A 57,058-nucleotide genomic window follows, 5' to 3' on the forward strand; every position below is an offset into this window, starting at 1 on the left:
GACAGTGGCGACGGGTTCGACGGCGGCAACATCGGCAGCGGATGCGACGGGTCCCACGCTGGCGGCGGCCGGCGATCCGCAACCGGCCGAGATACGGCACCGGTTGCGGGTGGGGGCCTACGGCGTGTGCGTGCGCGACGGCCGGATCCTCCTGTCGCACCTGCTGCCCTACGGGAACAACCCGGCGGCGTGGACGATGCCGGGCGGCGGCCTCGAACCGGGCGAGGACCCGCTCGACGCGGTCGTCCGCGAGGTCGAGGAGGAGACGGGTTACCGGGTCGCGGTCGACCGGCTGCTCGGCATCGACAGCTTCCGCGGACGCCGGGTCCTCGACTCCGGTGTCGTGGACGCCTTCCAGGGCCTGCGGATCGTCTACCGCGTGCACGTGGTCGGCGGCGAGCTCCGCGACGAGGTGGGCGGCTCCACCGACCACGCCGCGTGGTTCCCGCTCGACGAGGTGCCCGCGCTGGACACCGTCGAACTGGTCGAGGTGGCTCTGCGGTTGGACCGCGAGCAGCCTCCCTCCGGCCGCCTGGCCGGCGACGCGGACCCGGCCTGACCGCGGCAGGGGGACGCCCCCGGCCCGCGCCGCCCGCGGCCGCCGGTCGGTCGGACGTCGCGGGCGCGGGCGCGGCATCGGACGTCGCGGGATCGGGCGCGGGCGTCGCGGGCGCCGACCGCACGTCAGGGGGCGTCGAGGCCGCCGTCCGGGTGGCGGACGCCGGTCGCCCACCGCTCGTGCAGGAACTTGACCGGGGGGAAGCGGCGCGCGGCCGCCTCGTCGAGATCGACGCCCCAGCCCGGCGCGTCGGAGGGCGCGAGGTGTCCCTCGCGCACCACCGGCGTGCCGGGGAAGACCTCGTGGGTGGCGTCGTCGTAGGTGTGCGACTCCTGGTAGCCGAAGGCCGGCGTGGAGATGTCGACCGCGAGGTTCGCCGCCACGCCGACCGGGGAGATGTCGCCGGGGGAGTGGAACGCCGTGCGCACCCCGAGGAGTTCGGCCAGCGCCACCAGCTTCCGGGTCGGGGTCAGCCCGCCCACCGCGGAGGTGTGCAGGCGCAGCAGGTCGATGCCGCCGTCGCGGATCAGCCGCGCCGCGTCCGTGACGTTGCCGATCTGCTCGCCGACAGCGATCGGCACCGGCGAGGCGGCCCGCACCTCCGGCAGCCGGTCGTAGTGCTCCGGCGCGATCACGTCCTCCAGGAACGACAGCCGGTACGGCTCCAGTTCACGGGCCAGCACCACCGCCTGCTTGGGGGTGAGCCGGCTGTGCACGTCGTGCATCAGGCTCACCTCGTCGCCCAACCGCTGCCGGGCCGCGGCGAAGAGCGCGGGGGTGGCCCGCAGGTACTGCGCGACGTCCCAGCCGTCCGGGTGCGGCGAGCGCGGGTAGCCGCCGCGGGTGCCGGGTGCGCCGTAGGTCCCCAGGCCCGGGCCGCCGACCTGGAGGCGTACGTGCCGGTAGCCCTGGGACAGCAGTTCCTCGGCCTGCGCGAGCGTCTCGTCCACGGTGCCGCCCGCCGCGTGGGAGTACACCTCGACCGCGGACCTGCTGCGGCCGCCGAGCAGTTCGTACACCGGCATTCCGGCGCGCTTGCCCGCGATGTCCCACAGGGCCTGGTCCACTCCGGACAGCGCGTTGCCCAGCACCGGGCCGCCGCGCCAGTAGGACGAGTAGTGGATCATGCGGGTGATGTCCTCGATGTCGGCCGGATGGCGGCCGACGACCAGGGGGCCGACGTGTTCGTCCACGGCGGCCGCCACCGCGGCGTAGCGCTGGGTGAAGGTCGCGCAGCCCAACCCGTACAGGCCGGGGTCGGAGGTGTCCACCCGGACCACCACCAGGGGCAGGCCCTCCGGCGCGGTGACGATCGCGCGCACCGAGGTGACGCGCAGCCGGTCCCGGCCCTGCCAGGGCGGCGCGGCCTCGGGGAGCGCGCCGGAGGCGTCGAGCAGGCGGTCGGGTCCTGAACCGGTCATGGGGATTCCCCTGTTCGCGGATGGAGCGGGCGGACGGGCCCATGTTACGTTTCCGGCAGGAGAACGCCAGATCTCGTTGCAGTCTCTGCAAGAACACGACAGTCGCGGTGTCGAGGTACGGCGCCGCCGCCGGCTCCCCGAGAGGAAGTACCCACCGTGAAGGTCCTGGTCACCGGCGCGGGCGGCCTGCTCGGCCGTGAGGTCGTCGCGCACCTGCGGGAGTCGGGCCACACCGTACGGGCCCACGACCGGACCGCCCCGGACCCCGCGACCACCGACGAGGTCGCCGGCGGCGACCTGCTCGACGCGGCCGGACCGGCCGCGCTCCTCGACGGCGTCGACGCGGTCGTGCACGCCGCCGCGCTGCCCTCGCCGTACTCCGCGCCCCATGACGAGGTGTTCACCAACAACGTCCGGGCCTCCTACCTCGTGCTGGACGCCGCCGGCCGCGCGGGCGTCCGCCGCGTGGTCAACGTCTCCAGCCTGTGCGCGCTCGGCCTGGCGTTCTCCGCCCACGGCGTCTCGCCCCACCGCGTGCCGGTCACCGAGGATCACCCCTACATCGGCGACGATGTCTACGGCCTGTCGAAGTACGTCGGCGAGGCGGTCGCCGCCACCACCTCCCGCCGCTACGGCACCACCGTCGTCTCGCTGCGCTTCCCCTTCCTCGGCACCGGCGAACGGCTGCGCGCCCACCTGGCCGACGTGCACCGGGACCCCGGGGTCGAGAGCGGCGCGCTGTGGGGCTGGCTGGACACCCGCGACGCCGCCCGCGCGATCGGCGCCGCCCTGACCGCTCCGGTCGAGGGGCACCCCGTGGTCAACGTGACGGCGCCCGACACCACCGCCCTGCGGCCCACCGCGGAACTGCTGCGCCGCTACCACCCCGCCGCACGCGTCGAGGCTCCGCTCGACGGGTTCGCCGTGCCGTTCGACCTGACCCGCAGCCGCGACCTGCTCGGCTTCACCGCGCGCCACACCTGGCGCGGGTAGGGCGCGGGGAGGAGCGGCACGCGCCGGCGGCGGGCCGTCAGGCCGGTGCGGACAGCGGTTCCTCGGCGACGGGGCCGCGCAGCGGGAAGTGGCAGGCCGCGGTGTGGCCGGGCCCGAAGGAGCGCAGCGCGGGCTCCTCGGCGGCGCAGCGGTCGGTGGCCAGCGGGCACCGGGTGCGGAAGCGGCAGCCGGACGGGGGAGCCGCCGGGCTGGGCAGTTCGCCGGTGATCCCGGTGCCGCGCTTGGCCCGCTCGGCCGCCGGGTCCGGCACCGGCACGGCCTCCAGCAGGCCCGCGGTGTACGGGTGCGCGGCGCGCAGGTGGATGTCGTCGGCGCTGCCGACCTCCACCAGCCGGCCGAGGTACATCACGCCGATCCGGTCGGCGAGGTAGCGGACCACCGCGAGGTCGTGCGAGATGACGACGTACGACACGCCGTGCGAGACCTGGAGCCGCTTCATCAGGTTGAGCACCTGGGCGCGCACGGACACGTCCAGCGCGGAGACCGGCTCGTCGGCCACGATCAGCCGCGGGTTGAGGGCCAGCGCCCGGGCCAGGCCGACGCGTTGGCGCTGGCCGCCGGAGAACTCGTGCGGGAACAGGTCCAGTCCCCGTTCGGGCAGGCCGACCTCGGCGAGGAGCTCCGCGACCCTGGCCTTCTGCTCGCGGGCGGTGCCGATGCCCTGGATGCGCAGGGGCTCGCGCAGGATGCCGCCGACCCGCATCCTCGGGTCGAGCGAGGAGAACGGGTCCTGGAAGACCATCTGGAGGTCCCGCCGGCGCCTGCGCAGCTCGCGGCCGCGCACCTGTCCCAGGTCGGTGCCCTCCAGGGTGACGGTGCCCGCGTCGGGCCGGTCCAGGCCGACCAGCAGGCGGCCGAGCGTGGTCTTGCCGCAGCCGGACTCGCCGACCAGCCCGAAGGTCTCGCCGTGGCCGAGGGTGAAGGAGACGCCGGACACGGCGTGCACCACCCGGCGGCCCTGCCCGGGCAGCCGCGCCCCGCGCACCGGGAACTCCCGTACGAGGGCGTGCGCTTCGAGCAGCGGCCGGACGGCAGACTTGCGGAGGTCGTCCGCGGGACTCGCGGCGACCGCTGCTTTGGGTGCGGCCGGACCGGCCGGTCGCGGGGCCGCGGGCAGGTCGGCCGCGGGCCGCGGCCCGTCCGTCGGGTGCCAGCAGGCGAAGCGGTGCTCCGGCGGCCCGGTGAGCGCGGGCTCCTCGGTGCGGCAGCGGTCGGTGGCGTACGCGCAGCGGTCGGCGAAACGGCAGCCGTCCGCCGGGCCGGTGAGGTCCGGCGGCAGCCCCGGGATGGTGGGCAGGCGCCGATCCGGGTCCTGGTCGAGCCGCGGCACGGAGGCCAGCAGGCTCTGGGTGTAGGGGTGCCGCATCCCGTGGAAGAGCCGGTCGGTGCCGGTGCTCTCGGCGATCCGCCCGGCGTACATCACGTTGACCCGGTCCGCGTGCCCGGCGGTGACGCCCATGTCGTGGGTGATGAGGATCATCGCCATGCCGAGCCGGGACCGCAGGTCGGCGAGCAGGGCGAGGATCTGCGCCTGGATGGTGACGTCGAGTGCGGTGGTGGGCTCGTCGGCGATGAGCACCCGGGGCTCGTTGGCCAGCGCCATCGCGATCAGCACGCGCTGGCGCAGCCCGCCGGAGAGCTGGTGCGGGTAGTCGTCGAGCCGCTCGCGCGGGTGCGGCAGCCCGACCAGGCCCAGCACCTCGGCGGCACGCTCGGCCGCCTCGGCCCGGGTGCAGCCGCGGTGCAGCAGCACCGGCTCCGCGACCTGGTGGCCGATGCTCTTGGTCGGGTCCAGCGACGTCATCGGGTCCTGGAAGACCATCGCGATGTCGTTGCCGCGCACCCTGCGCAGCTCCCGGGCGGGCAGGCCGACCAGTTCGCGGCCGTCCAGCCGGATCGAGGAGCCCTCGGCGATCCGGCCGCCGGGCGGCAGCAGGCCCATGAGCGACAGGCCGGTCATGGACTTGCCGCAGCCGGACTCGCCGACCAGGCCCAGCGTCTCGCCGGCCTCCAGTTGGAAGGAGACGTCCTCCACCGCCCGCACGACACCGCGGCTGGTGCGAATGCGGGTGGTGAGGTGCTGGACGTCGAGCAGGGGAGGCATGCCGTTCCTCGATTCGTCGCCGGCGCCCGCCGCCGGCCCGCGGGCGGGCGCGGCGGGGCGCGGAGCGGTCACGTGCGGTGCAGGCGGACGTCCAGCGCGTCGTGGACGGCGTCGCCGATCAGGTTGAAGGCCACGACGGTGATGATGAGGATCACCGCGGGCGGGTACACCAGCCACCAGTAGCCGTCGTAGAGGTAGTCGAGGCCGCCGGTGAGCATCGTGCCCCAGTCGGCGTGCGGGGGCGGCAGCCCGAGCCCGAGGAAGCTCAGCGCGGACAGGGTGAGGATCGAGTCGGCGATGGTGAAGGTGGCGCTCACGATGATCACGCCCGCCGCGTTGGGCACCAGGTGGCGCAGCACGATCCGCCGACCGGTGCCGCCCATCATCCGCGCCGCCTGGACGAACTCCCGCGTGCGCAGCGTCAGCACCTCGCCGCGCACCAGCCGGGCCGCGCCCAGCCAGGACAGCAGCGACAGCACCACGATGATCAGCCCGAGGGACGGCGTGAACATGCTGACCACGATCAGCAGCAGCACCAGCCCGGGGATGGCGAGGAAGGTGTCCACGGCCCGCATCATCACCGCGTCCACGAACCCGCCGAAGTACCCGGCGAAGGCGCCGTACAGGGTGCCGATGAGGGTGGTGGCCAGCGCGACGGCGAAGCCGAGTTCGAGGGAGGAGCGGCCGCCGGCCATCAGCCGGCCCAGCACGTCGTAGCCGGAGGCGTCGGTGCCGAGCGGGTGCCCGCCGCCGGGCGGCAGTTCGGCCAGGTCGAGGTGGACGGTGACCTGGTCGGTCCGGTACAGCAGCGGCCCGACGAAGCAGAACGCGGCGACCACCGCCACGATCCCCAGCCCGACCAGGGCGCGCGGGTTGCGCAGGAAGGCGGCCGCCGTCAGTCGCCCCGAACCGTGCCGCACGGCCAGGGCACCGGCCTCCGGCGCGCCGGCCGACCCGGCTCCGCCGGGCGGGGCGGCCGGCGTGTCATGCGTGGTCATAGCGGATCCGTGGGTCGAGGAGGCTGTAGGCGATGTCGGCGAGCAGGCTGCCGACGACGGTGGCCACGCCGACCACGAGGGTCGAGCCGAGCAGCACCGGGTAGTCCTTGCTGGTGGCGGCCTGGTAGAACAGCAGCCCCATGCCGGGGTAGTTGAAGACCGACTCGGCGATCACCGCGCCGGTGACGATCGCCGGTGCCGCCAGCCCGAGCACGGTGATCACCGGCAGCAGGGAGTTGCGCAGCACGTGCCGCCGCAGCACCAGCCCCTCCGGCAGGCCCTTGGCGCGGGCGACCAGGACGTAGTCCTGGGCGAGCGTGCTGATCGCCGACGAGCGCATGTACCGGCTGAACCCGGCCACGGTGACCAGGCAGAGCGTCACCACGGGCAGCACCAGGCCGCGCGGGTCGGACAGGATGCCGCCGACCGACTCGGCCTGCGGCGCCTGCGAGGGCAGCAGGTGCAGTTGCACCGAGAAGAGCGCGACCAGCAGCAGCGCGAAGAAGAAGTCCGGCATCGAGTACAGCACGAACGACACGACGGTCAGCACGTGGTCGACCGCGCGGTCCCGCCGCAGCGCCTGGTAGATGCCCATCGGCAGCGCCACGGCCAGCGCCAGCACGGTGGAGATGCCCAGCAGCACCGCGTCGCGCGGCAGCCGCTGCGCGATGAGCGTGGACACCGGCTGGTGCAGGGAGTACGACGTGCCGAAGTCGCCCTGCGCCGCCTGCTTGACGAAGGTCAGGAACTGGGCCGCCAACGGCCGGTCCAGGCCGTTGGCGGCGTCGAAGACCGCGATGCGCTCGGAGTTCGCCCGGGTGCCGAGCGTGGCCCGGGCGGCACTGCCCGGTTCGAGGTGGATCAGCGCGAAGGTCACCACCATCACGCCGATCACCACCACGATCGCCTGGCCGATCCGGCGCAGCAGGTAGGCCGTCACCGCGTGGCCGTCATGAGGTGTAGGCCCAGTCCTCGTAGTCGACCGTGCCCGAGAACGGGTTGAGCGGCACGACACCCTGCAGCTTGCTCCGGTAGACCAGCAGGCTGCTGCGCAACGGCACCCACAGCCAGGGCAGTTGGCGCGCCGCGTAGTCCTCGTAGGTGGAGAACGCGGTCTTCGAGGAGCCGTACTCGGTGGCCTTGATCAGCTTGTCCATGGTCGGGTCCGAGTAGCCGCCGAGGTTGCCGGAGCCGCCGGTGTCGAAGAAGCCGGTGCCGTTGGGGTAGAGCGGGTACGGGTCGTAGCCGAAGTCCGCGAGCTGCCAACTGCACGTCGACGACGGGTGGGACGCGGCGGTGCAGTTGCCGATCGTGCCGATCAGCGTGTTGAACGGCTCGGCCTTCAAGTTCAGGGTGATGCCCGCCTGCGCCTCGGAGGACTTGACCGCGGCGTTCTGCTCGTCGGTCGTGGCCCGGCCCGAGGAGTACAGGAGCTGGAAGGTCAGCGGCTGGCCCGCCTTGATCCCCGCGCCGCACTGGTTCGCGCCGGTGCCCGGGTCCTGGCAGGTGCTGGTGCCGCCGGGCACCACCTTCCACCCGTGTGCCTGGAGCAGCGACTTCGCCTTGGCGGGGGAGTAGGGGTACGGTCCGCCGGACTTCTCCAACGGGGTCGCCCAGGTGCTGGTGGCCTTCACCGGCACCGGTCCGCTGCCCGGGTCCGCGTAGCCGTTGTAGACCTTGGAGACGATCTGCGGGCCGTTGATCAGGTACTGGAGGGCCTGGCGCACGTATAGCTGCCGGAGCACCGTGCCGACCTTGGCGTTGTACAGGTTCGGCAGGATGCCGGCCACGCCGGGGATGGGCACGCTGGCGATCGAGTAGCCGCTGGAGCGCAGCGCCTGCGCCTGCTTCACGTCGTTGAGCGGCAGCCCGGCCACGTCGAGGGAGCCGCCGGAGCGCAGCGCGTTGAGTTCCGGGGTGTCGGTGGTGAACGGCTGCATGACGAGCTTGTCGACCGACGGCTTCGAGGCGCCGGAGTAGGCCGGGTTGGGCACGTAGCTGTAGTAGCCGTTGCTGCGGAACTCCTTGAGCTTCCACGGCCCGTCGACCACCTGCCACAGCGGGTTGGTGGCGAAGGTGCTGATCTTCGCCCCCTCCTTCTGCAGGTAGGAGTAGACCGCCTTCGCGCCCGCGGTGGTCGTGTCGTGGTCGCCGACCGCGCCGGTGTCCGAGGTCTTGTCCCAGGCGTGCTGGGGCAGCAGCGGGATGGTGCTGAGCACGTCGTCGGTGTAGAAGTCCGGGTTGTACGCCCGGGTGAGGTCGAGCACCACGGTGTGGGTGTCGGGGGTGGTCACCTTCGACACGTCGTCCGGGAAGAGGCCGGGCAGGTGGGCCTGCCAGTTCTTGGCGTTCGCCTTGAGCAGGTTGTAGACGAAGGTGAAGTCCCGGCTGGTGATCGGCTCGCCGTCCGACCACTTCCAGTCCTTGAGGCCGATGGTGATCCGTTTGTCGCCGTTCGTGTAGGCGATCGAGGTGAACAGGCTCTTCTCCTTGTTCACCTCCGACTTGGCGCCGGCGCCGGCGTAGACGAGGTACGGCCACAGCGCCTCGGAGAGGTTGGCGTTGTACCCGTTCTGGTTGGTCGCCGGTACCAGCGGGAAGATGAAGTCGGGCGTCGCCGACACGGCGGCCACGGTGATGGTGCCGCCCTTCTTCACCGGGCGCTTGCTGGCGGTGGCGTGCTGGCCGTCGGAGATGGTGCCGCTGCCGCCGCCCCCGCCGCCGGTGCAGGCCACGGCGGCCATCGCCAGGGCCACCGCGACCGCGGCCCCTCTGGTACGTCGGATCACGCGCATGCGTGGAATCGCCCTCCCCAAGTCGTGCGGCACCGCATCGGGACCGATGACGACGTGTCATATGGCAGGTGCACGACAATCAACGGCTCCAGGGATCTACCCGGGCCCGGGTGGGCTGAAGCGCCGTGACGGTCGATGTCCCGAACCCCCGCCTCCGCGGGAGGGCGCTCGTTGATCACGACCAGCATGGTGGCCGAATGTTGCGGGAGTGCTGCGAGAGTATGTCACTGTTCCCTGTGCCCTGGGGTGCGTGTGCGGCGCGCGGGGCAGGGCGTGCGGGTCCGGCCGGTCGGACCCGCCCCGCGCGCCGGACCCGAGCGTGCGCGGCTGGCCCAGGTGGCGGCCCCGCGTGACCGTACGGGTGAACCGCGGGCGGCGCGGGCCGAGGGTCACCGCCGAAGGCACGGCCGGCGCGGAGAGTTGGGGCGTCCGACCGGGCGGCGGCCCGCTGCGCGCGCCGCGCCGGGACGGACGCCGCATCACTGTCGAGCGGGCGGGAGAAGCGCGCGTGTCTGTCCGAGTTGCCGTCATCTACTACAGCGCCACCGGGAACGTCCACCAGTTGGCCCAGGCCGTCGCCAAGGGGGCCGAGAGCCGGGACGCCGAGGTGCGCCTGCGCCGGGTGCCCGAACTCGCGCCCGACACGGCCATCGACGCGAACCCGGCCTGGCGCGCCCACGTGGACGCCACCAAGGACACGGTGCGGGAGGCGACCCTCGCCGACCTGGAGTGGGCCACGGCCTACGCCTTCGGCACCCCGACCCGCTTCGGCAACGTCACCTCCCAGCTCAAGCAGTTCATCGACCAGACCGGTGTGCAGTGGCAGGCGGGCGTCTTCCACAACAAGCCCGCCACGAGCTTCACCTCGGCGATGAACGCCCACGGCGGCCTGGAGTCCACGCTGCTGTCGCTGAACAACGTCTTCTACCACTGGGGTTGCGTCATCGTGGCGCCCGGCTACACCGACCCGGTGCTCTTCGCGGCCGGCGGCAACCCGTACGGCACGAGTTGGGCGAGCGGGGGTGGCGAGGGGCCGGACCGGGCGACGCTGGACGCGGCGCACTACCAGGGCCGGCACCTGGCGGACATCGCGACCCGGCTCGCCGGCTGACGGGCCGACCCGCCGTCGCGGCCCGATCGGGCGTGACCGGGCCGGCGACGCGGCAGAAGGGGCCGGATCGGCGGGGGAATTGGCCGATTGCTGATGTGGACATGCCCATTTCTCGTGACTAGCGTGCGCTCTGGTCTAGACCTGACCAGGGCCGTCCCCCCCACACCTCTGGAGTCCACCATGCGCAAGAAGATCGCCACCGCGGTGGTCGGCGTCGGCGTCGCCTCCGCCTTCGCGCTGAGCACCGGCAGTGCGAGCAGCCACGGCTACGTCAGCACCCCGCCCAGCCGCGCCGCGCTCTGCGCCGCCGGCACCGTGACGAACTGCGGCGACATCCAGTACGAACCGCAGAGCGTCGAGGGCCCCAAGGGCTTCCCGGCCGCCGGGCCCGCCGACGGCAGCATCTGCAGCGGCGGCAACGCCCGCTTCGCCCAGCTCGACGACCCGCGCGGCGGCGCCTGGCCCGCCACCCAGGTCACCGGCGGCCAGAACTACACCTTCACCTGGAAGCTCACCGCCCAGCACTCCACCACCGACTTCTCCTACTACATGACCAACAGCAGCTACGACCCCACGAAGCCGCTCACCCGGTCCGAGATCGACACCACCCCGTTCCTGACCGTGCCCTACAACGGCACCCAGCCGCCCGCCACCGTCGTGCACCAGGGCACCATCCCCACCGGCCACACCGGCAAGCAGCTCATCGTCGGCGTGTGGACCGTCGCCGACACCGGCAACGCCTTCTACTCCTGCGCCGACGTGCAGTTCTGACCCGGGGCCGGCCCCCGGGGCCGCGGCGGGCCCCGGCCCGCTGACCGGCTCCACGGCGGGCGCGCTCCTCCCGACGGGGAGCGCGCCCACCGCGCCCCAGCCGCTACCCGGCGTCCGGGCCGTCCCACAGCCGCACGCCGTACGCGCCGACCAGGGCGGCGATCCGCGACGCCAACTCCGGTCCGGGCAGCGGAGCGGGCCGCCTCCCGTCGCGCAGCCTCGGCGCGACCAGGCCGTCCGCGGCCTCCCGCGCACCGATCACCCCCTGGTACGGCACCAGGCGCGCCCGGCGGACCCGGGCCCCGAGACTCCCCTGACGCGCGTCCGCGACCTCGACCCGCAGCCCGAGCGCGACACAACGCGCCGCGAACTCCCGGGCGGCCGCCTCCTGTTCGGCCGCGACCGGCAGCACCGCCACCTGCACCGGGGCCAGCCACGCCGGGAACGCCCCGCCGTGCACCTCCACGAGCTGCGCCACCGCCCGCTCCACGCTGCCGACGACGCTGCGGTGCACCATCACCGGCCGGTGCCGGGCCCCGTCCGCACCCACGTACCGCAGCCCGAAACGCTCCGGCTGGTGGAAGTCGACCTGCACGGTGGACAGGGTGGACTCCCGCCCGGCGTGGTCGCGGACCTGCACGTCGATCTTGGGACCGTAGAACGCGGCCTCGCCCTCCTCCGCCTCGTAGGGCAGGCCGAGCCGTTCCAGCACGCCGACCAGCGCCTCGGTGGCCCGCCGCCACATCTCCGGCGCCGCCGCGTACTTGCCGCCCGGGCCCGGCAGCGACAACCGGTAGCGGGCCGCACGGATGCCCATCGCGGCGTACGCGCGCCCGATCAGCTCCAGCGCGCCCGCGGCCTCCTCCTCCACCTGCTCCGGGGTGCAGAAGAGGTGGGCGTCGTTGAGCTGGATCGCCCGGACCCGGGTCAACCCGGCGAGCACACCCGACAGTTCGGCGCGGAACATGCCGCCCAGCTCCGCGAGGCGCAGCGGCAGGTCGCGGTAGCTGCGGGCCTGCGACCGGAAGAGCACCGCGTGGTGCGGACACAGGCTCGGACGCAGCACCACCTGCTCGCCGCCGCCCAGTTCCATCGGCGGGAACATGTCGTCGCGGTAGTGCGCCCAGTGACCGGAGATCTCGTACAGCTCGCGTTTACCGAGCACCGGGGAGTACACGTGGCGGTAGCCCGCCGCGCGCTCCTGGCCGCGGATGTACTCCTCCAGCGCGTGCCTCACCGCGGCGCCGTCCGGCAGCCAGTACGGCAGCCCCGCGCCGATCAGCGGGTCGCTGCCGAACAGGCCCAGCTCGCGGCCGAGTTCGCGGTGATCGTGCACGGCGTCGTGTGCGTTCTGGGCATGGCCCTCGTTCATGGTGCCGCCTTCCTGCGGTGAGGGGGATGCGAAGGCGGGGCGGCCCACGACAGCACGAAGCCCCGGGGCGTCCACCCCGGGGCTTCGGACTGAAGGACATCGGTCAGCGCGCCGGGACACTCTCCGGCGTCGTCGTCATCGCATTGATCGCGGCGCGCTTCATACGGCAGAAGCTAACAGGGGCCCGCGGGGCGCGCGAACGGTTTACCGCGGACGGGCGCTCCCACCGTGGCGGGCCGGGCTCAGTAGCATGAACGGGCGGGCCGCCCGACGCGCGATCCGCTCCAGGAGACCGGAAAGGCGCCGTTCATGTTCGCTCGGGTCCAGACCTTCCACCAGCCGACCGAGAAGCTCGACGAACTGGCCACGGTCGGCCGCGAGCGGCTCGCGGCCGCGGAACCCCCCGGGTACAAGGGGTTCCAGTACCTCGTCGACCGCGAGCACGGCAAGGCGCTGCTGATCTCCTTCTGGGACAGCGAGGAGGACCTCCGCCGGCTGGAGGCGGGCAACGCCGCCACGCGCGCGCAGGTGAAGGCGGAGGCCGGCGTCGAGCCCCCGGCGGCCGAGGTGTTCGAGGTGGCCCTCCGTTCCCTCTGACGCCTGCGCGGCTCACGGCGTCACGCCACCCGGCGGGCGGTCGGTGCTGCCGGGGGCCTGGTCGCGGAGGGCGCGGAGGAAGGTGAGGGATTCGGTCGGGGTGAGGGCGGTGTCGCGGAGGATGTCGTAGGCGAGGCGGAGGGGTTCGACGTCCTCGGGTTCTTCGACGAGGTGGCCGCCGAGGCTGCTTTGCGTGTAGGCGACGGTGCGGCCGTCGGGGAAGTAGAGGAGTTCGACGGAGCCGAGGATGTGGTGGGGTCCGGTGCCGAACGGCACCACGTGCAGGGAGATGTCGGGGCGTTGGGCGGCCTCGATGAGGTGGTCGAGTTGCCCGGTCCAGGTGTGCCGGTCGCGTGCCGTGCGGCGGAGCACGGCTTCGTCGATCAGGGCGCGGTAGTGGACGGGGTCGGGGTCGGTGAGGCGTGCCTGCCGGGCCATCCGTGCGGCGACGCGTGCGGCGAGCGCGGTGGTGCCGGGGCGTGCGGTGCGCAGTTGTTCGGTGGCGTAGGCGCGGGTCTGGAGGAGTTCGGGTACGGCGCTGAGGGCGTACTCCTGGATGCCGACGGCTTCGGCCTCCAGGGGTGCCAGGCCCAGGAAGGGCCGGTCGCGTACCTCGCGTTTGGCCAGGTGCCAGAGTTTGACCAGGAGCATCCCGGTTCCGTAGACGCGGTCCAGGGCGCCGGCGGCCTCGACGGTGCCGAGGCGCGTTCCGCGTTCGAGGCGGTGTAGGTAGGACTGTTCGTACAGGCAGAGTTCCGCGAGTTGGACCAGGGTCATCCCGGACTGCCGGCGCCGGTAGGCGAGTTCGCTCGCGTACACCTCCCGTGCGGTCAGCCACTCCCAGTCGATGAGCTCTTTCCCGTTCCCGTTCCCGTCGTCTTCGCCGTCGCCGGTCATACGGTTCTCCTCTCCGCGATGTGTTCTTCGTCATAGTGGCGGCGCGGTAGGCGCGAAATGACGCGTAATTGTGCGTAGTTTCCGCCGCACTCCCCGACCCGGAATCGATGCGGAACCACTGAAGGGGTAACTCCGCTTGGTCTCAGGCGTGTTCGGACGTTCGGCAGCGTGCGCAGGAGCAGGGCGGAAAGGCGGAACTCCAGCGTGTCGGGACGTTTTTCGGAGCAACGTTGTGGCGTTTCCTGACGGTCACGCGCTTCCCGGACTCCGCGTCAATTCGGTACACCGCCAGAGTCATGGCCATAGCTCGCTCCATTCGGCAGTTGTTCCCCCACCGGCCGAGAGCAAGAATGTCCTGAAATCCCAGACGTCTTCAACGTGTACAACATGAGTGAGGAGTTGAGACAACCGTTGAACCGCAAGGAACTGGAGCCGGAGAGCTCGCCGGTCGCGGCGTTCGGTGAGCGTCTGCGCACGTTACGGGACGCCCGCGGATGGACCCAGGATGAGCTGGGCGAACGCATGGGCTATTCGCCGACGCACATTTCGGCGGTGGAAACCGGTCGCCGACCCCCAACTCCCCGCTTCGCGACCCGCGCTGACAGGGTGTTGGGAACCGGGGACCAACTCACCCGCCAGGGCAGGGCCGCGCGGTCGGACGCCCTGCTGGAAGGCTTTCCGGAGTACGTCGCGCACGAGGCCAAGGCGGCGGAGATCAGACTGTACGAGATCGGCGTCATTCCGGGGTTGCTCCAGACCCCGGACTACGCGGCCGCACTCACAGCGGGAGCGGTCAAGCGAGGTGCGATCACCCCCGAGCAGGGGGAGGAGCGGAACCTGCTCACCGCACAACGCCAGGCGTCCCTGACCCGGGAGCCGGTTCCGGTGGTTTTCGTGGTGCTGGACGAGAGCTGCCTCAGGCGACCGATCGGGAGCAGCGAGGTCATGGCCGAGCAGTTCGGACGGCTGTTGGAGTTCGCCGACCTGCCGAACACGGTCGTCCAGGTGGCACCGTTCAGCATGGGGACCCGTCGCCCGATCAGTCTGCCGGTCTACCTCCTGACCCAGCCCGACCGCTCGCTGATGTCGTACGCCGAGTCCGCTCATCGCGGCCACTTGGAGCGGGAAAGTGCGTTCGTGCTCCCTGTGCTGACGGCCTACCATCAACTACAGGCCGAAGCGCTGTCGCAGGCGGCGTCGGTGGAGATGATCAGCGAGCTGCGAAAGGGCACTCCGTGACGACCGAAGCTCCGCGTTGGTTCAAGTCCTCTCACAGTGAGAACGGCGGCGCCTGCGTCGAGGTCGCCGCCAACCTCGTTGCCTCGCGCGGCGTCGTCCCCGTACGCGACTCGAAGGACCCGGGCGGCCCGGTGCTGGCCTTCCCGGCGGCGTCGTTCGCCTCGTTCGTCGCGGGCGTGAAGGCGGGGGAGTTCCCGCTCGGCTGATCCGTTCGGTGGCCAGCCCGGCCCTTCGTGTCCACCCGCGGGCGGACACGAAGGGCCGGGCCCGGTAAGCGAGTTCGCCCTGAGCGTGAACGATTGCCAGGAACCCCCGGGCGGGGGAGCGTTCGAGGGTGACCGTCTCCCTCGCGCACCTCAGTGACCCGCACCTCACGACCGGACCCTCCGCCGGGCCGCCGGCAGAAGCGCTGGAACGCGCGCTCGGGCAGGTCCTCGCGCTCGACCCGCGGCCCGACTGCGTGGTGATCACCGGAGACCTCGTGGACCGGGGCACCCCGGAGGAGTACCGGGCCCTGCGGGAGGCCCTCCGGGACTTCCCGCTGCCGCTGCACCTGGCCGTCGGCAACCACGACGATCCGCAAGCGCTGCTGGCGGAGTTCGCCGGGACGGGCTTCGTGGGCGGGGGGACGCGGGCGCACTACGCGGTGGACCACCCCGCCTTCACCCTCGTCGTGCTGGACTCGAACGTGCGGCACGCACCGGGTGGGCACCTGGGTGCCGCCCAACTGGAGTGGCTGGACGGGGTCCTGGCCCGCAGGCCGGACACGCCGGCGCTCGTGTGCCTGCACCACCCGCCGGTGACGGTCGGCGTGCCCTACCTCGACGGGATGGGCCTGGACGACGCCGAGGAGTTCGCCGCCGTCCTCGCCCGCCACGGCAACGTCGCCAGGGTCCTGGCCGGCCACCTGCACCGCCCCATCACCGCGGCCTTCGCTGGGAGCGTCGTGACCACCGCCACCAGTACCTACGAGCAGAGCAGCCTTGACCAGCGCGGCGGCGTCCCCGACTTCCTCCCCGGCCCGGCCTCCTTCCTCCTCCACCTCTCGAACGGCGCCTCCTGCCCTCACGGCGCCTCCTGCCCTCACGGCGCCCCCGGCCCTCACGGCGCCCCCGGCTCCACGTGGGTCACCCACGCCGTCCCCATCCCGCAGCCCCCGAAGCCCTGACCCCCGGAGCTGACCCGTTCGCCCTGGTTGCCGAGGAGGATGAGGACTCCGTGGCCCTGGAGTGAACCTGGGGCGTGGAACCCCGTGCGGCGCCCCACCACCGCCGGCCGCCGCGGGGGTGCCGGGGGCACGCGCGTCGCCGTACTCTGCAATCCGGTACGGAGAGCGCTCTCCGAACCGCGCGTGTCCGCCCGTCCGCCCCCCACTCAGGAGCCCCGCATGGCGCACTTCCGCCCGGACCGTACGGCCCCCGATCGCCCGAGGTCCTTCCCGGCCAGAGCCACCGCGCTTCTGGTCACCCTCCTGGCGCTGCTCGGGACGTACCTCGCCGCCACCCCCGCACCGGCCCAGGCCGCCGACGGTGTCGTCTCCCAGAACAAGCCCGTCACCGTGTCCTCGACCGAGTCCTCCGCGTTCCCCGCGTCGGCCGCGGTGGACGGGAACTCCGGCACCCGCTGGTCCAGCGCGTTCACCGCCACCGCGTGGCTCCAGGTCGACCTGGGGGCCACGACGGCGCTCGACGGCGTCGACATCAGTTGGGAGAGCGCCTACGCGAAGGCGTTCTCGATCCGACTCTCGACCGACGGCACCACCTTCACGACCGCCTACACCACCACGACCGGCACCGGCGGCCAGCAGAACCTGCCGGTCTCCGGCTCCGCACGGTACGTCCGGATCGACCTGGCCCAGCGCGCGCTGCCCGCCTACGGCTACTCCGTATGGGAGTTCCAGGTCCTCGGCGTCCCCGCCGCACCCGACCGGACGATCGCCGCGGTGAGCCTGGTGAACGACGCGTCCGGAAAGCCGGTGCTCGGCCTCAGCCCCCTCGTGGACGGCTCCGTGGTGGACCTCACCCGGCTGTCGAACACCCGCCTGAGCATTCAGGCGACCCTCGCGCAGGGGGCGACCGCGGGCAGCGTGGTCTTCCAACTCACCGGTGCCAAGGGCACGTCCGCCTCCCGCACCGAGAACACGGCGCCCTACTTCCTGTGCAACGACTACGTCGACTGCCCCCTGCTCGCCACACCGGACACCTACACGCTGACGGTGCAGGCGTACGCCGGAGCCGACGCCTCCGGCGGCACCCGCGGCGCACCGCTGACGGTCCACTTCAGTGTGTCGGCGACAGCGGTGGCGCCGAAGCCGCTCGACGTGCTGTACATCGGCAACAGCCTCATCGGCACCGCCACGTCGGCGAGCGGTGAGGACACCCCCGCCCTCGTCCAGCACCTGGCGACCGCGGCCGGCCGTACCGTCCGCACCACCGAGGTCATCCACTTCGGGAACACCCTGCAACAGACCTATGACGCGGGCGAGGTGACCGCCGCGCTCAGCGGTGCCACCACGTACGACTACATCGTGCTCCAGGAGTACAGCACCCTCGTGGCCACCAACCCGGCCGCTGCCACGAGCGCGTTGATGAACACCTACGCGCCGGCGTTCGCCCGGGCCCTCAAACCCGGCGGCAAGGTGGTGCTGTTCAAGGACTGGGCCCTGGTCGACCCCTCGCCGTTCCCGACCCGCGCGGCCGACGTGGCCGCCATCGACACCAACTACGCGGCCCTGTCGGGCGGGTTGCCGACGGCCAACCTGGTCGCGCCCGTCAGCGACACGTTCGAGACGCTGATCGCGTCCAAGGGCACCTCCTACCTGATCGTCTCCGACGGCAAGCACCCCGACGACACCGCGATCTACCTCGACGCGGCGACCCTCTACGGCATCCTCTTCCACGAGTCGCCGAGGACCCTCGCCGACCTGTACCTCCCCGCGGCCACCGCCGCCTCGATGCGCGACGTGGCGGCCACGGCCATCGGCTACTGACGTGCGGGAACCCGCGGCCGTCGGCGCGTCCATGAGGGGCGGCGACGGCCGCGGGCTCCACCGGTCCGGGGCCGCTGGGCGGCACCCTTGTCGCGGGACGGACCGTCAGGAAGCGGTGCAGGCCAGCGCGGGCACGGTGAAGGCGCCGGAAGCGGTGCCCTGGACGCCGAAGGTGGTGGAGCCGGCGGCGGCGACGGCCCCGTTGTAGGAGAGGTTCCTCGCGGTGACGGTGCCGCCGGCCTGACTGACGTCGGCGCTCCAGGCGCTGGTCTCCTGCTGGTTGCCGGGCCACGTCCACGTCACGGTCCAGCCGCTCACGGCGGCGGCGCCGGCGGTCACCGTGACGGTGGCCGTGAACCCGCTGTCCCACTGGTTGTCCACGTGGAGGGCCGCGGTGCAGCCGCCGCCGCCCGTCCCTCCCGTGCTGCCGCTGGTGCTGCCGGCCGAGGTGCCGCTCGACGTCCCGGCCGACGTACCGGCAGACGTCCCGGATGAGGTGCCCGAGGACGTACCGCTCGACGCCCCGGAGGACGTCCCCGAGGATGTCCCGGCCGACGTGCCGCCGGTGGTGCCGGTGCCGCCGAAGCCCGGAGCCTTGATGCTCGCCAGGTAGCCGTCCTTGACGGTGTCGACGGTCTGCCAGTCGTCCTTGAGGATGCCGCCGGTGTCACCGGAGTCCGGGTTCCACGACCAGAACGTCCAGTTGAAGCTGTTTCCGCCGTTCCCCGCGGTCGGCAGCATGTAGGCGACCAGGGCCTTCAGCCACTGCTGGTCGACGGTCGACTGGAGCGTGGTGCCGAACTCGCCCACCCACACCGGGGCGATGTTCTGCTTGAAGACGTAGCCCCAGTACTTGTCCCAGATCCCGGGCATGTTCGCGGGGAAGCTCGGGTCGGTGAACCAGCTCTGCTGGGCGACGCTGGTGGCGTAGTCGTGGGCGGAGTACACGACGCGGTCGGCCACGTTCAACTGCACGGGGTACTGGCCGACGCCCATCAGGTTGCCGCCCCACCAGCCGGAGGTGCCGTTGTAGGTCTGGATGCCCTCCACGAAGATCAGCAGGGCGGGGTTGACCCCCAGGACCGCGTTCCCGGCGCGCTCGGCGGCCAGCCGCCAGTCGATCGTGGTGTCGCCGCAGCCCCAGCAGGCCGGGTCGTGCGGCTCGTTGTGCAGGTCGATGCCGACCACGGCCGGGTTGCCCTGGTAGCGGGCGGCCAGCGCCTTGAGGTCCGTGATCCAGGTGCTCTCCGGGACCGACGCGGTGTACCAGAGCGCGGACTGCCCGCTCGCGTCCGGCCGGTGCCGGTCCAGGATGACCCGCAGCCCGATCGACCCCGCGTAGTCGACGATCTTGTCCATCACCTGGAGGGACGTCAGCCCCTGGAGGTCCTGGTTCATGTTGTAGAAGTTGATGCTGTCGGGCATCGTGCCCGGCTTGAAGATGTCGTCGCTGTACGGCAGCCGGATCGTGTTGTAGCCGAGCGACTTCATCTGGTCGATCATGCTCTTGTAGTCGCGTGACCAGAGGCCGTGCGCCACGTGGTTGTCGGTCTCGAAGCCGAACCAGTTGACGCCGGCGATCCGGACCGGCTGGTTGTTCTCGTCGAGGATCTGCCGGCCGCTGGTGTGCCAGTAGCCCGTGCTCGTGGCGGCGGGGGATGCGGCTGCCGTGGCGGCGGTGGAGGTGGCGGCGGCCGTGGCGGTCGCCTGCCCGAGGAGGGCGGCGAGCACCATCAGGGTCGCGGTGACGGCGGCCGCCGACGCCGCCAGCCAGCGGGCCCGTCGGCGGGCGGTGGGGGGTGGGCTGGATGTGGTGACCACGGTGCGATTCCTCTCGGTGGGGGGACGGAACGCTTGAGGTCGTGGGGGAACGCGGACGCATGGATATGGGAGCGCTCCCATATCCACGGTGCATGAAAGCGACGCCGCGAGCGCGTCGTCAAGGGGGCGGACAGGACTCGGTACGAACGCGGGGCGGCCGGTGCTCCGCCGTGAGGGTCCGGGTGGCCGCCGGGAAGCCGTTACGCGGGCGGGGGCGGTTACGCGGGCGGAGGCTGGGGCCATTCGTCGGCGAGCAGGCCGAGGACGACCTCGTCCAGGATCTCGCCGAGCACGTACGCGTTCGCGCGCAGCACTCCCTCGCGGACGAAGCCGTTGCGCTCCGCCGCCCGCAGCATCGCGGTGTTGTCCGCCAGGGTCTCCAACTGGAGCCGCCGCAGGCCGCGTACGACGAAGCCGTAGTGGCAGAGCAGCGCCACCGCGTCGGTGCCGAACCCCTTGCCGCGCGCGGCCGGGCGCAGGCCGATCCCGAGGTGCGCGCAGCGGTTGTGGCGGTCGATGCCCCACACGGAGGCGGTGCCGAGCAGCGAGTCGTCCGTCAGGTCCACCACCGCGAACGGGACGATGGAGTCGTCCTTGCCCTCCGCCTCCAGGCGCGGGTCCTTCGCGCCGACCGGGATCGGCCGCCAGGGGTTGGTGCTCGACCGCGACGAGTGGACCACGTCGTTGTACATCTCGTCCCGCAGGACCGGGTAGTCGTCCTCGTGGCGGGCCCGCAGCCCGACCTTGCCGCCTCGTAGCATGCGAGCTTCCTATCCGGTGGGGGCGAACTGCGGCAAACCCTTTTCGTCCCCCTCAGCGGGCCAGGCCGGCGCAGGTCAGCCAGATGTGCTCGCAGGTCGCGGACGCCTCCTGGAGCGCGTCGGAGGAGCGCCCCGCGCCGTCCCCCACGCCGTCCCCCGAGCCGTCGTCCCGGGCGGCGTCCTGCGAGGCGTGGTAGAAGCTCCGCTCGATCATCCAGCACAGCGCGCGCCCCATCGCCGCGGCCCCGTCCGGTCCCGCGCCGGACCGTACCCCGGCCCGTTCCAGCACGGAGGTGATCGCCGCGATGAACAGGTCCGCCGTACGGTCCCACAGCGCGCCGATCTCCGGGACGGTCAGCGACAGGTCGATCGCGGTGCGCATGACCAGGCCGTGGTCGGTCCACAGTTCCACCGTGCGCCGCAGGGCCGCCGCCACGGCCTGGCGCGGGTCCTCGGTGCGGGCCGTGCTCCTGGACCGCTCCCACAGGTGCTCGACGGTGCGGGCCACCAGAGCCGTGACCACCTCCTGCTTCGAGCCGAAGTAGAAGTACAGGGCGCCCCGGGTGATGCCCGCGCCCTGGGCGATGTCGCCGACGGTCACCGCGTCGTAGCCCTTGGCCGCCAGCAGGGCCTCGCAGGTGTCGAGGATCGCCCGCTCCCGCAGGTCGCCCTTGCGCTCGCCCGCACGCCGGCCGCGTGCGGGCCCGGACACGGCGCGGGGGTCGGCTCCGGACGGGGGCGCCGGTTCGGGTTGGGACGCGGACGCGGGTGCGGACGTGGGCGAGGGCTCGGGTGCGGACACGGGAGCGGGCTCGGCCGCCGTCCTCCGGTCGGACTCCCGCCCGGGCATCAGAGCTGCGCCCCCTCGGCGAAGTCCGTCGTCCGCGACAGCGCCTCCCACGCGCGGATGTCCCCGTCCACGGCCGCACGCCCCGCGCCCACCAGCCGCAGCGCGTCGGAGCCCAGGACGAGGTGGGCCGGCGGCCGCTCGACGGAGGTGATGTGCACGACCGCCTCCCCGGCCTTCGCCGGGTCGCCCAGTTGGTTCCCGCTCGCCTTCTGCCGTGCCTCGCGGATCGGGGCGAACAGCGCGTCGTAGTCGTCCACGGTGCGCTCCGCGCGGGTCATGGACCGGCCGGCCCAGTCGGTACGGAAGGACCCCGGCTCGACCGCGGTGACGTGGATGCCGAACTGCGCGACCTCCTTGCCCAGGGCCTCCAGGACCCCTTCCAGGGCGAACTTGCTGCCGCAGTACGCCGACATGCCGGGCACCGCCATGAGACCGCCCATCGACGTGACCGCCATCAGGTGGCCGCGCCGGCGCCGGCGCATGGCGGGCAGCGCGGCCTGGAGCGTGGCCATCGCGCCGAACACGTTGACCTCGAACTGCCGGCGCACCTCCGCCAGCGGGGTCTCCTCGAAGGTGCCCTCCAGGCCGTACCCGGCGTTCGCGACGACGACGTCGAGCGGGCCGACGGTGCGCTCCACCTCGTCGAAGGTGTCGCGGACGGCGCCGTCGTCCGTCACGTCGAGGATGCGGGCGTGGGCGCGCCCGGGCTCCAGCGCCTCGAACGCCGCCCCGTCCCGCTCCGAGCGGACCGTGCCGACGACGGTGTGCCCGGCGTGGAGCGCCGCTTCGGCGAACGCCCGGCCGAGGCCGGTGCTGACGCCGGTGATGAGCCAGTTCTGCTGCTGCACTGCTCCTCCAGGAGGGTCGTGTGAGGAGCCGGACCGCCCCTCACACGAAAAGTCTACACCGCGTCGATTTTTGTCGTCGTGGTGTCGATTTCGGGGTGCGGCTGCCCCCGGGGATCGGGGCGCAGCCGCGGCCCGTCGAGGGGGCCGAGCGCGGCGACGTGGCGTACGTGCTGACCCGGGCGGAACGGGCGGAACGGGCGGCGTGACCCGTTCTCGTACAGCGCGGGCCGGACCCGGGTGGCCCCGCACCCTCCGCCTCGTACGCCGGAGGGCCGCCGCCCGCCCGGGGTGGTCGCCCACCGGACGCGGGCGGCACTCCCGGCGGACGTCCCACCGAACAGCCCCGGCGCACATCCCATCGGGCAACCCCGGCGGACGCCCCGGATCACACGGTGAGGACGATCTTGCCCCGGAGGTGGCCGCCGTCGAGCAGTCGGTGCGCGTCGGCGACCCGCTCGAACGGGAACGTCCGCTGCACGTGCACCCGCAGCCTGCCCTGCTCCACGAGCGCGACGAGCCCGCGCAACCCGACCGGATCGGGGTCGACCGCGATGCCGCTGAAGCGCATGCCGGCCGCCTCGTACCTGGCGACGAGGTCGGTGTCCTCCTCGGCGACCGCCGTCACGAGGTGGCCGCCCGGCCGGAGCACCGCGAGCGACCGCTCGACGGTGTCGCCGCCGACCGTGTCGAGCACCAGGTCGATGCCGCGCACCGCCTCGGCGAAGTCGGCCGCCGTGTGGTCGATCACCTCGTCGGCGCCCAACTCCTCCACGAACTCCCGCTTGCCGCCGCCGGCCGTGGCGACCACGTACGCGCCGAGCGCCTTCGCGATCTGCACGGCGACGTGGCCGACGCCGCCCCCGGCGCCGTGGACCAGGACGCGGTCGCCCTCGGCCACGCCGCCGAGATCGACCAGGCCCTGCCACGCCGTCAGCCCGACGACCGGCAGCGCCGCGGCCTCGGCGTGCGAGAGCGACGCCGGCTTGCGCGCCAGGTGCAACGCCGGCGCGGCCACCATCTCGGCGTAGGCGTTGGCCGCCCGCGGGAACATCGGCATCCCGAACACCTCGTCGCCGGGCCGCAGCCGCCACGTCTGCGGGGCGTCCGCGACCACGCCGCTGATGTCCCAGCCCAGGACGAACGGCGGCCGGCCGATCAGCGGGAACTCGCCGGCGCGCAGGCGCGCCTCCAGCGGGTTGAGCCCGATCGCCCTGACATGGACGAGGACCTCGCCCGGGATGGGCCGGGGCTCGGGCGCGTCCACGACGGTGAGCACCTCGGGACCGCCGACCGTCTGCTGGGTGATGACTCGCATGGCTCTCCTGGCTGGGGATCGTGGAAAGGGGGGAGGACGTCCAGGCTAGGTTTCCGACAGGAACCGGCAGGTACCTTGGGGCCATGAGCGGTTACGGTCCCGGTGGCCAGTTCCTCGCCGACTGCCCGGCGCGCCTCGCGGTCGAGTTGATCGCCGACAAGTGGACGGTGGTCGTGCTCGCGGGCCTCAGCCGCGGCCCGGTGCGCCACGGCGAGCTGATCGACCTGATCGGCGGCATCTCCCGCAAGGTGCTCACCCAGACGCTCCGTCGGCTCCAGGCGCACGGCCTCGTCCGCCGCCACGCCCACACCGAGGCGCCGCCCCGCGTCGAGTACGAGCTGACCGCGCTCGGGGCGACGCTGGCCGAGCCCATCCACGTGCTGGCCGAGTGGGCGCGGGCGAACGGCGAGGCGGTGCTCGACGCCTAGGACGCCGCCCCCGGGCAGGTCGACCACCACGGCTGAGCCGCCCCACGCCGCCCCGTGCCTCCTCACCCGGACGGGGCCGGTCGGGCTGAACGGTGCCGGTCACCGCGGTGACCGCGCACAAGCGGTGCGCACGCCGGACGCATCCCCACCCGATTGCCGTCACGACCTTGACGCCCTCGCTGTGAACGCTAACAATGACCTCGTCACCGATCGGAGGGTCATGTCGCAGACTGCGGAGAGCGCCGGAAGGCGAAGGGCGCCCACGATGGCGGACGTCGCCCAACTGGCCGGAGTGTCACACCAGACGGTCTCCCGGGTGCTGAGCAACCACCCGAACGTGCGGGAGTCGACCCGGGCCGACGTGCAGCGGGCGATCGAGGAGCTGGGCTACCGCCGCAACTCCTCGGCGCGCGCGCTGGTGACCCGCCGGACGCTGACCCTGGGCGTCGTGGCGTGCAACCCCACGCTGTTCGGCCCGTCGAGCACCCTGTTCGGACTGGAGGAGGCCGCCCGCGAGGAGGGCTACATGGTCTCCGCGGTCACCCTGCGCCGCTACACCGCGGCCGCGCTGCGCGAGGCCATCGACCACCTCAGCGAGTGGGGGGTGGAGGGCATCGTGGTGATAGTGCCGCACCGCGACGCCGTCAGCGCCCTCGCCGAACTGAAGCTGCCGTTCCCGGTGGTGACCGTGGAGGGCGGGCACTCGCTGCCCATACCGGGGGTCTCGGTCGACCAGCGGCTCGGGGCGCGCCTGGTCACCAGCCATCTGCTGGCCGCCGGGCACAGCACCGTGTGGCATGTCGCGGGGCCGCCGAGCTGGTTCGAGGCCGAGGCCCGCGCCGTCGGCTGGCGCGCGACGCTGGAGGAGGCCGGCGCCGAGGTGCCCGAGCCGCTGATCGGCGACTGGACGCCGCTGTCGGGGTACCGCGCGGGGCAGGAACTGGCCGGCCGGGTCGTCGCGCGCGGCGCGCGCCCGGGCGCCACCGGCCTGTCGGCGGTCTTCGTGGCGAACGACCAGATGGCGCTGGGGGTGTTGCGGGCCTTCCGCGAGGCCGGGCTCTCGGTGCCCGGCCAGGTGGCGATCGCCGGGTTCGACGACATCCCCGAGGCCGAGTACTTCGCGCCGCCGCTCACGACGGTGCGCCAGGACTTCACCGCCGTCGGCCAGGCCAGCATCCGGCTGCTGGTCAGCCGGCTGGAGGAGGGGGCGGCCGGTGGCGACGACGAGCGCGTGGTGATCGAGCCGCGGCTGATCGTCCGCCGCAGCAGCACCCCGTCCTGACCCGCAGGCCGGCGGCCCCTGACAGCCGCCGGTCCGCGGTGGGGGACGGGGTGCCGCCGCGGCGGACGCGGGCCCGGGCGGGCCACCGGAGCGGGAGCGGCGTACGGCGGCCCCGCTCCGGTGGCCCGCACGGGGGGAGGCAGCGGCTCGTGCGCCGAGGGCGTCCCGTCCCGGCCCGCCCGAGGGCCCTTCCACCCGGCAACCACCCGGTCCCGACGACCCGCCCGGTCCCGTCCCGACGACCCGTCCGGTACCGGGGCCCCGGCCCACGACCCCGCCCCGAACCACCTCGTCCCGAACCACCTCGTCCCTACCCGACCCGAGCAGCCGCCGGGCGCCCCGCCCGCGCCCGGCGCCCTCGTACGACTGGAGGCAGAGATGACCACCGACCCACCCGCCGTGACCGTCGGCATCGACTTCGGGACGCTCTCCGGCCGAGCCCTCGTCGTCGCCGTGGAGGACGGGCGCGAGCTGGGCAGCGCGGTGCACGAGTACCCCCACGGGGTGCTGGCCCACGCGCTGCCCGGCGGTCGCGCCCTGCCGCCGGACTGGGCCCTCCAGGTGCCCCAGGACTGGCGGGACGTGCTGCGCTCCGCGGTGCCGCGCGCGCTGGCCGCCGCGGGGGTGCGACCGGAGCAGGTCGTGGGTGTCGGCACCGACTTCACCTCCTGCACGGTGCTGCCCGCCACCGCCGAGGGCGTCCCGCTCAGCGAACTGCCGCACCTCGCCGACCGGCCGCACGCCTATCCGAAGCTGTGGCGGCACCACGCCGCTCAGCCCGAGGCCGACCTCATCGTCGAACAGGCCCTGAAGAGCGACCAGGCGTGGCTGCGCCGCTACGGCGGGAAGATCTCCAGCGAGTGGCAGTACGCCAAGGCGCTCCAGGTGCTGCGCGAGGACCCGGAGGTCTACGCCGCCGCCGACCGGTGGATCGAGGCGGCCGACTGGATCGTGTGGCAGCTCACCGGGGCGGAGAGCCGCAACCCCTGCACCGCCGGCTACAAGGGCATCCGGCAGGACGGCCGCTACCCCGACGCGGAGTTCCTCGCCTCGCTGCACCCGCGGTTCGCGGACTTCACCGCCAAGCTGGAGCACCCGCTCGCGCAGCTCGGCGCGGCGGCCGGCGGCCTCACGGCCCAGGCGGCGCAGTGGACCGGTCTGCGGCCCGGGACACCGGTGGCGGTCGGCAACGTGGACGCCCACGTCACGTCGTCGGCGGCCCAGGCGCTCGACCCCGGCCACATGCTGGCCATCATGGGCACCTCGACCTGCCACATCATGAACTCCGACGTCCTGGGGGAGGTCCCGGGCATGTGCGGGGTGGTGAAGGACGGCGTGGTCCCGGGCCTGTGGGGCTACGAGGCCGGCCAGAGCGGCGTCGGCGACCTCTTCGCCTGGGCGGTGCGGACCGCGAACCCGTACCCGTACGAGGAGGAGGCGCGCCGGCGCGGCGTCTCCGCGCACGAGCTGCTCACCGAGAAGGCCGCGGCCCAGGCCGTGGGCGCGCACGGCCTGGTCGCGCTGGACTGGCACAGCGGCAACCGCTCGGTGCTGGTGGACCACCACCTGTCGGGGCTGCTGGTCGGGTTGACCCTCGACACCCGGCCCGAGGACGTCTACCGGGCCCTGATCGAGGCGACCGCGTTCGGCGCCCGCACGATCGTGGAGGCGTTCGAGCAGGCCGGGGTGCCGGTGACCGAGTTCACCGCGGCCGGCGGGCTGCTGCGCAACCGCTTCCTCATGCAGACCTACAGCGACGTGCTGGGGCGCCCGGTCAACCTGCTCGGCTCCGACCAGGGGCCGGCGCTCGGCTCGGCCATCCACGCCGCCGTGGCCGCCGGCGCGCACCCCGACATCCGTGCCGCCTCGGCCGCGATGGGCCGGATCGAGCGCCGTGCCTACCTGCCGGACCCGGCCCGCGCGGCCGCCTACGACCGCCTGTACGCCGAGTACCGCGAGCTGCACGACCATTTCGGGCGGGGCGGCAGCGGCGCGATGCACCGCCTGCGCGCGTTGCGCGACGAGGCGGCGGCCGCGTCCTGATCCGCTCGCACCACCGTGTTGTTAGCGCTCACCCCTGTTTGTTAACGCTCACCCACGCTCACCCACCTGCGAGGTCCGAATGGCCATGAGCAGCAACCCCCGGCAGCAGCAGCGGCGACGGGAACGGGAACAGCAGCAGGAACCCCACGGGCGGCGGCCAGGGCCCGACGTCGCCGACCTGCGCCGCCAGGTCAGCGACCTGCACGGCGAACTGGTCCGCTACCAGCTCGTGGTGTGGACGGCCGGCAACGTGTCGGGGCGGGTGCCCGGGCACGACCTGTTCGTGATCAAGCCGAGCGGTGTGGACTACGACCGCCTCTCGCCCGACGCCATGATCGTGTGCGACCTCGACGGGAACGTGGTCGAGGGCGAGTTGGCGCCGTCGTCCGACACCGCCGCCCACGCCTACGTCTACCGGCACATGCCCGAGGTCGGCGGTGTGGTGCACACGCACTCCACGTACGCGTGCGCGTGGGCCGCGCGCGGCGAGCCGGTGCCGTGCGTACTGACCGCGATGGCCGACGAGTTCGGCGCCGAGATACCGGTCGGGCCGTTCGCGATGATCGGCGACGACTCGATCGGCAGGGGCATCGTCGAGACGCTGGCCGGCCACCGGTCCCCGGCGGTGCTGATGCAGAACCACGGGGTGTTCACGGTCGGCGCCGACGCCCGGGCCGCCGTGAAGGCCGCCGTCATGTGCGAGGACGTCGCGCGCAGCGTGCACATCTCCCGCCAGCTCGGCGTCCCGCTGTCCATCGACCCCGCCGCGATCGACCGGCTGCACGACCGCTACCAGAACGTGTACGGCCAGCAGGGGCCGTCCGTCGGCAAGGAGTCCCAGGCATGACATCGCCCGCCGCACCCGAGATATGGTTCCTCACCGGCAGCCAGGGGCTGTACGGGGACGACACCCTCGCGCAGGTCGCCGAGCAGTCCGCGGACATCTGCGCCCGGCTCGCCGCCGCCCCGGACGCCCCGGTCCGTACCGTGTGGAAGCCGGTGCTCACCGACGCCGCGGCGATCACCGAGGTGGTGCTCGCCGCCAACTCCGCGCCGCAGTGCGTCGGACTGGTGGCCTGGATGCACACGTTCTCGCCCGCCAAGATGTGGATCGCCGGGCTGGACCTGCTGCGCAAGCCGCTGCTGCACCTGCACACCCAGGCCAACGTCGAACTGCCGTGGTCCACCATCGACATGGACTTCATGAACCTCAACCAGGCCGCCCACGGCGACCGCGAGTTCGGGTACATCCAGTCCAGGATCGGCGTCGCCCGCAAGACGGTCGCCGGCCACGTCTCCGACCCCGGGGTGCTCGCCCGCATCCACGCCTGGATGCGTGCCGCCCGCGGATACGGCGCCATGCGCACCCTGCGGCTGGCCCGGTTCGGCGACAACATGCGCGACGTGGCCGTGACCGAGGGCGACAAGGTCGAGGCGCAGTTGCGGCTCGGCGTGTCCGTCAACACCTACGGCGTCAACGACCTGGTGGCGGCGGTGGACGCGGTGGACGCCGCCGCGGTCGGCGAGTTGGCCGCACGGTACGCCGACGACTACCGGCTCGCTCCCGAACTCGCCGCGGGGGGAGACCGGCACGACTCCCTGCGGTACGCCGCCCGGATCGAGTTGGGACTGCGGTCCTTCCTCGACGACGGCGGGTTCGGCGCGTTCACCACCAACTTCGAGGACCTGGGCGGGCTGCGGCAGCTCCCCGGGCTCGCGGTGCAGCGGCTGATGGCGGACGGCTACGGCTTCGGCGGCGAGGGCGACTGGAAGACGTCCGCGCTGCTGTACGCGCTCAAGGCGGCGGGGACCGGCCGGGCGGGCGGCAGTTCGTTCATGGAGGACTACACCTACCACCTGGCGCCGGGCAGCGAACTCATCCTGGGCGCCCACATGCTGGAGGTCTGCCCGAGCATCGCCGCGGACCGGCCGAGCTGCGAGATCCACCCGCTGTCCATCGGGGGCCGCGAGGACCCGGTGCGCCTGGTCTTCGACGCCGCGCCCGGGCCCGCCGTCGTGGTCGGACTGGCCGACGTCGGCGACCGGTTCCGGCTGGTGGCGAACCGGATCGACGTGGTGGCCCCGGTGGAGCCGCTGCCCAGGCTTCCCGTCGCGCGCGCGGTCTGGCGTCCGACGCCGGACCTGCGCACGTCGACCGAGGCGTGGCTGACCGCGGGCGGGCCGCACCACACGGTGCTGTCCACCGCGGTCGGCACCGAGGAGCTGGCCGACCTCGCCGACATGCTCCGCACCGAGTTGCTGCTCATCGACGAGGGCACCGACATCCGCCAGTTCGCCAAGGAGATCCGCTGGAACCAGGCGTACTACAAGCTCGCCGGGGGGCTGTGAGGGCGCCTCCGCGCGACCGGCGCCCGTCCGGCCCCCCGTCCGGTCGCCCGTCCGGCTCACCCGTCGGTCCCGCCGCGTCGGGCCCCTGCGACGGCCCACCCGTGGCGGTTTGTGGACCCGGGCGTGCATGTGCGCGTACACGATTTCCCCCGTCAGGACCCGGCCCGCCGTGGGTGGTCGGGGCCGGGCGGGGGCGTGTGCGCGCGTTTCGGCGTGTCCGCCGCGACGTGGGGCGACCCGTCGGCGATCCGCGCCGTTTTTCTCGGCTCAACATCTTGACGGTGATTCCGTGAGCGCTAACACTCTATGGCGGCGGGTGACAGGAGCCCGTCACGACTGGTGTAGACGGTTCGGGCCCTTGCGGCTGTGAACGTCGACCGCTCCGCCCGGTGGTGCGGGCTGCGCCGGGATGGCGCGGCTCTCGCTCCGCGGAAGTGATCCACACAGTGGATTGTTAGCGCTCTCAATGACCGGAAGGTCACCGTCCGAACAGGAAGTTCGCCCATGCGTGATGCCAAAGGTGCCGTCGTTTCGGGATACGGGCGTTGGGGCGCCGCGGCCGTGACCCTCGCCATGGTCCTCGCGGCGGCCGGGTGCAGCAAGAGCGGAGCCGGCGGCTCGTCCTCGTCGGACGCCGGGTCCGGCAGTTCCTCCGCCGCCTCGTCCACGACCGCGATCAAGGGCGACATCGCCTTCAACGACGCGAACCTCGCCAAGCTCGACGCGGCGCTGAAGCAGGCGCTGGCGGGCAAGGACCTGTCGAAGCTCAACGAGGCGATGGTGGTCAACGTGGCCACCGACTACTGGAACGCCGGCAAGGTCGGCTTCACCAAGGGCCTGAAGGAACTCGGCGTCAAGGGCGCCTACCAGGCCCCGGCCAACGGCCGGCTGGACCAGCAGCTGTCGATCATCCAGACGCTGCGCGGCCAGGGCATCTCCGGCATGAGCGTGTCCGCCATCGACCCGACGGCCATCAAGGCGCCGATCGCCTCCGCGAACAAGGCGGGCATCCCGGTGCTCGCCATCGACTCGCCGCTGCCGAAGGACGACGGCGCCGCCCTCTACCTGGGCACCCCGAACTACCAGGCGGGCCAGAAGGCCGGCGAGGCGATGAAGCAGGCGCTCGGCGGCAAGGGCCAGGTGGTGATCCTGGTCGGCTCCCTCACCACCTCCAACGCGGTCGAGCGCATCCAGGGCTTCGAGGACGCCCTGAAGGGCTCGGGCATCAAGGTCGCCCAGAAGCTCAGCGACAGCATGGACGCCTCCAAGGCGCTGTCCAACGCGGAGACCGCGATCCAGACCAACCCGAACGTCAACGGGCTCTACGGCGTGTACTCCTACGACGGCCCGTCCGCGGGCCAGGCCGTCCAGTCCGCCGGCAAGACCGGGAAGATCAAGATCATCTCGGACGACAGCGACCCGCAGACGCTGAAGTTCATCAAGTCCGGCGTCATTCAGGCCACCGTCCTCCAGCAGCCCTACCAGCAGGGCTACACCGGGGCCTACCTGCTGGCCGCGCTGAAGGTGCTCGGCAAGGACGCCACCCTCAAGCTGGCGCAGCCCTACCTGGAGAGCGACGGCATCACCCTCAGCTCCGGCGTCGGCCTGGTCACGCAGGCCAACCTCGCCGACTACCAGGCGAAGTTGACGAGCCTGGGGATCGGCTGATGGCCGGCTCCGCCGACCTCCGCCCGGGCGGCGAGGGCCGTCCGGGCGGCGCGGAGGACCGGAGCGGCCCGGCCGACGACAGCGCGGTGTCACTGCGCGACGTCAGCAAGGCCTACGGCCCGGTGAAGGTGCTGGACATCCCGCGGCTCGACCTGGCGCGTGGCCAGATCGTGGCCGTGGTGGGGGAGAACGGCGCGGGCAAGTCCACGCTGATGGGCGTGCTGTCCGGCACCGTCACCCCCACCACCGGGACCATCGAGATCGCCGGCCGCGCGTTGCAGGCCGGCCGCCCCGACCACTCCCGCGAGCTGGGAGTCGCCCTGGTGGCACAGGAGTTCCCGCTGGTCGGGCAGTTGAGCGTCGCGGAGAACCTGCTGCTCGGGCGGCGCCCGCAGCGGGCCGGCGGCCGGCTGTTCGGCAGGGCGGTGTTCGACCGCACCGGCACCAGGGAGGAGGCACGGGCGCTGCTCGCCGAGGTCGGCGTGACGCACGTCGACGTCGACCGTCCGGTCGAGCGCTTCCCGGTGCCGGTGCGCCAGATGATCGAGATCGCCAAGGCGTGGGGACACCGCCCGGTCGTGCTGATCCTCGACGAGCCGACCTCCTCGCTCGGCCCGGTGGAGGCCGAGCGGGTGCTCGACCTGGCCCGCGCCCACGCCGCGGCCGGGGGAGCGGTGCTCTTCATCGGCCACCGCCTGGACGAGGTGCGGGCGATCGCCGACCGGGTGGTGGTGCTGCGCAGCGGCAAGCTGGTCGCCGACCTCACCCCGCAGGAGGCCACCGAGGAGCGGATGATCCGCGAGATGGTCGGTGCCGAGCTGTCCCGCGCCGACCTCGCGCCGCCGTCCACGGTGGAGCGCACCGCGGTGCTGCGCACCCGGGAGCTGACCGCCGACGGCCTCGGGCCGGTCGACCTGGAGGTGCGCGCCGGCGAGATCGTCGGCGTCGCCGGGCTGATGGGCTCCGGCCGCAGCCGGCTGCTGCACACCGTGATGGGCGCCCAGCCGCGCACCGGCGGGTCGGTGGAGTTCCTGGGCCGCGACTTCCGCCCGAGGCACCCGGCCGACGCGGTCGAGGCCGGGATCGGCCTGGTGCCGGAGGACCGCAAGGTGCAGTCGCTGCTGCCGGCCCACTCGGTGCGGTGGAACGTCACCCTGAGCACGCTGCGCCGGATCAGCTCCCGGGGTGTGCTGTGGCCCGGTGCGGACAAGGAGCACTCGGCGCGGATCGTGCACGACCTGGGTGTGCGCCTGCACAGCCAGGAGCAGCCGATCGGGTCGCTGTCGGGCGGCAACCAGCAGAAGGCGGTCTTCGGTCGCTGGCTTGCCGCGGAGCCCCGGCTGCTGCTGCTCGACGAGCCGACCCGGGGCGTGGACGTCGGCGCGAAGGCCGAGATCTACGGCCTGATCGACGCCGCCGCCGAGCAGGGCATGGCGGTGCTGGTGGCCTCCTCCGAACTGGAGGAGCTGCTGTGGATCTGCCATCGGATCGTGGTGATGGCGCACGGGCGGATCGTCGACGACCTCCCCCGTGGCCGGTTCGGCAAGGAAGCGATCATGACCGCGGCGGCCGGGACGCGGCCGGGCGCGGGCACGCAGGAAGAGGCGAGCGCATGAAGACCAGCACCGCACCGGCGCCGACCGGGGCCGACACCGGCATCGCGCCGGGCCCCTCGTTCGTCCGCCGCCTGCTCGAAACGCCCGAGGTCGGCGTGGTGGCCGCCTGCGTCGTCGTCTTCGTCGCGCTGGCGCTGGACAAGTCGACCTTCGCCGGGGCGGTCAACCTCCAGGGGATGGGTTTCGACCTGGCGCAGTACGGCCTGATCGCGATCGGGGAGTCGCTGGTGATCCTGACCGGCGGCATCGACCTGTCGGTGGGTGCGCTGCTGGGCACCAGCGTCATCCTGATGTCCTGGTTCAACGTGCGGGCCGGGCTGCCGCCGGTGCTGGCGATCCTGGTCACGCTGGTGATCGCCGGCGCGGTGGGCCTGCTGCACGGGCTGGCCGTCACCCGGCTGAAGATGGCGCCGTTCGTGGTCACCCTGGTCACCTACACCGTCGCGCAGGGCGTCACGCTCGCGATCACGTCCGGCACCTCGATCACCGGCATCGGCGGGCTGTTCGGCGACGTCGGGCAGACGTACGTGGCCCAGATCCCGCTGCCGCTGATCCTCTTCGCGGTGGTCGCGATCGCGGCGTGGTTCTTCCTGGAGCGCACGTACGCCGGCCGGCAGGTGTACGCGGTCGGCGGCAACCCGGAGGCGGCGCGGCTGGCCGGCATCCGCGGCGACCGCAGGGTGGTGTCGATGTACGTCACCAGCTCCCTGCTGTCGGCGTTCGCCGGGATCATGGTGCTGGGCCGGATGGGCGTCGGCTCGGCCAGCGGCGTCGGGGTCGGCTGGGAGCTGTCGGCGATCGCGGCGGCGGTCATCGGCGGGGTGAGCCTGGTCGGCGGCCAGGGCCGCATCCTCGGGATCGTCGCGGGCACCATCCTGCTCGAACTGATCAACAACGGCCTGACGACGCTTCAGATCAACCCCAACTACACGAACATCGTGCTGGGGTGCGTGCTGGGGCTGGCGATCACCGCGGACCGGCTGCGGGCGCGCAGCGTCGCGAGGCGCCGCTGACCGCCGGGTGCCGCCCGGGCGCCCCCTCGGTGGCTGTGCGGCGGCCGTGGGGGCCACGCCGCCGGGGCGTCGCCGGTGCCCCGGTCCCGCCGTCTGCCGCCGTGTCGCCGCCGTCCTTCGATCCGCCGCACCGCTTCCCCGTGCGGGCCGGGCCGTCTTCCCTTCGGGGGAGGCGGCCCGACGCGTGTGCCGAAATGCTTTGGCTATTCGGAATAGCTATGTAGAGTAGATACATGGACGATCGTGAGGTGCTGCGGCTGCGGACGCAGTTCAGGCAGCTTCAGCGGCGGTTGCGGCGCGAGGCGGGGCCGGCGCTGCCCGTGTCGAGGACCGCCCGGCAGGTGCTGACGGCCGCGGACCGGCTCGGCGGCGCCCAGCCGCGCGAACTGGCCGAGGAGCTCCAGATGACCAGCTCGAACGTGGCGGCGGCCCTGCGCGAACTGGAGGCCGCCGGGTTCGTGCGGCGCAGCCGGGACGAGCAGGACGCGCGCCGCGTGCGGGTGGCCGTCACCCCCGAGGGGAGCACGGCCGTCGCGGACGCCCGCAGTCAGCGGGACACCTGGCTGGGCCGGGCGGTGGAGGCACTGCTCGACCCGGAGGAGCAGCGTGTGCTCATCGCGGCGGGCGAACTGCTGGAGCGCATCGCGGAGTTCGAGCTGCCCGCGGGCACCGCGGCGGGCACGCAGTGACGGGCGTGGGGCCGGGCCCGGAGGAGAGCGGCACCCGTACGGACGCGGTGCGTCCGGGCGCCGCGGGTGCGGCTGCGGGCGCGGATGCCGCGGCTACGGGCGACGGCGCGGCGGACCACGCCGGGACGGACGGCGCCGCGCCGGGCGGTGGGAGGCCACCCGGCGGGCCGCGGGGACGTGCCGGTGACCCTGCCGGTGCCTATGCCGCCGACGCCGGACCCGGCCGTACCGGGGCGGGGAGCGTCGCGCCGGAGCGCGAGGGACCCCGGCGTGCCGGTGCCGGTGCCGGTGCCGGTGCCGTCGGTGCGGGCCGTGAATCGACAGCCGGCGCCGCGACCGGAGGGACGAGCGGCGCGCGGGGGCGCCCGCTGTCGCGGGCCTTCGACTCGCTGGCGATACGCAACTACCGCCTCTACTTCTGGGGCTACGCGGTGTCCATCGCCGGCACCTGGATGCAGACCCTGGCACTCGCGTTCCTGGTGCTGCGGCTGACCGGCAGCGGCGCCGACCTCGGCGTCGCCACCGCCGCCCGCTACCTGCCGCTGGCGCTGCTCGGCCCGTTCGGCGGTCTGATCGCCGACCGGTACGACCGGCGCCGCCTGCTGTACGTCACGCAGTCGGCGTCGGCCGTGGTCGCGCTGGCGTTCGCCCTGATGACGGCGCTGGGGCAGGCGAGCTACGCCGGGGTCGTGGTGCTGTCGCTGGCGCTGGGCGTGCTGACCGTGGTCGACAACCCCGCACGCCAGAGCCTGATCGGCGACCTGGTGCCGCGCGAGCGGCTGGCCAACGCCGTCACGCTCAACTCCGTCTCGGTGAACCTCGCCCGCGTGCTGGGCGCGGCCGCCGGCGGTGCCCTGGTCGCCGGGGTCGGCCTGACCACCTGCTTCGTGCTCAACGCGGCCTCGTTCGCGGGCGTGCTGGCGAGCCTGTTCCTCATGCGGCCCGCCGAGATGAACCCCGTCGAGCGCCCGCCCCGCGAGAAGGGCCAGGTCAGGGCGGGGCTGCGGTACGCCTTCCAGACCCCCGCGCTGCTGCTGCCGCTGGTGATGATCACCGTGACCGGCGCGCTCGCCTACGAGTTCCCGGTCACGCTCCCGCTGGTGGCGCGCGGCGCGCTGCACGGCGGTGCCGGCACGTACGGCGCGATGGCGTCGGTGATGGGCCTGGGCGCCGTCCTCGGCGGCCTGGTGACCGCCAGCCGCGGCAACCCCAAGCGCAGCAGCACCCTCGCGATCGCCGCCGTCGGCTGGGGCGTCGCGATCACGGCCGCCGCGCTCGCCCCGTCGCTGCCCTGGGAACTGGTCGCGCTGCTCTTCGTCGGCTACGGCAGCGTCAGCTTCAACGCGCTGTCCAAGACCGCGCTCCAACTCGCCGCCGCGCCCGCGATGCGCGGTCGGGTGATGGCCCTGTGGGCGCTGGCCTGGGGCGGCACGACCGTGGTCGGCGGCCCGCTGGTCGGCTGGGTCGCCCAGGACATCGGCACCCGCTGGTCCCTGGCGGTCGGCGGCGTCCCCACCATCCTCCTGGGGCTGCTCATGCTCCCCGCCCTCCGCCACATGGACCCCCGCCCCACTCCTTCCACCTGACCACGGGGTCCGGCCCCGCGAGCCGCACTCCCAGCCGCCGGGACCGACGGCGGGGTGTGGGAGTGTGGTGCGCGTCGGGCAGGCAGGGCTTGAGGGGGAAAGCGCGTGGCGGGCGAGGTGGGCGGCGGGTTCTCGACCAGGCGGCTGGAGATGATCCCGCTCCGGGTCGAGCACGCGGCGGAGATGGCCGAGGTGCTCGCCGATCCGGCGCTCCACCGGTTCATCGGCGGGGAGCCGGCCACGCCCGAGGCGCTGCGGGCCCGCTACGCCCGGCTGGCCGCCGGATCGCCCGAGCCCGGCGTGGGGTGGCTGAACTGGGTGATCAGGCTGCGGGACGACAGACGCCTGGTGGGCACCGTGCAGGCGACGGTCCAGGGGGCCGAGGGGGCCGAGGGGGCCGAGGGGGCGCGGAGCGCCGAGGTCGCCTGGGTGGTGGGCACGCCCTGGCAGGGCCGGGGGATCGCGACGGAGGCCGCGTGCGGGTTGGTGCGCAGGCTGGCCGCGCACCGCATCCGCCCGGTGGTCGCCCACATCCACCCGGACCACGCCGCCTCGGCCGCCGTCGCCGCCGCGGCCGGACTCGCCCCCACCGCGGAGTGGCACGACGGCGAGGTGCGCTGGCGCTTCGCGCCGACCGGGTAGCGAGCCGCCACGCGTGTCCGCTGCACGGTTGCCGGTGCGCCGCGCCCCGCCGGGAACCGGCGGTGCCTGCCGGGGGCAGCCTCCGCGCGCGCCGTGCCCGCGTGGTGCGGCGCTCCCGCCGGGCGCACCCTGGGAAGGAGCAGCGCGCGTCGACGGGGGTGGCGCAGGACCGGGAGGAGCGCGACATGACCCGCACCGGCCGTCCGGAGGGCGCGGACACCCTCGTCGTGTTCGGCATCACCGGCGACCTCGCCCGCAAGATGACCCTGCGCGCCCTGTACCGGCTCGAAGCGCGCGGCCTCCTCGACTGCCGTGTGATCGGCGTGGCCGCCGACGACCTCACCACGGCCGACTTCGTCGCACAGGCCCGCGAGCGTGTCGCCGCCACCGGCCAGCGGGTCGACGACGACACCTTCCGGCGGTTCGCCGCACGCGTCACCTACCTGCACGGCGACGTCACCGACGCCGCTCTCTACACCCGGCTGAGCGCCGAGATCGGTCCGGGCCACCGCACGCTGCACTACCTGGAGATGCCGCCCCGGCTCTTCGGTCCGATCGTCGAACGGCTCGGCGCGGCCGGCCTGGTGGAGCACGCCCGGGTCGCGGTGGAGAAGCCGTTCGGCAAGGACCTCGCCTCCGCCCGCGCGCTCAACGCCCGGCTGCACGCCGTGCTGCGCGAGGACCAACTGCTGCGCGTCGACCACTTCCTCGGCAAGGAGCCGGTGATCGAGCTGGAGTACCTGCGCTTCGCCAACCGCGCCCTGGCCGGGCTGTGGGACCGCGACAGCGTCAGCGCCGTACAGATCACCATGGCCGAGGACTTCGGCATCGAGGGCCGCGGCAGCTTCTACGACCCCGTCGGCGCCCTGCGCGACGTGGTGCAGAACCACCTGTTGCAGGTGCTCGCCGCCGTCACGATGGACCCGCCCGCGGACGCCGGCGCCGACAGCCTCCGGGACCGCAAGGCCGAAGTCCTCAAGGCCGTACGCGCCGCCGACCCGCGCCGCAGCGTCCGCGGCCAGTACACCGGCTACCGCGACACCCCCGGCGTCGCCGCCGGCTCCGACACCGAGACGTACATCGCGCTGCGGCTGGAGATCGATAACTGGAAGTGGATCGACGTGCCGTTCTTCCTGCGCGCGGGCAAGAACCTGCCGGTGCGCGACACCGAGGTGCGGCTGATCCTGCGCCGGGCGCCGCGGCTGGCCTTCCTGCCGACGCCGCACCAGGCCGAGCCGAACCAGATCGTGCTGCGCATCGACCCCGACCCCGGGGTGTGCCTGCAACTCGTCGCCCAGGGCGAGCAGACCTGGCGCCCCCTGCACCTGGACGCCTCCTTCGTCCGGGACCTCGGCGAGCCGCCGGAGCCGTACGAGCGGCTGCTGCACGGCGCGCTCACCGGGGACCACAGCCTGTTCACCCGGGAGGACGGCGTCGAGGAGGCATGGCGGATCGTGCAGCCCCTGCTCGACGATCCCGCCCCGCTGCTGCCGTACGCACCCGGCACCTGGGGTCCCGCCGAGGCCGCCGACCTGGTGACGGGCCATCCGCCCTGGCACGACCCCTGGACCGCCGGGTCCGGCGCCCCCGCCGGCTGAAGGCGCTCCCGCCCGCTCAGCGGGCGGCCGCCACGGCCAGCAGGAACCAGCCGGTGTGCGGGATCCACTGCTCCGCCCACCGCCACGACTCCTCCTGCGGGGCGTCCGCGGGCAGGAAGGCGATGTCGTCCTCGTCCGCCCAGCCGGAGGTGATGCCGTTGACGATGCCGCCGGGCAGGTTCGGGAAGTCCGAGGCGTAGTCCACGTTCCCCCGGCCGCGCCCCTGGAGCATGCACGCGCCGAACGGGTTGCGGCCGGTGATCCACGCCAGCTGGTCGTCGGCGAACTCCCGCAGCGCCTCCCGCTCGGCGTCGGGCACCCCGTCGGCCGCCGCGCAGAACGCCGCCGCCGCGGCGAGCGAGGCGATGGCGGCGTTCTCGCCCTGCCACCAGTAGCCGGTCTCGTTGGCGTGCGGGAAGAAGAACGCGTCCCGGTCGGCGCCGCCCGCCGGGCGCGCCCGCTGCCGCGGGTACCCGAACGGGTTGGGCACCGCGCGGGTCCGGGCGAGCGTGTCGAGCGTCGCCCGGACCGCCAGTGCCCGGGCCGGGCCGGCCTCGGGGGAGTCCGGGAGCACCGCGGCGAACCGCAGCAGGGCCAGGACCGGCAGGCCGGCCTCCACCGCGTGGAAGAACGGCCGGCCCTCCGCGTCGGCGGTGAACCAGCCCGGGCCGCCGTCCTCCGGCGCGACGTACCGGCCGGTCAGCAGCCGCGCGCGGCGCCGGGCCGCCGCGACCACCGGGGCGCCGGCCGCGACCAGCTCGCAGGCCGCCAGCAGCGCCGCGTAGTCGTCGACCACCGACTCGGTGCCGTCGTCCAGGTACTCCAGGTTGTGCGCCTCCAGGTGCGCGAACCCGGTGAGAGCCGCGTCCAGGTAGGCGGGACCGGTGAAGTCGCCGTGGTCGCCGAGGGTGGAGGCGCGCGCCAGGGCGGCGATCGCCAGGCCCCCGCCCTGCCGGTACGCGGCCTGGTAGCGGTCGGTGCGGACGCACTCCGCCAGCGGCGCCGTCACGAACCGCTCGTCCAGCCGCTTGGTGAGCGCGTCGAACACCCCGGTGTAGAAGTAGCCCTCGGGCGCCCGGAAGCGGACCAGGAAGTCCGCGCCCCACAGCGCCTCGTCGCGCAGCCGCGCGCCCAGCGAACGGACCAGCGCGGGGTGCCGCTCGGCCAGGACGTCCCGGGCCGCCGCCATCGCCCAGGCGCACAGCGGGATCTGCTGCGGGCTCATGGTGCGGGTGTAGGTGAGGTGGCTGAGGAACTTGCTCGGGTCGCCGCTCGCGTCGAGCCAGCCGCCGCGGGCGTCCACCTCGCGCCCGCTGCCGTCGGCCCACAGCCGCGCGTGCCGGTCCTTGCGGTCGATCTCCCCGCTGGAGCGCATCGCCCGGAAGTACGCGAGCACGTCGGACATCGTCTGCCGCTGGAGCCGGTCGGGCCCGACCACGAACGGCTCCGACACCGCCTCGCGCCCGCCGCCGTCCACGATCCGCACGGTGTAGGTGCCGGCCGTGAGATCGCGGGGGAGCGGAACACGGGCGAACGGCCCCCGCCGCCACCCCGGCACCACCACGACCGGCCCGGCGTCGAGCCGGTGGGGGCCGTCCGGGCCCAGCAGCTCGCAGGTGCGCGGCGCGCGGCCGTCGGGCAGCGCCGCCACCACCGCCTTGGCCGCGGTGAGGCCGTGGCCCAGGTGCGCGGTCAGGATCGTCGGCAAGTCGTCATCGGTCGAACGCACCCTCGGGTACCGTCCCTTCCGTCGTGGCGGCGGTCCGCGGACCGCTCCGCCGTCGCGCCGCCCGGGCGCGTCCCGGGCGGCGGTGGCCGTGCGAACCCACGGCGCGGCTCTCAGTAGGGATAGTGGACCGGGGCGCCGGTGACCGTGCGCCAGCGGCGCTCGGTGTACTCCTCCAGGTTGGCGTCGCCGCCCGCGCGGCCGCCCAGGCCGGAGGCGCCGGTCCCGCCGAAGGGGGCGAGCGGTTCGTCCTGGGGCGTCGCGTCGTTGACGTGGACCATCGCGCAGTCCAGGCGGCGGGCGACCTCCGTGGCCCGGTGGACGTCGCGGCCGACGACCGAGGAGACCAGGCCGTAGCGGGTGTCGTTGGCGAGCGCCACGGCCTCGTCGGCGCCGTCGACCACGGCGACGGGGGCGATGGGCGCGAAGATCTCCTCGGTCCACAGGGCGCAGGACGGGTCGACGTCCACCACGACGGTCGGACGGAAGAACCGGCCCTCGGCGGTCCCGCCGGTCAGCACCCGGGCGCCGCCGGCCACCGCGTCGTCCAGCAGCCGCCTGGCGCGGGCCAGTTGGGCGTCATTGATGATCGGCCCCAGGCCGGCGCCGTCCCGCAGCGGGTCGCCCACGGTGACGGCCGCGGCCCGCCCGACGAGGTTGTCGAGGTAGGCGTCGGCGACGGCGCGGTCCACGATGTGCCGGCCCGCGCTGATGCAGGTCTGGCCCTGGTAGTGGAAGCTCGACCACGCCCCGATCATCGCGGCCTGGTCGACGTCGGCGTCCGCCAGCACCACGAGGGCGTTGTTGCCGCCGAGTTCCAGCGAGGTCTTCTTCAGCAGGGACCCGGCGGTCGCGGCGATCTCCCGGCCGACCGCGGTCGATCCGGTGAAGTGCACCATCGCCACGTCGGGATGCTCCACCAGCCGGCGGCCGACCCGCTCCCCGCCGGGCAGCACCTGGAAGACCCCTGCCGGTGCCCCCGCCCGCGCGAACAGCTCGGCGATCGCCAGCCCGCCGGACAGCGGCGTCTCCGGCGACGGTTTGAGCAGCACCGCGTTGCCCAGGGCCAGCGCGGGTGCGATCACCCGCATGCCCAGGACCAGCGGGAAGTTCCACGGGGTGATCGCCGCGACGAGGCCGACCGGCACGCGCTCGGACACCGAGAAGCGGCCGGGGTGCCCGGTCCGCAGCACCTCGCCGACCGGGCGGGAGGCCAGGGCCGCCGCCTCGGTCAGCTCACCGACGGCCGAGGCGATCTCGTAGTCGGCCTTGCCCGCGATGCTGCCGGTCTCGCGGACGATCAACTCGCGCAAGCCGTCGGCCTGTTCGAGTGCGGTGGCCACGCGCCGCAGGACCGCGGCGCGCTCGGCGTGGGGGCGGGCGGCCCACGCGCGCTGCGCGGTGAGCGAGGAGGCCACGGCCGCGTCCACGTCCGCGACGTCGGCGGAGCCGGCCTCCCCGAGCAGGGCGCCGGAGGACTTGTCGCGGACGTCGAGGGTGGCGCCCGCGGCGGGCGGGCGGAACTCCCCGTCGACGTAGAGGGCCCGTGTCCAGGAGGGTTCGTGCTGTGCCATGTTCAGCTCTTTTCGGAAGTCCTGCGGGTGGGTGTCTCCGGGTGCCGCCTCGGCGGGACAGCCCTCAGGGGGCGGCGAGGCGGGCGCGGGCCAGGGCGGTCGCGCCCGCGACCGGCGGGGCGTCGAGCAGGCGCAGCGTCAGGTCGGGGTGCGCCGCGGCCAGCCGGTCCCGCAGCAGACCGGCCAGCAGGGGCTGCCCGGTCAGCACGCCGCCCGCGGCCACGACGGTCCCGCCCGCCGCGCCGCGCGCCCGCAAGGTGCCGACGAGCGCGGCCAGCGCGGCCGCCGCGGTGTCCACCACCCCGGCCGCGAGCGCGGAACCCGCGGCGGCCGCGTCGAACACCGCGGGCGCGGCCGGACCCCATGTGGCGGGTGTGGGCGAGTCGTTGACCGCGCGGGCCAGTCCCGGGGCGCCGGCCACGCCGTAGTGGTCGAGCAGCGCCGTCAGCAGGCCGTCGTCGGGCCGTCCCCGGTCGTGGTCGGCCAGGACCGCCCGCACCGCCTCCCGGACGATCGCCGGCGCGCTGCCCTCGTCGCCGAGCACCCAGCCCCAGCCGCCCGCGAACAGCACGGTGCCGTCGGCGCGGGCGCCCACCGCGATCGAGCCGGTGCCGGCGATGACGCCGATGCCGTGCTCCAACCCGGCGGCCGGGACCAGCAGCGCGGCGTCGTTGACCACGGTGGCCGGCACCGCGAGCGCTTCGAGGGCCGCGCGGAGCCGCCCGCAGTGCTCCTGCGTGTCGCAGCCCTGCGCGCCGACGCCCAGGGCGGCGACCTCGTCGCCCGCCGGCAGCACCGAGGCCACCCGGTCCAGCAGCCAGCGCGCGGCGTACTCGACCGGGGCCGCCTCCCAGCCGGTGGACGGCAGCCGGACGTCCGAGCGGACCGTGCCGTCGGGCGCCTCGACCCGGATCGCGACCTTGGTGCCGCCCACGTCGGCACCGACCAGGACCCTCATACCGCCGGCCCCCCGTCGACCTTGATGTCCGCGTTGTGGAACACGAACTCCTCGATGTCCACGCCGCGGACCTCGGCGACGGCCTCCACGAGGATCTGGGCGACCAGGATCTCCAGCACCGCGCGCTGCGCGGCGGGCAGCCGGGGCACCCGCACCGGGTGCAGGCGCGGCCGTGCGGGGGGCGGCGCCGAGGTGACGAGCACCACCGGGTGACCCGCGGCGGCCAGCGTGTCGGCCACCGCGTGCTCGCGCTCGTCGCCGAACACCACGTGCACGCCGCCGCCGGCCGACTCCATCGCGCCGTGCAGGTACTGGCGGGTGCTCATCCCGGTGGACGGGACGCGCACGACCTCGCGGAAGAGCAGCGCCGACGCCTCCGCGGAGCCCACGGCGGGCCCGGCGCCGACGAAGTCGGCGGAGGTGGCGGCCGCGAACAGCGGCGCCAGCGCCCGCACCTGCTCGCGCAGGTCCTTCTCGGTCGCGGCGAACAGCGCGCCGAGCCGGGCCCACCCCTCGTCGGGGGCGCCGCCGTCCCAGGCGTCGGCGAGCATGCCGAGCGCGGCCACGGTCGCGGTGTACCCGATCGTGGAGGCGTAGCTGTCGCGGATGCCGCCGATGTCGAGCACGCCGGTGGCGATGCCGGCGATCGGCGAGGGCGTCATGTTCACCACCGCGTGCCGCAGCGGCGGCGGCACCGACTCCAGCACGGCGAGGGTCTCCGCGCTACGGCCGCTCTGCGACACCCCGAACACCGGGTGCCGGCTCGCGGGATACGGCAGCGGGTGGTCGCCGGCGCCCAGTCGCCAGGCGTGCACGCCCCGGGCGCGCAGCGACCACACCGGTGCACAGGCGGCCGCCAGGCTCGCGCCGATCCCGACGAACACCGGCCCGGGGCCGGCCAGCAGGCCGGCTTCGGCGAGCGAGGCCACCGACGGGCCGAGCCGGGCGATCGCGGCTTCCAGCTCCTCGGCCTGCGTCGCGCGGGCGGTCGCGTAGGGGAGGTATCCCTCGCTCATGTCTGTTCCGTTCCGTCGTAGGTCCGTGCGATGGGGTCCCAGTGCGGTGGGATCGGGGGCACCTCGGGGGCGCCGCTCTCCACCCGGACGGGTGTGCCGAGGGCGACGGACTCCTCGACGGCGAGCATCACGTCCAGCACGTGGTAGGCCAGTTCGCCGCTGGCGCGCGGGCGCCGGCCCGCGCGCAGGGCGCGGGCCAGTTCCAGGACGCCGACGCCCCGGCCGCTCGGCACCCCGGCGGCGGGCACCGTGGTCCACGGCGCGCCGGGCGCGGGGTCGGTCAGCAGCCGCGTGGCGCCGTCGAAGCCGCTGACCGGCACGTCCATCACGCCGTCGGAGCCGGTGATCTCGAAGAGCTGGCGGCGCAGCGGCGAGTCGAAGCTGTAGACGGAGGTGCCGACAGCCCCGGAGGCGAAGGAGGTCACCACGCTGACGTGGGTGGGCACCTCCACCGGGAAGCCGGTGCCGGCGTCCGGGCCCGCGCCGATGACCCGCCGGGGCCGCGGGCTCTGTCCGGTCGCGCTCACCGACACGACCGGGCCCAGCAGTTGGACCAGGGCGGTCACGTAGTAGGGCCCGATGTCGAACAGGGGTCCCGCGCCCTTGGCGAAGAGGAACTGCGGCCGCGGGTGCCACAGGTCGGGCCCCGGGCCCTGCATGAGGGTGAGCACCGTCCTGGGGGTGCCGATCGCCCCTTCGGCGAGCAGCCGGTGGGAGGTCTGCACGCCGGGCCCGAGCACCGTGTCGGGGGCGTTGCCGACCACGACACCCGCGTCCCGTGCGGCGTCCAGCACGGCGCGGGCGCTGGTCCGGTCCAGGGCGAGCGGCTTCTCGCCCCACACGTGCTTGCCGGCCGCGACCGCGGCCAGCGCGACCTCGGCGTGGGCGGCGGGGACCGTCAGGTTGACCACCAGGTCCACGTCGTCGCGGCGCAGCACCTCGGCGGTGTCGCCCCACGCCGGTACGCCGTACGCCTCGGCCTGCGCGCGGGCACGGGCGGGCACCAGGTCGGCCACGGCGGTGACGGCGAGGTCGGGGTAGCCGGAGAGGGCCCTGAGGTACTGGTCGGAGATGTCGCCGGCGCCGACGACCGCGACCCGGACGGGCGCGCTCACGCGGCGGTCCCGTCCAGGAAGTGCGCGGCGTTGCGCTCCACGAGCGGCCACACGTCGCTGTGGTGGGCGACGACCTCGACCACCGGCAGCTCGACGCTCGCGGCGGTCAGGGCCAGCACCTCGCCCATCCGCCCGGCGGTGTCCACGCCCAGCACCGGGCGGTCGTTGCCCGGCTCCCGCTCGTGCACCACGTGCAGGTGGCGCACCCGGTCGCCGAGGCGCGGCAGCAGCTCGAACACGTCGGCGCCGCCGACCCCCGCCCAGTAGACGTCGACCTCCAGGACCACCGACGGGTCGAGCAGCCCGGTGAGCACCTCATAGGCGGGGACGCCGTCGACGCGCTGGGCGAACTCGAAGTCGTGGTTGTGGTAGCCGATCCGGATGCCGCGCTCGGCCGCGGTCGCGGCGGCCTCGTTGAGCGTCGCGGCGAGGCGTTCCACCCCGGCGCGGTCGGTGATGCTGCCCGGATCGACGTAGGGCGTGATGACGCAGCCGATGCCGAGCGCCTGCGCGGCGTCCAGGACGTCCGCCACGTCGTGCCGCAGCACCGAGGCGTGGGCGGTGGCGGCGGCCAGCCCGGCATCGCGCAGGGCGGCGCCGAGCCGGTCGGGGTCGCCGAGGATGTCGAACGGCTCCGCGTGGGTGAACCCGAAGCCCGCCAGCCGTGCGAGGGTGCGGTCGAGGTCCGCGGGTCCGATGTCCTCGCGCACGCTGTAGAGCTGGATGCCCAGCGGTCGCGTGGTGCTCATGCGCCGGCCTTTCCCTGGGGGGTGCGGGGGTCGAGGTGGGCGTGGCCGTGCCCGGCGTGCGGGTCGTGGCAGGTGTCCGGGCCGGGGCCGCCGGCGTGGCAGTGGGCGCCGCCGGAGGCCGGGATGTCGAGCGTCGGGTTGCGGTCGAAGAAGCCGTACGGCTTGAGCGCGAAGCCCGCGGAGTCGACCGGCATCACCGGCCAGTCCTCGGGACGCGGGAAGTGGGTCAGCCCGAAGGTGTGCCACAGCACGATGTCGGTGTCGTCCACGGACCGGTCGGCGGCCGTCCACCGCGGCAGTCCGCCGCCGCCCGGGTGCATGTTGACCAGGTCCCCGGCCGGGTAGCGCTCGTCCGGCGCGTAGGGCGTCACCCACAGGTGGCGGGTGGCGTACGCGGCGCGCCGGTGGATGTCGGAGTCGGCGTCGGCCAGCAGCACCGGCCGGCCCTCCGGGTGGAGCTGGTAGCCGACCGGGTTGCCGAGCCGGTTGGCGACCGACGGGTTGGTCACCACCCACGACCGGTTGCGGGTGGTGTCGGCCAGGCGCTGCGCGCCGGACTCGGTGCGCAGCCGGGTCACGGTCTGGGTGAACCCGGTGCCGGTGGGGTTGCCGGGGCCGCGCGGCACCGCGGCGGACTCCACCTCGTCGACCGCGTTGCCGGTGCCGTCCACCGCCATGTCCAGCCGGGCGCTGAACAGGTGCTGGTGGTAGGGCGCGCCGAGACCGGGGGCCAGTTCGGAGGCGTAGGCGTACCCGGGACCCGGGTAGCCGGAGGTGAAGACGACACCGGTGGCCTTGACCTCCAGCTCGATGGCGCCGTCGAGCGAGAGGTACCAGTAGAAGCCGTAGTCGTAGTTGCCGACGGTGACGAAGAAGGAGATCACCAGGCGCCGGTTGCGGCGCGACTGCGTGGAGCCGTTCCAGCCGTCGGAGTGCTTCCACAGGATGCCGGTGTCCTCCTCGTGGATGCAGATCGCCTGCGGCACGACGTGGACGCCGCCGTCGGCGGCGGCCAGTACCGCGTCGAGGTAGGTGATGTCGCCGACGCAGTCGCAGCCCAGCTCAAGGGAGTTGGCGAAGCCGCCGAGCAGGTACTCGCCGCAGTCGAAGAAGTTCTGGAACCAGCGCTGCGGGCTCGGGTCGCCGTAGGGCACGACCATCTCGGCTATGGAGGCGCGGTACAGCACCGGGCGGCGCCGTCCCGCGTCGTCGAGGGCGACGTTGCGCAGCACCAGGCCCTCGCGCTGGTCGAAGCCGACCTGGAGGGTCCAGCCGAGCCAGTTGATGACGCCGTCGTCGTCGATGGTGAAGCTCGGGCCCTGCGGCTGGGTGATCTCGATCGGCTTCAGCCCGGGCCTGGCCGGCTGTCCGACCCATCCGGGGTCGTGGAAGTTGCCGTCCTCCTGCGGCACCGGCAGCAGCGCGTGGTCGGTGACGTCGAGCACCTCGCGGGTGACGACGTCCACCACGACCGTGACGCCGTCCACCGGGTGCGCCCAGCCGAGGTCGTCCGGGGTCTTCTGCAGGAAGGTGAAGCAGCGCTGAAGGCGGCGGCCGTCCTCGCCCGGGCCGGCGACGCCGGCCGACAGCGGGTTGACCCGCAACTGCCGGACGTCGGTCAGGCCGCGCCTGCGCATGGCGGCGAGCCACCGCTCGTCGCGGTGCACGATCTCCTCCACGAGCCCGAACTCGGCGAGCACCACCGGGACGTGGCCGTCGGTGGCCGGCTCCAGCAGGCGGGCGGAGACGACCCGGTCCTCGCCGGGGCAGACGACGGCGTCGTGCGACCGGCCGGTGCGCAGGTCGACCAGCAGGGCGCGGAAGCGGCGCGGCGCTGTCGCGCCGGCCAGCAGCTCGCGCTTGTCCTGCTCGTCGAGGCCGAAGTAGGACAGGTGGGTGTCCGGGCCGAGCAGGCCCTCGCGCCGCAGGAGCGCGGCGCACGCGGTGATCTCCTGCGGGCGCGGCGAGGCGAGGGCGCCGGCCAGGGCGTGCGCGTCGTAGGCGCGGGCGTCGCCGGGGGCGTCGGGGACAGGGCCGGCGTCGTCGCGGGGGAGGGGTGGTGGCGTTGCTGTGGTCACGGGTGCTCCGCTTCTGCGAAGGGGGTTCGGGGGGAGGCGGGCGCGTCAGCCGGAGCTGCGCATGAAGGAGGTGCGCAGGCGGTAGCGGTCGCCGGCGTAGCGGATCGACGAGGACAGCAGCGGCCGCTGCGCGCGGTCGCGGACGATCTGCCGCATGTCGAGGACGGGGGTGCCGGCCGCGATGGCGAGGTGGCCGGCGAGCGCGGCGTCGGCGGGGCGGGCCTCGATGGTGGTGTCGGCCTGTGCCAGTTCGAAGCCCGCGGCGGCGATCGTGTCGTAGAGCGAGCAGGCGGTGAAGTCGACGGCGTCGAAGCCGGCGGCCACGTCGGCGGGCAGCAGCGAGCGGTCGACCGCGATCGGCACCCCGTCGAGCATGCGGACGCGTTCGAGCCGGTACAGCGGGGTGCCGGGGGCGATCTGGAACGCCTCCGCCTCGTCGAAGCTGGCCGGTCCGGTCTCGCGGCGCAGCACCTCGGAGGTCGCCACCAGGCCCATCCGGCGGGCGGTCTCGGAGAACGACTCCAGGGTGTTGGGCCACTCCTTGCGCTCGACGGCGGCGACGTACCAGCCCCGGCCCTGCGCGGCGCGCAGCACCCCGTCCTCGACGAGCGCGGTGAGCGCCTTGCGCAGGGTGACCCGCGAGATGCCCAGCATCCGGCACAGCTCGCGCTCCGGGGGCAGCCGGGAGCCGGGCTTGACCTCGCCGACGGCGATCCGGTGCTCCAGGGCGGCCTTCGCCTGCATCCACAGCGGTTCGGGGTAACCGCCGGCCAGCGCCGTCGCCGGCGTCGGGGCCGGTCCGGGGAGTACGGCGGCCGGTACCGGGACGGCGGCCGGCACGGCGGGCGCAGGTGCCGGCTGGCCCCCCGCCGCTGTTCCCGCCGGGCCGGGCCGTCGGGCGCTGATGTGATCGGTGCTCATGCCGGGGCCTGGGCCTTCGGGGCGAGGGCCGCCGGGTGCGGGACCTTCTCCCAGGTGCCGGAGCGCATCGAGGCGTAGCAGGCGTCGAGCACGTGGTTGACGACCACGCCGTCCTCGAAGGTCTCGCGCGGCGCCTCGCCGCGGGCGAAGCAGTCGACGAAGTGCCGCATCTGCTGGCTGAAGCCGTAGGCGCGGGCCTCCTCGGGCACCGGGTAGACCCAGCCGGTGTCGGCGTCGGCCTTCTCGACCAGGTAGCCGGCCGGGCGCTCGATGAAGCCCCACACCGGCGTCGCGGAGGTGTCGGTGACCAGGCGGCCGGCGCTGCCGACGAGTTCGTGCCGCAGTTGCATGCCGCCCTTCTCGATCCACGACGACTCCACGGTGGCGAGCTGGCCGCCGGCGAACTTCAGCAGCGCGATCGCGGTGTCCTCGCCGGTGGTGCGCTCCGCGTGGGCGAGCGTGGCGCCCCACGCGAAGACCTCGACGATCGGGTTGTCCTTGCCGAAGAAGTGCCGGGCCGACTCCACGGTGTGGCACCCCATGTCGAGCAGGGCGCCCCCGCCGGCGGTCCGCGTGTCCCAGAAGTGCGGGGCGTGCGGCCCGGAGTGGGCCTCGCGCGCCCGCATGGTGAGCAGGTCGCCGATCGCGCCGGCGGCGACCATGTCGTGGGCCTTGGCGATGTTCGGCGAGAAGACCGAGCTCTCGGCGTAGCCGTGCCAGACGCCGGCCGCCCGGACGACGTTCAGGACGGCCGCCGCCTCGGCGCCGGTGCGGGCCAGCGGTTTGGTGCACACCACGCCCTTGCCGGCGGCCGCGGCCGCCCTGACCGCGTCCAGGTGCGCCTCGTTGGGCACCGCGACGACCACCAGATCGACGTCCGGGTCGGCGCACAGGGCGGCCGCGTCGTCGTACGCGCGGGCGTGCGGCGGCGCCCACTTGGCGGCCAGTGCGGCGGCGCGCGCGAGGTCGCGCGAACAGGCCGCCACCAGGGTCGCGTTCCGCACGTCCTGGAGCGCGTCCGCGTATGTGTCGCCGATGAATCCCGAACCTATGAGTCCGACGCCGATCACGCGTTCCTCTTCCCTCGTCCTGCGGTGGCCGGTCGCGGGACTGCCGCGGCCGGACGCTTCCGTGAGCTCGTTGGTCTGCCTATGGTATGTCAGAGGTCCACTCAATGTAGACCACGTAATACCACTGGTGGGGGGCGGGAGGCGGCCATCAGTCCTCCAGCAGGGCGTCGAAGGCCCGGGACAGCGCGGCGTCGACCGACTTCAGCTCCGGATGGGCGTCGTAGTGCGCCAGCACCTCGCGGGCGCCCTGCGCGAAGGACACGCGCGGCGCGAACCCCGGGACCAGCGACCGCAGTTTGGAGGTGTCGAAGAGCATCGAGTGCCGGAAGTCGTGCTCCAGCACCTCGCCCCAGCCCGGCACGTGCACGGCGATCGACTCGCTGGAGCGGTGCCGCAGCACCGGCGCGCGCACCCCGGCGGCCGCGGCCAGGGCCAGGTGGATCTGGTCCCAGGTGAGGATGTCGCCACTGACCACGTTGACGCTCTCGCCGATCGCGTGGTCCAGGCCGAGCAACGGCACGAAGGCGCGGGCGAAGTCCGCGGAGTGGGTGAGCGACCACAGCGACGTGCCGTCGCCGTGCACCACCACCGGCCGCCCGGCCCGCATCCGCTCGACCGCCGTCCACCCGGCGAGCACCGGCACCACCGTACGGTCGTAGGTGTGGAAGGGGCGCACGATCGTCAGCGGGAAGCCGCTCGCGCGGTACTCCTCCTCCAGCAGCAGCTCGCACGCGATCTTGTCCCGTGCGTAGCCGAAGACCGGCTGGCGGCGCGGACTGGACTCGGTGATCGGTAGCTGCGGCACCGGCCGGCCGAAGACCGAGCAGGTGCTGATGAAGACGTACTGCCCGGTCCGGTCGGTGAACAGCCGCGGATGCGCGCGCACGTCGTCGGGGGTGAAGCCGACCCAGTTGACGATCGCGTCGAACTCCGCACCGCCCAGCACCGATCCGAGCGCCGCGGCGTCGCGCACGTCCGCCCGCAGCCGCCGCACGCCGTCGGCGACCGGGCGCACCGGCTCCGACCGGGTCACCACCGTCACCTCGGCGCCCTCGGCCGCCGCCCGCGCCGCCGCCGCGGAACCGATCATCCCGGCACCGCCGAGGAACAGGACCCTCATCACCGCTCCTCCGTGCCCGCCGGGGCCGCCGCGCCGCGGGAGATCCCGGCGCCGACCAGATGGGCGTAGGAGCGGCGCAGCGCCTCGAACGTGTCCACGTGCAGCCGCTCCAGCTCCACCAGGTGCCACCGGGGCCCGGGCACCGCGGCGCCCAGGGTGCGGGCCCAGTCGATCCGGCCCTCGCCGATGGGCACCATCACGTCCTCCTCGTAGGAGACGGCGGGGCCGTCCTTGACGTGCACGAACCGCGCCCGCCCGCCGAGGCCGGCCAGCACCCGCGCCGGGTCTGCGCCGCCCATCACCGCCCAGTAGGCGTCGAGTTCGACCAGCACCCGGTCGTCGAGCAGGTCCAGCAGCAGGTCGTACGCCGACCGGCCGTCGAAGCTCCGGGAGAACTCGGCGAAGTGGTTGTGGTAGGCGATCCGCATGCCGCGCTCGGCCGCCCGCTCGGCGGCCTCGTTGACCCGCCGTACGCCGTGCCGGATCGCCTCGGGGGAGTCGAACTCCTCGCGCTCCATGCTCCACACCAGGACCTCGGCGCCGAGCTCCTCGTTCTGGTCCAGCAGCCGCTGCGCGTCCGGTCCGGCCGGGAAGGGGGTGTGCGCGCTGGTCAGGGTGAGCCCGGCCGACGCGATGGCGTCCCTGACCCGGGACGGCCCGAAGTGCTCCACCAGGCCGTAGGTCTCGACGCCCAGGAACCCGATGCCGGCCAGCCGGGCGAGGGTGCCCTCCAGGTCGGCCCGCGCCTGGTCGAGCACGGTGTACATCATCACGCCGATGGCGGGCGGCACGGCTCCTCCTTCGTCCGGCCCCGCGGGCCGGTCACGCGTCGTCTCAGTCACGGCCGGCCGCCCACACCAGCGCCTGCCGGACCAGGGCGCGTACCGGCGGCTCGCCCCACGACCGCATGTCGTGGCCGAGCGCCAGGTAGACCACCCGTCCCGCGCCGACCTCGCGGACGTACAGCACCGGCACGGCGACGCCGTCCGCCCGGTGCCGCTGCGCGAGCACCGTCACGTCCCCGTCGGCCAGCTCGAACTCGTAGTACTCGTCGAAGAGGTCGAAGTCCGCCACGCCGGCGGTCACCGGGTGGTCGGCGACGATCTCCACGGTGTGCCGGCCCTCGTGGTGGCCGGGCCCGTGCGAGAGGTAGCGGTTGCCGAGCAGCTCGAACAGCGGGCGGTCCGCCGGGTCCAACCCGTCGCCGCGCCGGCCCATGATGTTGGCGCCGTGCACCCCGACCAGCCCCTTGCCCGCCCGCACCGCGGCGGCCAGCGCCTGCTGCTGCTCCGTCGCGAAGTGCCCGCCGGCGGTGTACAGCAGGTAGACGTCCGCCTCGGCCGTCTCCGGCCGCGGGTCGACGAACCTGCTGGTGCCCATCGCCCGGCGGGTGGCGAACCCGGCCTCGGTACCGAGCTGTTGGAAGACGCCGGCGGCATTTAGCAGGTCGTGGTGGATGTCGTCGCCGTTCACGACGACCATGGCTCTCGGCGTCGTCAGGTGGGACATGGCTCTCCTCGCGGAATGCGGCAGGAAGGGAAGGGGATCGGGGCGCACGGCACCGACGGGCCGGGCGCGGCGCTGCGGCTCAGACCGGCTTCAGCCGCAGCGCGACCACCGGGTTGGGCACCGGGCTGAAGTAGGGGTCCTGCGGCGAGGGGAAGCCGGTCGCCTTCGCGGTGCTCCAGTTGCCGTAGCTGCCCCAGTAGAACATCGGGATCCACGGCAGGTTCTCCACGAAGATCTTCTCGATCCCGTCCAGGATCTGCTGCCGCTGCGCGTCCGTCGTCGCCTTCGGGTACTCCTTGAACAACTGCGCCGCCTCCGCGTTCTGGAAGCGCTCGATGTTCTGGAAGGTCGGCGTCGCCTTGCCGATCGGGTAGTACAGGTTGGGGTTGATCGTGTCGTTGTAGTACGAGAAGGCGCGCGGCGCGGAGTCCACCGGGTAGCCCATCGTGGAGTCGAAGTCGCCCTTGCCGGTACGGGTGTTGATGTCCGTCACCGTCGTGGTGTCGATGGTGAGCTTGATGCCGATGTCCTTGAGCTGCGAGACCAGCACCTGCACCCGGGAGGCGATGTCGGTGTAGGCCGACGGGAAGGTCACCGAGAACTCCACCCGCTTGCCGCCCTTGTGGTAGTAGCCGTCGCCGCCCTTCGCGTAGCCGGCGTCGGTCAGCGTCTGGTGCGCCTTGGCCACGTCCTGGGTGAAGTCGACGCCCTTGTACTGCGGGGCGATGGAGCCGGTGTACGCCGGCATGGGCAGCCCGGTGACGCTGGTGGCCGGCGGTGACGCGCTCGCCGCGCCGACCTGCTTGCGGTTAACCCCGAGGCTGATCGCCCGCCGCACCGCGATGTCGCTCAGCGGCCAGCGCTCCAGGTTGGGGATCAGGCCGTCCGTGCCGGCCAGCGGCGCCCAGTAGTTGTTGTGCTTGCTGCGGCTGAGGTACGTCTTGTCGGCGTTGGCGATGTACGTCCCGCCCCAGTCCGCGAGACCCTGCACGAGCGCGTTGGTCATGCTCTCGTTGTCCTTGTACGCCACGAACCGCAGCGCCTTGATCTGCGCCTTGGGCTGCCAGTAGTCCTCGTTGCGGACCAGCGTGAAGGACTGCGCGGAGAACTCGTCGAGCTTGAACGGGCCGGTGCCGACCGGGCTGTCGTCGGTGTACTTCGTCGGGTCCTTGACCTTCGACCAGATGTGCTCGGAGACGATCGGCGCGGACACCACGTTGGTGAAGAACTGCTCCGACGGCTCGGGAAAGGTGAAGACCACCTGCGTGGGGCTGGGCGCGGTGACCGAGGTGATGTCCACGCCGAGCAGGTTCAGCCCGGAGTTCTTCTTCAGCATCGTGTAGGTGAACACCACGTCGTCGGCGGAGAACGGCTCGCCGTCGGTCCACTTCACGCCGGACCGGAGCTCCATCGTGAGCGTCCGGTTGCCGTCCGACCAGCGCCAGGACTTCGCCAGCCACGGCAGGTCGTGGCCGATGTTCACGGTGTTGATCTGCACCAGCGGCTCGTAGATGAAGCCGCCCGAGCCCTGGGGGGTGTAGGTCAGGCCCTGCGCGGTGTTGGCCAGGTAGGGGTTGAAGACACGGGTGAGGTTGTCGGACTGGGCGGCGACGGTCAGCATGGCGTCACCGCCCGAGCTGCTGCCGCCCGACGGCTGGCAGGCGGACAGGGCGAGCGTGCCCGCGCCCGCCAGGGCGCCGGCGAGGAGGCCGCGTCTCGTCATGCCGGACGCGAGGGGCGACGGTGAAGTGGTCACGTGCGTCTGCTCCTTGGGAGTAGGGACAGCGGGGAGAGCGGAGGGTGGTGCGGTGCGGTGCGGTGCGGGCGGTGCGGTGCTGCGGGCGGACGCGGGCGGCGGGTGGCCGCCTCGCGGGCCAGGGAGGGAGGCCGGGAGGTCAGGAGGCCGGTGTGTCGGGGGAGCCGGGGGAGCCGGGGGCATCGGGGGAGCCGGACGTGTCGGAGGGCGGGGCGGCCGGCGGGTGTTGGGGCGTCGGAGTCTTCGCGGGCGTCGGGCCCTTCGCGGTGGCCGGCCCGGCCGCGGGGGTGGTCAGCCGTGCGACGGCCTCGGCGTTGGCGGCCCGCCGCGTGCGGGCCTCGTCGTCGTCGGCGTACAGCCAGCAGTGGGCGACGTGGCCGGGGGAGAGCGTGAAGGGGCCCGGCACCTGGCTGCCGCAGCGCTCCATCGCGTACGGGCAGCGCGGGTGGAAGCGGCACCCGGACGGCGGGTCGATGAGGCTGGGCGGTTGCCCGATGTCCCGGACCCGGTCGGCCCCGGCCCGCGACGGGTCGGGCGCCGAGGCGATCAGCAACTGCGTGTACGGGTGCGCCGCCTGCTGCGTCACCGCCTCCGACGGGCCGCTCTCGACCACCTGCCCGGCGTACATCACCGCCGTGTCGGTGGCGAAGTAGCGGGCGGAGGCGATGTCGTGGGTGACGTAGAGCATCGCCGCGTTGCGCTCCTCGGTGAGGCGGCGCAGCAGGTTGAGGATGCCCAGCCGGATCGACACGTCCAGGCTGGAGACCGGTTCGTCGGCGAGGAACACCTCCGGGTCGGCCGCCAGCGCCCGGGCGATCGACAGCCGCTGCAACTGCCCGCCGGACAGTTCGTGCGGGTACTTCGCGGTGAACTGCGCCGGCGGCACCAGGTTGATCCGGGTCAGCAGGTCGTCGATGACGGCGGTGCGCTCCTTGCCGCGCTTGCCCCTGTGGTGCAGCGCGACCGCGCGCCCCAGCGTGCCCGCGATCGTGGCGACCGGGTTGAACGACCCGAACGGGTCCTGGAGGATGAGCTGGACCTTGCGGACGTGGTCGCGGAAGGCCCGGCCGCGCAGGGCCCCGACCGGTTCGCCGTGCAGCCGCACCTCCCCGCCGGTGAGCGGGTGGAGCTGCGCCAGCAGCCGGGCGAGGGTGGACTTGCCGGAGCCGGACTCGCCGACCAGCGCGGTGATCCGGCCCGCGTACAGGCTCAGGGACACGTCCTCGACGGCGTGCACGACCTTGCGGCCGCCGCCGCGCACCGGCAGCCCGCCGCGTACCGGGAAGTGCTTCGTGACGTGGAGGGCCTCCAGGACGGGCCGCTCGGCGGCCGCGCCTGTGGCGCCGGGGTCGGTGGCCGCTCGGGCCGTTGCCTCACCGCTCATCGGGTCTCACCTGTCGCCAGCTCGTTCGGGTCGGTCGCGGAATTCGGGTCGGGCTCGGCGTGCGGGTCCGCGTGCAGCAGGCAGGCCGCGAGCGCGCCGCCGCCGGGGCCGCCCACCTGGTACAGCGGCGGCACCTGCGCGGCGCAGGCGTCGAAGGCGTGCGGGCAGCGGGGGCGGAACGCGCAGCCCGACGGGAGGCGCCGCAGGTCGGGCGGGGAGCCGGGGATGCCGGTCAGTTCCCGCTTCGGGCCGCCGAGGGTCGGGAAGGACGCCAGCAGGCCGCGGCTGTAGGGGTGCTGCGGGTCGCGGTAGAAGTCGCCGGCCGGCGCGGTCTCCACGACCTTGCCCCCGTACATCACCGCGATGGTGTCGGAGAGTTCGATCAGCAGCGACAGGTCGTGCGTGATGAAGACGACCGAGAAGCCGAGCCGGTCCTTCAACTCCATGATCTTCTCGATGATCTGACGCTGGATCACCACGTCGAGCGCGGTGGTCGGCTCGTCCATCACGATGATCTCGGGGTCCAGCGCGAGGCCGACGGCGATCATCGCGCGCTGCCGCATCCCGCCGGACAGTTCGTGCGGGTAGGAGCCGGCGCGGTCGGCCGGGATGCCGACGATGCCGAGCAACTCCACGACACGGGCTGCACGTTCGCGCGCGTCCAGCTTCGGCCGGTGCGCCACGATGACGTCCTCGATCTGCGTGCCGATCCGCAGCACGGGGTTGAGCGCGTGCATCGCGGACTGGAAGACGATGGACAGCTCCTCCCAGCGGAAGTCGCGCAGTTCGGCGTCGTCCATGGCCAGGACGTCGGCGGTGCGGCCGTCCGGGGCGGTGTAGCGGACCTCGCCGTGGGTGATCTCGGCCGGCGGCTTGTGCAGCCGGGTGATGGCGTAGGCGAGGGTGGACTTCCCCGAGCCGGACTCGCCGGCGATGCCGAGCACCTCGCCGCGCCGCAGCGTGAAGGACACGTCGCTGACCGCCGGGGTGCGGCCGCCCTCGCCCACGTACTCCACCCGCAGGTCGCGGACGTCCAGCACCACGTCGGTGCTGTCCTGGGTGAAGGGCGCCGGGGCCGGGCGCGGCGAGCGCGGCGGCCGGTGCCGGGCGCGGCGGGTCCGCTGCGCGGCGACCTGGCCGCGCTGGGCCTTCTTGGTGCCGATGCCGGCCTGCCGCAGCCGCGGGTTGACGAACTCGTCGATGCCGAAGTTGACCAGGGACAGCGCGGTGCCGAGCACCGCGATCGCCAGTCCGGCCGGCACGAACCACCACCAGGCACCGGTGAGCAGCGCGCTGCCGGTCTGCGCCCAGTACAGGATGGTGCCCCACGACCACTGCGTGACGTCGGCCAGGCCGAGGAACGCCAGGCTGGCCTGGGTGAGGATGGCCATGGTCACGGTGCCCAGGAAGGACGCGGCGATCACCGCCACCTGGTTGGGCAGGATGTCCTTGACGATGATCCGCCAGGTCGGCTCGCCGGTGGCGCGCGCGGCCTCCACGAAGTCGCGCCGGCGCAGCGAGAGGGTCTGGGCGCGCAGCACCCGGGCACCCCAGGCCCAGCCGGTGACGGTGATGACCAGGATGATGCCGAGCGACCCGCTGTGCGGCAGGTAGGCGGCCAGGATGATGGTCAGCGGCAGGCTCGGCAGCACCAGGAACACGTTCGCCAGCAGCGACAGCACCTCGTCGCCGATGCCGCCGACGTA

General features: G+C 73.6%; 48 protein-coding genes and 1 pseudogene (2 of these 49 only partly in view). 21 read left to right on the forward strand and 28 right to left on the reverse strand.

The genetic code is table 11. The annotated features are described in order from the left end of the window. A protein-coding gene (locus tag RVR_RS35395) for an NUDIX hydrolase (RefSeq protein WP_346731499.1) crosses the window boundary here: on the forward strand, positions 1-559 show its 3' portion. It extends 44 nt beyond the left edge of the window; the window shows 559 of its 603 coding nt (coding positions 45-603); its start codon lies off the left edge, out of view; the stop codon is at positions 557-559. A gap of 125 nt (positions 560-684) precedes the next feature. Here RVR_RS35395 and RVR_RS35400 read toward each other — a convergent pair whose 3' ends face one another. Beyond that, on the reverse strand, positions 685-1,980 hold the full coding sequence (locus RVR_RS35400) for an enolase C-terminal domain-like protein (protein WP_202238111.1): 1,296 nt from the start codon (positions 1,978-1,980) through the stop codon (positions 685-687). A 156-nt stretch (positions 1,981-2,136) separates the two neighbouring features. Here RVR_RS35400 and RVR_RS35405 point away from each other — a divergent pair, with 156 nt between their 5' ends. Beyond that, on the forward strand, positions 2,137-2,973 hold the full coding sequence (locus RVR_RS35405; protein ID WP_202238112.1) for an NAD-dependent epimerase/dehydratase family protein: 837 nt from the start codon (positions 2,137-2,139) through the stop codon (positions 2,971-2,973). 37 nt (positions 2,974-3,010) lie between these two features. On the opposite strand, the gene RVR_RS35410 is transcribed toward RVR_RS35405, so the two are convergent. The 4 genes from RVR_RS35410 to RVR_RS35425 all read right to left on the reverse strand — a co-directional run bounded on the left by RVR_RS35410 (position 3,011) and on the right by RVR_RS35425 (position 8,891). Beyond that, positions 3,011-5,098: a dipeptide ABC transporter ATP-binding protein gene (locus tag RVR_RS35410; protein ID WP_237405167.1), complete on the reverse strand. Its 2,088-nt coding sequence runs from the start codon at positions 5,096-5,098 to the stop codon at positions 3,011-3,013. A gap of 68 nt (positions 5,099-5,166) precedes the next feature. Beyond that, positions 5,167-6,096, reverse strand: a complete 930-nt coding sequence (locus RVR_RS35415) for an ABC transporter permease (RefSeq protein ID WP_202238116.1) — start codon at positions 6,094-6,096, stop codon at positions 5,167-5,169. Then, complete coding sequence (locus RVR_RS35420; protein ID WP_237405168.1) at positions 6,083-7,036, reverse strand: ABC transporter permease; 954 nt, start codon at positions 7,034-7,036, stop codon at positions 6,083-6,085. Before RVR_RS35420 ends, RVR_RS35415 begins: the two co-directional genes overlap by 14 nt. Positions 7,037-7,046: 10 nt before the next feature. Then, entirely contained in the window at positions 7,047-8,891 is a 1,845-nt protein-coding gene (locus tag RVR_RS35425) for a peptide ABC transporter substrate-binding protein (protein WP_202238118.1), read from the reverse strand. Positions 8,892-9,399: 508 nt separating this feature from the next. On the opposite strand from RVR_RS35425, the gene wrbA reads away from it, so the two are divergent. Together wrbA and RVR_RS35435 are read left to right on the forward strand one after the other, a co-directional pair. Beyond that, entirely contained in the window at positions 9,400-10,002 is a 603-nt protein-coding gene (gene wrbA, locus RVR_RS35430) for an NAD(P)H:quinone oxidoreductase (protein ID WP_202238120.1), read from the forward strand. 180 nt (positions 10,003-10,182) lie between these two features. Further along, complete coding sequence (locus tag RVR_RS35435) at positions 10,183-10,773, forward strand: lytic polysaccharide monooxygenase auxiliary activity family 9 protein (protein ID WP_202238122.1); 591 nt, start codon at positions 10,183-10,185, stop codon at positions 10,771-10,773. 103 nt (positions 10,774-10,876) lie between these two features. Here RVR_RS35435 and thrS read toward each other — a convergent pair whose 3' ends face one another. Continuing rightward, entirely contained in the window at positions 10,877-12,145 is a 1,269-nt protein-coding gene (gene thrS, locus RVR_RS35440) for a threonine--tRNA ligase (protein WP_202238124.1), read from the reverse strand. Positions 12,146-12,454: 309 nt separating this feature from the next. Between thrS and RVR_RS35445 the strand changes: the two genes are divergently transcribed. Beyond that, positions 12,455-12,742, forward strand: coding sequence for an antibiotic biosynthesis monooxygenase family protein (locus tag RVR_RS35445; RefSeq protein ID WP_202238126.1), 288 nt, complete (start codon positions 12,455-12,457; stop codon positions 12,740-12,742). A 12-nt stretch (positions 12,743-12,754) separates the two neighbouring features. On the opposite strand, the gene RVR_RS35450 is transcribed toward RVR_RS35445, so the two are convergent. After that, the gene (locus RVR_RS35450) at positions 12,755-13,639 is read right to left on the reverse strand and encodes a helix-turn-helix domain-containing protein (protein ID WP_202238128.1); all 885 of its coding nucleotides are present in this window, start codon (positions 13,637-13,639) and stop codon (positions 12,755-12,757) included. A 387-nt stretch (positions 13,640-14,026) separates the two neighbouring features. Between RVR_RS35450 and RVR_RS35455 the strand changes: the two genes are divergently transcribed. The 4 genes from RVR_RS35455 to RVR_RS35470 all read left to right on the forward strand — a co-directional run bounded on the left by RVR_RS35455 (position 14,027) and on the right by RVR_RS35470 (position 17,867). After that, complete coding sequence (locus RVR_RS35455; protein WP_202238130.1) at positions 14,027-14,878, forward strand: helix-turn-helix domain-containing protein; 852 nt, start codon at positions 14,027-14,029, stop codon at positions 14,876-14,878. Then, entirely contained in the window at positions 14,875-15,084 is a 210-nt protein-coding gene (locus tag RVR_RS35460) for a DUF397 domain-containing protein (RefSeq protein ID WP_202238132.1), read from the forward strand. Before RVR_RS35455 ends, RVR_RS35460 begins: the two co-directional genes overlap by 4 nt. A 128-nt stretch (positions 15,085-15,212) precedes the next feature. Further along, entirely contained in the window at positions 15,213-16,046 is an 834-nt protein-coding gene (locus RVR_RS35465) for a phosphodiesterase (RefSeq protein WP_202238134.1), read from the forward strand. 219 nt (positions 16,047-16,265) lie between these two features. After that, the gene (locus RVR_RS35470; protein ID WP_202238136.1) at positions 16,266-17,867 is read left to right on the forward strand and encodes a discoidin domain-containing protein; all 1,602 of its coding nucleotides are present in this window, start codon (positions 16,266-16,268) and stop codon (positions 17,865-17,867) included. A 105-nt stretch (positions 17,868-17,972) separates the two neighbouring features. On the opposite strand, the gene RVR_RS35475 is transcribed toward RVR_RS35470, so the two are convergent. From RVR_RS35475 to RVR_RS35495, 5 genes are all read right to left on the reverse strand, one after another. After that, positions 17,973-19,601 (reverse strand): cellulase family glycosylhydrolase, encoded by a 1,629-nt coding sequence (locus tag RVR_RS35475; protein ID WP_202239646.1) that lies wholly within the window; start codon positions 19,599-19,601, stop codon positions 17,973-17,975. Between the two features lie 305 nt (positions 19,602-19,906). Further along, entirely contained in the window at positions 19,907-20,449 is a 543-nt protein-coding gene (locus tag RVR_RS35480; RefSeq protein ID WP_202238138.1) for a GNAT family N-acetyltransferase, read from the reverse strand. 52 nt (positions 20,450-20,501) lie between these two features. Further along, on the reverse strand, positions 20,502-21,161 hold the full coding sequence (locus RVR_RS35485) for a TetR/AcrR family transcriptional regulator (RefSeq protein ID WP_237405169.1): 660 nt from the start codon (positions 21,159-21,161) through the stop codon (positions 20,502-20,504). A 137-nt stretch (positions 21,162-21,298) separates the two neighbouring features. Continuing rightward, on the reverse strand, positions 21,299-22,147 hold the full coding sequence (locus RVR_RS35490) for an oxidoreductase (protein WP_202238141.1): 849 nt from the start codon (positions 22,145-22,147) through the stop codon (positions 21,299-21,301). Positions 22,148-22,532: 385 nt separating this feature from the next. Continuing rightward, positions 22,533-23,462, reverse strand: coding sequence for an NADP-dependent oxidoreductase (locus RVR_RS35495; RefSeq protein WP_202238143.1), 930 nt, complete (start codon positions 23,460-23,462; stop codon positions 22,533-22,535). A gap of 83 nt (positions 23,463-23,545) precedes the next feature. On the opposite strand from RVR_RS35495, the gene RVR_RS35500 reads away from it, so the two are divergent. From RVR_RS35500 to RVR_RS35555, 12 genes are all read left to right on the forward strand, one after another. Further along, positions 23,546-23,890 (forward strand): winged helix-turn-helix transcriptional regulator, encoded by a 345-nt coding sequence (locus tag RVR_RS35500; RefSeq protein ID WP_202238145.1) that lies wholly within the window; start codon positions 23,546-23,548, stop codon positions 23,888-23,890. Between the two features lie 220 nt (positions 23,891-24,110). Continuing rightward, on the forward strand, positions 24,111-25,172 hold the full coding sequence (locus RVR_RS35505) for a LacI family DNA-binding transcriptional regulator (RefSeq protein ID WP_202238147.1): 1,062 nt from the start codon (positions 24,111-24,113) through the stop codon (positions 25,170-25,172). Between the two features lie 378 nt (positions 25,173-25,550). After that, the gene (gene araB / locus RVR_RS35510) at positions 25,551-27,215 is read left to right on the forward strand and encodes a ribulokinase (RefSeq protein ID WP_202238149.1); all 1,665 of its coding nucleotides are present in this window, start codon (positions 25,551-25,553) and stop codon (positions 27,213-27,215) included. 85 nt (positions 27,216-27,300) lie between these two features. Continuing rightward, positions 27,301-28,062: an L-ribulose-5-phosphate 4-epimerase gene (locus RVR_RS35515; RefSeq protein WP_202238151.1), complete on the forward strand. Its 762-nt coding sequence runs from the start codon at positions 27,301-27,303 to the stop codon at positions 28,060-28,062. Then, a complete protein-coding gene (gene araA / locus RVR_RS35520; RefSeq protein ID WP_202238153.1) occupies positions 28,059-29,564 on the forward strand; it encodes an L-arabinose isomerase in 1,506 nt (501 codons plus the stop codon). Before RVR_RS35515 ends, araA begins: the two co-directional genes overlap by 4 nt. A 504-nt stretch (positions 29,565-30,068) precedes the next feature. After that, positions 30,069-31,232: a substrate-binding domain-containing protein gene (locus RVR_RS35525; protein WP_202238155.1), complete on the forward strand. Its 1,164-nt coding sequence runs from the start codon at positions 30,069-30,071 to the stop codon at positions 31,230-31,232. Further along, entirely contained in the window at positions 31,232-32,848 is a 1,617-nt protein-coding gene (locus tag RVR_RS35530; RefSeq protein ID WP_202238157.1) for a sugar ABC transporter ATP-binding protein, read from the forward strand. Before RVR_RS35525 ends, RVR_RS35530 begins: the two co-directional genes overlap by 1 nt. Beyond that, positions 32,845-33,861 carry an ABC transporter permease gene (locus RVR_RS35535; protein ID WP_202238159.1) on the forward strand — a complete coding sequence of 339 codons (1,017 nt, stop codon included), beginning with the start codon at positions 32,845-32,847 and terminating at the stop codon, positions 33,859-33,861. Before RVR_RS35530 ends, RVR_RS35535 begins: the two co-directional genes overlap by 4 nt. Before the next feature lie 233 nt (positions 33,862-34,094). Further along, complete coding sequence (locus RVR_RS35540) at positions 34,095-34,550, forward strand: MarR family winged helix-turn-helix transcriptional regulator (RefSeq protein ID WP_202238161.1); 456 nt, start codon at positions 34,095-34,097, stop codon at positions 34,548-34,550. A gap of 47 nt (positions 34,551-34,597) precedes the next feature. After that, on the forward strand, positions 34,598-36,136 hold the full coding sequence (locus RVR_RS35545; protein ID WP_272933151.1) for an MFS transporter: 1,539 nt from the start codon (positions 34,598-34,600) through the stop codon (positions 36,134-36,136). A gap of 150 nt (positions 36,137-36,286) precedes the next feature. Continuing rightward, on the forward strand, positions 36,287-36,778 hold the full coding sequence (locus RVR_RS35550; protein ID WP_202239648.1) for a GNAT family N-acetyltransferase: 492 nt from the start codon (positions 36,287-36,289) through the stop codon (positions 36,776-36,778). Positions 36,779-36,963: 185 nt separating this feature from the next. Beyond that, on the forward strand, positions 36,964-38,376 hold the full coding sequence (locus RVR_RS35555; protein WP_202238163.1) for a glucose-6-phosphate dehydrogenase: 1,413 nt from the start codon (positions 36,964-36,966) through the stop codon (positions 38,374-38,376). A 16-nt stretch (positions 38,377-38,392) separates the two neighbouring features. Here the strand turns inward: RVR_RS35555 and RVR_RS35560 are convergent, their stop codons facing one another. From RVR_RS35560 to RVR_RS38275, 16 genes and pseudogenes are all read right to left on the reverse strand, one after another. Continuing rightward, the gene (locus RVR_RS35560) at positions 38,393-40,105 is read right to left on the reverse strand and encodes a glycoside hydrolase family 9 protein (RefSeq protein ID WP_237405171.1); all 1,713 of its coding nucleotides are present in this window, start codon (positions 40,103-40,105) and stop codon (positions 38,393-38,395) included. A gap of 110 nt (positions 40,106-40,215) precedes the next feature. After that, on the reverse strand, positions 40,216-41,676 hold the full coding sequence (locus RVR_RS35565) for an aldehyde dehydrogenase family protein (RefSeq protein ID WP_202238164.1): 1,461 nt from the start codon (positions 41,674-41,676) through the stop codon (positions 40,216-40,218). 64 nt (positions 41,677-41,740) lie between these two features. Beyond that, complete coding sequence (locus tag RVR_RS35570; protein ID WP_237405172.1) at positions 41,741-42,634, reverse strand: BadF/BadG/BcrA/BcrD ATPase family protein; 894 nt, start codon at positions 42,632-42,634, stop codon at positions 41,741-41,743. Next, on the reverse strand, positions 42,631-43,650 hold the full coding sequence (locus RVR_RS35575) for an SIS domain-containing protein (protein ID WP_202238165.1): 1,020 nt from the start codon (positions 43,648-43,650) through the stop codon (positions 42,631-42,633). The genes RVR_RS35570 and RVR_RS35575 overlap by 4 nt, the downstream gene beginning before the upstream one ends. Beyond that, positions 43,647-44,765 (reverse strand): Gfo/Idh/MocA family protein, encoded by a 1,119-nt coding sequence (locus tag RVR_RS35580; protein ID WP_202238166.1) that lies wholly within the window; start codon positions 44,763-44,765, stop codon positions 43,647-43,649. Before RVR_RS35580 ends, RVR_RS35575 begins: the two co-directional genes overlap by 4 nt. Next, positions 44,762-45,514 carry a sugar phosphate isomerase/epimerase family protein gene (locus tag RVR_RS35585; RefSeq protein ID WP_202238167.1) on the reverse strand — a complete coding sequence of 251 codons (753 nt, stop codon included), beginning with the start codon at positions 45,512-45,514 and terminating at the stop codon, positions 44,762-44,764. Before RVR_RS35585 ends, RVR_RS35580 begins: the two co-directional genes overlap by 4 nt. Further along, the gene (locus RVR_RS35590; protein ID WP_237405173.1) at positions 45,511-47,592 is read right to left on the reverse strand and encodes a primary-amine oxidase; all 2,082 of its coding nucleotides are present in this window, start codon (positions 47,590-47,592) and stop codon (positions 45,511-45,513) included. Before RVR_RS35590 ends, RVR_RS35585 begins: the two co-directional genes overlap by 4 nt. 45 nt (positions 47,593-47,637) lie before the next feature. Continuing rightward, the gene (locus RVR_RS35595) at positions 47,638-48,513 is read right to left on the reverse strand and encodes a GntR family transcriptional regulator (RefSeq protein WP_237405174.1); all 876 of its coding nucleotides are present in this window, start codon (positions 48,511-48,513) and stop codon (positions 47,638-47,640) included. Next, the gene (locus tag RVR_RS35600; RefSeq protein WP_202238168.1) at positions 48,510-49,583 is read right to left on the reverse strand and encodes a Gfo/Idh/MocA family protein; all 1,074 of its coding nucleotides are present in this window, start codon (positions 49,581-49,583) and stop codon (positions 48,510-48,512) included. Before RVR_RS35600 ends, RVR_RS35595 begins: the two co-directional genes overlap by 4 nt. 148 nt (positions 49,584-49,731) lie before the next feature. Continuing rightward, positions 49,732-50,703 carry an NAD-dependent epimerase/dehydratase family protein gene (locus RVR_RS35605; RefSeq protein WP_202238169.1) on the reverse strand — a complete coding sequence of 324 codons (972 nt, stop codon included), beginning with the start codon at positions 50,701-50,703 and terminating at the stop codon, positions 49,732-49,734. Continuing rightward, positions 50,703-51,494 carry a sugar phosphate isomerase/epimerase family protein gene (locus tag RVR_RS35610; protein WP_202238170.1) on the reverse strand — a complete coding sequence of 264 codons (792 nt, stop codon included), beginning with the start codon at positions 51,492-51,494 and terminating at the stop codon, positions 50,703-50,705. Before RVR_RS35610 ends, RVR_RS35605 begins: the two co-directional genes overlap by 1 nt. 43 nt (positions 51,495-51,537) lie before the next feature. Next, positions 51,538-52,212, reverse strand: a complete 675-nt coding sequence (locus tag RVR_RS35615) for a ThuA domain-containing protein (RefSeq protein WP_202238171.1) — start codon at positions 52,210-52,212, stop codon at positions 51,538-51,540. A gap of 79 nt (positions 52,213-52,291) precedes the next feature. After that, positions 52,292-53,968 (reverse strand): ABC transporter substrate-binding protein, encoded by a 1,677-nt coding sequence (locus RVR_RS35620; RefSeq protein ID WP_202238172.1) that lies wholly within the window; start codon positions 53,966-53,968, stop codon positions 52,292-52,294. A gap of 139 nt (positions 53,969-54,107) precedes the next feature. Then, positions 54,108-55,352, reverse strand: a complete 1,245-nt coding sequence (locus RVR_RS35625; RefSeq protein WP_202238173.1) for an ABC transporter ATP-binding protein — start codon at positions 55,350-55,352, stop codon at positions 54,108-54,110. Continuing rightward, entirely contained in the window at positions 55,349-56,395 is a 1,047-nt protein-coding gene (locus RVR_RS38270; protein WP_237405470.1) for an ABC transporter ATP-binding protein, read from the reverse strand. Before RVR_RS38270 ends, RVR_RS35625 begins: the two co-directional genes overlap by 4 nt. Before the next feature lie 42 nt (positions 56,396-56,437). Beyond that, a pseudogene (locus RVR_RS38275) lies at positions 56,438-57,058 on the reverse strand (ABC transporter permease) (its annotated part continues 381 nt past the right edge of the window); the annotation flags it as partial.

Source organism: Streptomyces sp. SN-593, assembly GCF_016756395.1.
Taxonomy (GTDB): Bacteria; Actinomycetota; Actinomycetes; order Streptomycetales; family Streptomycetaceae; genus Actinacidiphila; species Actinacidiphila reveromycinica.

What these genes read in the sequence shown, in the direction of transcription:
- RVR_RS35400 (WP_202238111.1), bottom strand. Translation starts at nt 1,980, where the DNA reads ATGACCGGTTCAGGACCCGACCGCCTGCTCGACGCCTCCGGCGCGCTC.
- RVR_RS35410 (WP_237405167.1), bottom strand. Translation starts at nt 5,098, where the DNA reads ATGCCTCCCCTGCTCGACGTCCAGCACCTCACCACCCGCATTCGCACC.
- RVR_RS35415 (WP_202238116.1), bottom strand. Translation starts at nt 6,096, where the DNA reads ATGACCACGCATGACACGCCGGCCGCCCCGCCCGGCGGAGCCGGGTCG.
- RVR_RS35425 (WP_202238118.1), bottom strand. Translation starts at nt 8,891, where the DNA reads ATGCGCGTGATCCGACGTACCAGAGGGGCCGCGGTCGCGGTGGCCCTG.
- RVR_RS35435 (WP_202238122.1), top strand. Translation starts at nt 10,183, where the DNA reads ATGCGCAAGAAGATCGCCACCGCGGTGGTCGGCGTCGGCGTCGCCTCC.
- thrS (WP_202238124.1), bottom strand. Translation starts at nt 12,145, where the DNA reads ATGAACGAGGGCCATGCCCAGAACGCACACGACGCCGTGCACGATCAC.
- RVR_RS35445 (WP_202238126.1), top strand. Translation starts at nt 12,455, where the DNA reads ATGTTCGCTCGGGTCCAGACCTTCCACCAGCCGACCGAGAAGCTCGAC.
- RVR_RS35450 (WP_202238128.1), bottom strand. Translation starts at nt 13,639, where the DNA reads ATGACCGGCGACGGCGAAGACGACGGGAACGGGAACGGGAAAGAGCTC.
- RVR_RS35455 (WP_202238130.1), top strand. Translation starts at nt 14,027, where the DNA reads ATGAGTGAGGAGTTGAGACAACCGTTGAACCGCAAGGAACTGGAGCCG.
- RVR_RS35470 (WP_202238136.1), top strand. Translation starts at nt 16,266, where the DNA reads ATGGCGCACTTCCGCCCGGACCGTACGGCCCCCGATCGCCCGAGGTCC.
- RVR_RS35475 (WP_202239646.1), bottom strand. Translation starts at nt 19,601, where the DNA reads ATGGTGCTCGCCGCCCTCCTCGGGCAGGCGACCGCCACGGCCGCCGCC.
- RVR_RS35480 (WP_202238138.1), bottom strand. Translation starts at nt 20,449, where the DNA reads ATGCTACGAGGCGGCAAGGTCGGGCTGCGGGCCCGCCACGAGGACGAC.
- RVR_RS35495 (WP_202238143.1), bottom strand. Translation starts at nt 23,462, where the DNA reads ATGCGAGTCATCACCCAGCAGACGGTCGGCGGTCCCGAGGTGCTCACC.
- RVR_RS35500 (WP_202238145.1), top strand. Translation starts at nt 23,546, where the DNA reads ATGAGCGGTTACGGTCCCGGTGGCCAGTTCCTCGCCGACTGCCCGGCG.
- RVR_RS35505 (WP_202238147.1), top strand. Translation starts at nt 24,111, where the DNA reads ATGTCGCAGACTGCGGAGAGCGCCGGAAGGCGAAGGGCGCCCACGATG.
- araB (WP_202238149.1), top strand. Translation starts at nt 25,551, where the DNA reads ATGACCACCGACCCACCCGCCGTGACCGTCGGCATCGACTTCGGGACG.
- RVR_RS35515 (WP_202238151.1), top strand. Translation starts at nt 27,301, where the DNA reads ATGAGCAGCAACCCCCGGCAGCAGCAGCGGCGACGGGAACGGGAACAG.
- araA (WP_202238153.1), top strand. Translation starts at nt 28,059, where the DNA reads ATGACATCGCCCGCCGCACCCGAGATATGGTTCCTCACCGGCAGCCAG.
- RVR_RS35525 (WP_202238155.1), top strand. Translation starts at nt 30,069, where the DNA reads ATGCGTGATGCCAAAGGTGCCGTCGTTTCGGGATACGGGCGTTGGGGC.
- RVR_RS35530 (WP_202238157.1), top strand. Translation starts at nt 31,232, where the DNA reads ATGGCCGGCTCCGCCGACCTCCGCCCGGGCGGCGAGGGCCGTCCGGGC.
- RVR_RS35535 (WP_202238159.1), top strand. Translation starts at nt 32,845, where the DNA reads ATGAAGACCAGCACCGCACCGGCGCCGACCGGGGCCGACACCGGCATC.
- RVR_RS35540 (WP_202238161.1), top strand. Translation starts at nt 34,095, where the DNA reads ATGGACGATCGTGAGGTGCTGCGGCTGCGGACGCAGTTCAGGCAGCTT.
- RVR_RS35550 (WP_202239648.1), top strand. Translation starts at nt 36,287, where the DNA reads ATGATCCCGCTCCGGGTCGAGCACGCGGCGGAGATGGCCGAGGTGCTC.
- RVR_RS35555 (WP_202238163.1), top strand. Translation starts at nt 36,964, where the DNA reads ATGACCCGCACCGGCCGTCCGGAGGGCGCGGACACCCTCGTCGTGTTC.
- RVR_RS35565 (WP_202238164.1), bottom strand. Translation starts at nt 41,676, where the DNA reads ATGGCACAGCACGAACCCTCCTGGACACGGGCCCTCTACGTCGACGGG.
- RVR_RS35570 (WP_237405172.1), bottom strand. Translation starts at nt 42,634, where the DNA reads ATGAGGGTCCTGGTCGGTGCCGACGTGGGCGGCACCAAGGTCGCGATC.
- RVR_RS35575 (WP_202238165.1), bottom strand. Translation starts at nt 43,650, where the DNA reads ATGAGCGAGGGATACCTCCCCTACGCGACCGCCCGCGCGACGCAGGCC.
- RVR_RS35585 (WP_202238167.1), bottom strand. Translation starts at nt 45,514, where the DNA reads ATGAGCACCACGCGACCGCTGGGCATCCAGCTCTACAGCGTGCGCGAG.
- RVR_RS35595 (WP_237405174.1), bottom strand. Translation starts at nt 48,513, where the DNA reads ATGAGCACCGATCACATCAGCGCCCGACGGCCCGGCCCGGCGGGAACA.
- RVR_RS35605 (WP_202238169.1), bottom strand. Translation starts at nt 50,703, where the DNA reads ATGAGGGTCCTGTTCCTCGGCGGTGCCGGGATGATCGGTTCCGCGGCG.
- RVR_RS35615 (WP_202238171.1), bottom strand. Translation starts at nt 52,212, where the DNA reads ATGTCCCACCTGACGACGCCGAGAGCCATGGTCGTCGTGAACGGCGAC.
- RVR_RS35625 (WP_202238173.1), bottom strand. Translation starts at nt 55,352, where the DNA reads ATGAGCGGTGAGGCAACGGCCCGAGCGGCCACCGACCCCGGCGCCACA.